Genomic DNA, 57,671 nt, shown 5'->3' with positions numbered 1-57,671 from the left:
CGACGCAGCTTGCCGCCATCGACCCTGACGAGGCGATCCGCCGGCACTGGGCGCGCGCCAATCGGGCGCTGATCGCCAAAATGATCAGCGAACTGGCGTACGAGCAGGTGCTGCTGCCCGAGGACGATGGAAAAACCGAGCGCGATAACAAGGGCTGGCGGCTTGATATCGACGCGGTCGGCTCTGATGAACGCAGCACCTCGACGGGGAGTCACGCCTGCGGGCGCTGGCATTTTCAGGGCCGGACCAATCTGTGGGGGCAGCTGCTGATCGACCCCGAGAGCCTGTGCGGGCCGACAGGCGCGGGCGAGGTGCCGGAGGCGGCCGAGTTTCTGCTGGCGCTCGCCCCGGGTATGGGCATGAACGATGCCCAGCTGGCCGAGCATCTCGAGGATCTTTACAACACCCTGCGCGGTGACTGCTATCTCATCGAGGTGCATCAGCGCCTGGGCGCCGACGCGGCGATTCGGCTTGCCGAGCCCCAGCGTCAGGCCGTGCTCGATGGCCACCCCAAATTCCTGTTCAACAAGGGACGACGCGGCTGGGGCGTTGAGTCGCTGATGCGCTACGCCCCGGAGTATGCCCACCCGTTTCAGGTCGAGTGGCTGATGGTGCGCCGCGAGCGGCTCAAAAGCAGCCGCATGGCCATTGATGAGGCGGTGCTGCTCGACAGCGTGCTGGAAGAGGGTGACAAGCGTGCCCTGCTGGCGGCGCGTGATGGCAAGTGTGCGGTGCTGGGCGAGCGGGCCGAGGCGTTTGCGCTGATGCCGGTTCACCCGTGGCAGTGGGCGCGCATGCTCTCCATGCTGCATGTGGGTGATATCGGCCGCGGCGACATGGCCTGGCTGGGCGCCTTTGGCGATCACTTTGTGGCCCAGCAGTCGCTGCGCACGCTGACCAACGCCAGCCGCCCGGGGCGTTATGATCTGAAACTGCCGATCACCATCATGAACACCTCGAGCTATCGCGGCATCCCGGGGCAGTACATGCTGGCAGGCCCGGCCGCTTCCCACTGGCTGCAGGCGCGCGCGGGAGATGACGAAGAGTTTCGCCGCGCCGGGCTCGAGGTGCTGGCCGAGCCGGCGTCTGCCGTGGTCGAGCACCACCAGTACGGCCGGCTGGATGAGGCGCCGTATCGCTTTCGCGAACTTTGTGGCGTGATCTGGCGCGAAGGGCTGGCCCCAAGGGTGGGAGAGGGCGAGCATGCCCTTTTGATGTCGGAGCTGATGCAGTGCGACGCCCGCGGCCGGGCCTGGCTTGCCGCCTATATCGAGGCCGCCGGCATGGAGGCCGAGCAGTGGCTTTCCCGCATGTTCGAGGCCACGCTGATCCCGATGTATCATCTGATCTGCCGGTTCGGGGTCATCATCATCGCCCACGGGCAGAACCTGACCCTGATTCTGCGCGATGGCGTGCCGCATCGGCTGGCGCTCAAGGACTTTCAGGGCGATCTGCGCCTGGTGGACGAGGACTTTCCCGAGGCCCGTGACCTGCCCCGTGAACTGGTCGATGTGACCGTGCGTCTGGGGCCGGAAAAGCTGATTCACGATCTTCAGACCGGCCATTTCGTGACGCTCTTGCGCTTCGTGGCGCCGCTGGCCGAGCAGGCAGGTGTGAGCGAAACGCGCTTTTATCAGCTCTGTGCGAAAGCGCTGGGAGATTATATGGCGCGCCACGAAACACTGCAGTCCCGCTTTGACATGTTCAGCCTGTTCAAGCCGCGCATCCTGCGCCTGGGGCTTAACCGCTCAAAGTTTCTGCATGCCAATGACCGTTCGGCGGCACGCATGCTGCCGGACATGGATCACTTGATCGACAACCCGCTCTATCACTGCCTGAGTGACGATGACCCGCTGCGCCGCCATGGTGAGGCGGCGCTGTCACGTCAGGGAGCGTAATCACCCGAGATATTGCCCAACATGGCTGATACCCCCGAGCTTCTGGATCTGGCCGGCATCGGCGCCGGTCCGTTCAATTTAAGCATTGCTGCACTTGGCGCCGACCATCTGCCGGCGCTCTCCCTGCGCTTTTTCGACCGTCAGGCGCGCTACGCCTGGCATGAGGGCATGATGCTGCCGGATACGCATCTGCAGACCGGTTTTCTCAAGGATCTGGTCACGGCGGTCGACCCGACCAGCCGCTGGTCGTTTCTCAATTATCTGGTCCAGCATCGGCGCTTTTATCGCTTTTTGAACGCCGAGCTCTCCACGGTCTCGCGCGCAGAGTTTTCCGACTACCTGCGCTGGGCCGCCGAGGGGCTTGATAACGTCTGGCTCAATCACAGCGTGCGCGAGATCGATCATGACGGTGAGCACTTCCGGCTTCAGACCGATACCCGCACCTTCCGGGCGCGGCATCTGTGTCTGGGCGGCGGCAAGGCGCCCTGGCTGCCGGCCTTTGCCCGCGATCATCAGAGCGAGCACTGCCTGCACGCCGAATCGATTGCCTGGCGCGCGCGCGATTTCACTCACCAGCGCGTGGTGATTGTCGGCGGCGGCCAGAGCGGAGCGGATATCTTCATCAACGCCCTGCGCGGCCACTGGGGGCCGCCGAAATCGCTGCACTGGCTGTCGCGTCGGCGCAACTTCCAGCCGCTGGACGAGACCGCCTTCACCAACGAGTACTTCACGCCCGGCTATACCACGCAGTTTGCCGAGCTGGATGATGACGTGCGCCGGCGCGAGGTCAGTGCGCAGAAATACGCCAGCGACGGCATCACGCCCGCGGCGCTGACCGAGATCTATCAGACGCTCTATCACCGCTTTGATGTGATGCACGAGCCGCGCTGGGCGCATCTATTGCCCCACCGTGAGGCGGTGGACATGACGCGGGCGGGGGGGGCCTTCGTGCTGGAGGCCCGACACGGCACCACCGGCGTGCTTGAGCACTTTGACGCCGATGTGGTCATTTTTGCCACCGGCTTTGAATCAAGTCTGCCCGAGTGCATGGCCCCGCTGGCCGATCGGATCGGGCGTGATGCGCGCGGCGAGCCGACCATGGGGAATCATTTTCTGCTCGACTGGCAGGGCGGCGGCGACAGTCGCATCTATGCCGTCAATGCCGGACGCACCCGCTACGGTATCGCCGAGCCGCAGCTGTCGCTGATGGCCTGGCGTTCGGCGGTGATTCTCAACCACCTCAGCGGTGAAGCGCACTTTGATCTGGAAGACGACCCCGGTCCGATCGACTGGTCGCCGCAATCAGCATAACGGCAAGGTGAGCGCGAGCCATTCAGGGCACACTGTGGCCCTGTTCGTTCGTCAGGGGTGCCTTTCGAAGGGCACGCACAGCAATGAACCAACCCATCGGCGCCGATGTCACAACCATCGACGACCTTCGGACAAGGCAGTGCCGGGCACTGCGCCACCGACCAGACAGGACATGAGGACCATGAACAATCAGGCGTTACGCAAGCGGGCAATCGTGATGTGGGCAGTGGTGTCACTGCCGATTCTGTGGCTTTTTGCCGTGATTACCAGTCCTGCCTTCGGCATCTTCCAGATCGTGAGCTTCGCGCTCTTGCTGGTGTCGGCCGCGGTCACCTTTCACGTGCTGACCGATATTCTCTGGCGTCGGGGCGTGGGCTATAGCCAGAACACGTTCTGGCAGCGGCTGGATAAATCACTGCGTCGCGCCGTGGGTGGCTACGTTTTCTGTCTGGCAGCGGCGGCGCTGTATGCCCTCTTCCAGAACCCCTTTGTGGCGGCTGTGGCCTTTTTGCTGGCCATCTTCGGGGTCTGGTGGATTCTCGGCGGCATGCTGCACGTCATGGAGCAGATGTATGAAGACGAGCTGCGCACGCGCCGTGAGGCCAGCATCGCTCGTCGCGAACCCACCAAGGACACTGCCGAGCAGGACAACGCTCAGGCCTGAGCCGGCTGCTCATCCGCTCGGGTGGTTTTCAGTCGCGGACAGTTGCCGCACAGCCCGAGCGAATCATCGAGATACCGCAGGCAGCACATGCGACGACAGCGCCACGGCTCGGCCGCGCCGCTGTCGTCGACCACGTCGATATAGTCCACCGGGCGGTAGAACGGGTTGCGCTGGCGGTCCGGCAGCTGGCGCTGCGCCATCATGGCCCGGGCCCCCTGAATCTCGAAGTCGCTCGCCAGCCCCTGGCGTTCCAGCTCGTTAACGGCAAATTCGAAATAGACCGCGGCATTGCTCCACAGCACGCGAGGGGAGAAGTGCACCTTGCGCGCCAGGGTGTCGATCAGCGGCGTGAGATGGCGTGCGATCAGCGGACAAAAGCGCGCGCAGCCGTTGTCCAGACTGATGGTCCCTTCATGCGGCAGCACGAATCGTTCGGGCGTGCCGTCCTCGGCAAGCACCACGCCCATGTCATCAAGGCTGGTGGGCAGGTGAACATCCCGGCAGAGCTCGACCACCGTAACGGGGATGATCAGCTGGCTAAGGTAGTGCTTTGACCACTGTGTGGCGACCGCGCGGCGCTCACAGGGGCCGTGATGGTCGCTAAAGCGCGTCAGTACCCCTTCAAGCACGTCCTGCTCCAGCAGCCGGCGCACGGGCATGACCCCTTCCACGCCCGCCCCTCGACAGGTCAGGGCAGCGCCAAAGCGCGCCAGTCGCTCATTGAACAGGGCGTCAAACATGACGGTTTCCCTCCGGGGGTGCCGACTTTAGGTGAGTCCGGCATTCATGTGTGAATGAGAATTATTCTAGCAATGAAACCGGGGGTGTGCAGTTGCTCAAGTGCGCGTGTTGCTGGACCATGGTCAGTCATTGCCACCTCACAGGAAGCGCCTGCATGCAGTCATCCGGGAAGTATCGCGTCGTATTGTTTGATTTTGACGGCACGCTGGCCGATTCCGAGAGCGCCCACCACCGGGTATGGAACGAGATTCTCGGTGAGATGGGCGCCCATATCGATGATGAAGAGTACAAGCGGGAAAGCTCGGGCACCCCGGTCACCCAGGAGGTCGAACGGCTGATTCGTACCCGGGGACTTGAGATCTCGCCGCAGGCGCTGGTCGATCTCAAGGTCGAGCGTACCGTGGCAAGCTTCACCGAAACGCCGATCGCGCTGATGGAGCACGCCCTCGAGATCCTCGAGTGGTGTCGGGCCCGTGGCCTGGCCACGGCGCTGGTGACCGGCAGCGGCCGCGAGGAGATCGCCCCGACCATCGAGCATTACGATCTCGCCGGGTTTTTTGACCACGTCGTGACCCGCAACGACGTCACGCACTCCAAGCCCCATCCGGACTGCTATCTGAAGGCGCTGGGCCTGTGCGGCATCGAGGCCGCTGAAGCCGTGGCGATTGAAGACACCCGCCACGGCGTGGACGCTGCGTGCGCCGCCGGTATTGACGTGATTGCCATTCCCAACGCCTATTCGCGCGGTCAGGATGTCAGTCGTGCCACGGCTCGGCTGGAGAGCCTGGTGCAGGCGCGTGACTGGATCGATGCGCGTCGCGCGCCGCGCTGACCCGGCATGGATCATCGACAGCTCGGCTTTCTGGTGGCGCTGGCCCGCGAGCGCCATTTCGGCCGCGCCGCCACCGCCTGCAACGTCACCCAGCCCACGCTTTCGGCGCGGCTCAAGCAGCTGGAAGAGGAGCTGGGCTGTGCGCTGATCATTCGCGGCCACCGCTTTGAGGGGTTTACTCCCGAAGGCGAGCACGTGCTGAGCCACGCCCGGCGCATTCTCGCCTCGCTCGATGAGCTCAACGCCGAACTCGACCCCAAAAGCCCGCCCAGCGGCTCGTTGCGCCTGGGTCTGATTCCCTCGGCGCTCGGCGCCGTCAGCCGCTGGATCGTGCCGCTGCGCGAGCAGTACCCGGCCCTGTCGCTGCGGCTGATGGAGCGGGCAACCCTGCCGCTGATGCAGTCGCTGATGGAGGGCGATATCGACGTGGCGGTGGGCTATCTCGATGTCCCGGCCGCCGAGCCCTTCGTGGCGCGGCGGCTCTATATCGAGCGCTATGCGCTGCTGGCGCGCGAGGACCGCTTTACGCTGCCGGACAGACCCGTCTGGGCCGATATTGGTGCCTTTCCACTGTGTCTTCTGACACCGGACATGCAGCAGCGCCATCGGGTGGACATTCATGCCCGCCGCGAGGGCGTGACGCTTGCGCCGGTGCTGGAGACCGAATCCATGGCATCGCTTGAGCGGCTGGTCGAGCAGGGCGCCGGTGTCGGCATCGTGGAGCAGCACAAACCCGCCGCCGGATACCCGCCGGGGCTGATACACCGCCTGCTGCCGGCCACCGAGGAGGACCCGCCGGTGGGGCTTTTGTGGCGCGCCGGGGCGCCGCCCTCGCGCCGGCTTCGGGCGCTTCTGGAGTGGCTGCGCGAGCCCTGAGCGCCTCCTGCAAATTCATCGTCGATTGATGATGCTCAAGAACTTGATGACGTTGACGGATTTGATAGACGCCATCGATCAATTCATGTCGCGGCTCCATTGGAGCGCGCCGCGAGCGCGGCGTTAAACTACCCCCACTCGCCATCCCGTGCAGCGCCATGCAGGACGATGTCCCGTTGCGGGCATCGCATTCATTGTCATGATCGTCTGCCAGAGGAGTCGTATTGCCATGTCGCTTTCCGAGTACGAGGACGCTACCAAAACCCCCGGCGAGCAGCTCAACGGGCCGCCGGAGCTGCCGATCACGCTGTCCTTCAACGAGACCGCCTATGCCTCCGTGCTGGCCACGCCCGAGGCGCTGGAGCACTGGGCCATCGGCTTTGCCTTCAGCGAAGGCATGATCACCCGCGCCTCTCAGGTCAGCGAGATCACCACCGATCGATTGCGCCATGGCGTGCGGGTGCGTCTGAACGTGGCGGCGCACATTGAACGCCTGGCCGGCGAACGCCGCCGCGTGACCTCGGCCTCGTCAAGCTGCGGGCGCTGTGGCAGTGCCGAGGAAGCGCAGATGATGGAAGGGCTGCAGCGTCTGCCCGCCAGTACCCCGCCGCCGCCGGCACAGCTTGAAAGGGCGCTCGAGCAGCTCTCGAGTGAAGGCCAGCCCGGGCTTCACATGGCGCTGGGCTTTGACGGTGACGGTCAGCGGCTTGGCACCGGGGTCGATATCGGCCGGCACAACGCACTCGACAAGCTGATCGGTGCCTCGCTGGTCGAGGACCGCCCCCTGTCGATGGTGCTGCTGTCGAGCCGCTGCAGCCTGGAGCTGGTGCAAAAGGCGGTACGCGCCGGCATTCCGACGCTGGCCACGCTGTCTCATCCCTCAACGCTGGCGGTCGATATCGCCCGCCTGTGCGCGCTGAATCTGATCTGCTGTCATCGAGGCCGGCGTCTGACCCTGCTCAGCAGCGGCTGATGCCGCGTCTGCCCGCCCTGGGCGGCCTGTATCGATGTCTTGTGTGACCTGTCTGCTCAAACCGTCTGACATAAAGAGTTTTCCGTGACCCAATCCAGGGAACGCATTTTCGAATATACCCACCCGGCCGCCGGCTGGGGCGCGCTGATCTCCGTTGGTCGGCATCTGCGTCACAGTCGTGCGCCTATCTCCAACGTGCGGGCGCTTTTAAAGCTCAATCAGCCCGACGGCTTTGACTGCCCGGGCTGTGCGTGGGGCGACCCCGAACACGCCTCGTCGTTCGAGTTCTGCGAAAACGGCGTCAAGGCGATCACCTGGGAGACCACCGCCAAACGGGTCACGCCGCGCTTTTTCAGACGCTGGTCGGTCAGCGAGATGAAAACCTGGGACGACTATCGCCTGGAGGATCAGGGGCGTCTGACCTCGCCGATGCGCTATAACCCTGAGACCGACCACTACGAGTCGATCGACTGGGAAGCGGCCTATCGCCTGATCGCCGATCGTCTCAAGGCGCTGGATCATCCCGACCAGGCGCTTTTCTATACCTCGGGCAAGGCGTGCAACGAGTCGGCCTGGGTCTTTCAGCTGCTGGCGCGTTTGTACGGCACCAATAACCTGCCGGACTGCTCCAACATGTGCCATGAGGCCAGCGGCACCGGGCTTTCCGAGGCATTGGGTACCGGCAAGGGCAGCGTGCTGCTGGAGGATTTCGAGAAGGCGGAAGCGATCTTCACCTTCGGCCAGAACCCGGGCACCAACCACCCGCGCATGCTGGGCACCCTGCGAGAGGCGGCCGACAACGGCTGTCGGATCGTGGCGTTTAACACCTTGAAAGAGCGCGGGCTGGAGCGCTTTGCCGACCCGCAGCGCAAGCTGGAAATGGCCACGGGCGGCAGCGGTCGTATCAGTTCGCTCTATCTCTGTCCGTCGCTGGGTGGCGACATGGCCGCCATTCGCGGCATGGCCAAAATCGTGTTCGAGCGCGACGACCGGGACGGCAACGTGCTCGATCGCGACTTCATCGCGCAGCATACCGATGGGATCGAGGCGTGGCGCGCCGTGGTCGAGGCCACGCCCTGGGCGGCGATCGAGGCGCAGTCGGGGCTGAGTCGCGAAGAGATCACCGAGGCCGCCGAGATCTATATCCGGTCCAATGCCACCATCTGTGCCTGGGCGATGGGCATCACCCAGCACGAGCATTCGGTCGCCACGGTACGCGAGATCATCAATTTTCTGCTGCTCAGGGGCAACATCGGCAAGCCCGGTGCGGGCACCTGCCCGGTGCGCGGACACTCCAACGTGCAGGGCGATCGCACCATGGGCATCTATGAAAAGCCTGACGAGGCGTTTCTGGACGCGCTGGAAGCCTTCTATGGCGTGCCCATGCCGCGCGAGCATGGCCATGACACGGTCTCGGCCATTCGCGCCATGCGCGACGGCCAGTGTCGCGTCTTTATTGGCCTGGGCGGCAACTTTGCCCGCGCCACGTCCGATTCCCACGTCTGCGAAGCGGCGCTTGAACGCTGTGACCTGACGGTGCACATGAGCACCAAGCTCAACCGCAGCCACCTGGTCACCGGGCGTGATGCGCTGATCCTGCCGGTCATCGGTCGCGTCGAGGTGGACCGTCGCGCCGATAAAAAGCCACAGCTGATCACCGTGGAAGACTCGATGAGCATGGTTCACGGCTCGGCCGGCATCCACAAGCCGGCCTCAAAAGAGCTGCGCTCGGAAATCGCCGTGCTCACCGGCATTGCCCGGGCGCTGCTGGGCAGTGACGTAGTGGACTGGGAGGCATTGAACGCCGATTACGACCGCATCCGTGACCACGTCGCAGGCGTCCTGCCGGGCTTTGAAGATTTCAACACCCGCGTGCGCCAGGAGCGCGGCTTCTGGCTGGGCAACCCCGGCGCGCGGCGCGAGTTTCCCACCGACACTGGTTTTGCCAGGTTCTCAAACGAGCCGCTGCCCGAGGCGGTACTGCATCAAAAACTCGCCCGGCGCGAGGGCTGGCTGACCCTGCAGACCCTGCGCAGCCACGATCAGTACAACACCACGATCTATGGCTACAACGACCGCTACCGGGGCGTGGAAGGCACGCGCCGGGTGATCTTTCTAAGCGCTCATGACATCCACCGTCTGGGACTGGTCAAAAACGACTGGGTCAATCTGATCGGTGAGTCCGATGACGGGATCGAGCGCCGCGCCGACGGCTTTCGCGTGGTGGCGTACGACACGCCCCACGGCTGCGCGGCGGCCTACTATCCCGAGACCAATCCGCTGATTCCACTGGACAGCGTCGGCATCAAGAGCAACACGCCCAACTCCAAGTCGGTGGCCGTTCGTCTTGAAAAGAGTCAGCGGCTGGCCTGATGGATCTCGAGCAACTGACCCCTGAGCAGCTGTCGCGCCTTGAGCGCTGGCTGCAGCGCCACCCGGACCTTGATGGCCTGGAGGCGCTGCTGCTCGAGCGTCTGGAGGCCGGCGAGGCCGTCGGGAAAGGGCACCAGGACAGTGGCCGGCTCTCCCGCGAGCTGGATATGTCGCATGCGCTGGTGCGGCGTGCGGCGTCTTCTCTCGAGGCGCAGGGTCTGGTCGAGACCGCTTCGCGCCGCGGAGCCGGCCCCGGTCTCTGGCTCGCACTGATCCATGAGAACGCCGCTCCCCGTCCCTGAGTCTTTGCTGACATGTGCAATTCAAGGCCTGGCCGATCCCGCTTGATCTCCCCGCCTTGATTCTGCCAGCACCAGAAAGGCACGATGCAGGACATATCCAGCGTGTGGGGAGCATGCGATGTCTCGGCTCGGGTTCGGCCGGCGTCTCTGGGGGGGTGCGGTATCCGGTATGCTGATGGGGCTGATTCTGGCGTCATCGTCCAGTGCCGACGAGCGGCCGGTTCCTCCAAACAGGGATCGGTCACTGCATCTTGAACAAAAAAACCTTCCCCAACTGCGCGACATGCTTGATCGCGGTGAGGTGACTTCCGAGCAGCTGACCCGCTTTTATCTGGCCCGTATCGGCGCGCTGGATGACCGGGGACCCGCCATCAACGCCATGCTGGATCTGGCGCCCGGCGCCATCGCCCGGGCCCGCGAGCTTGACCGTCGCCGCGACGAGAGCGGTCACGGGCCGCTCTACGGCATTCCCTTTGTGGTCAAGGACAACATCGACGTCATGGGGCTGCCCACCTCGGGGGGCTCCATGGTGCTTTCGCACGCCTATCCCGAAGACAGCGCCCACGTGGTCCAGCAGCTGGAGCAGGCCGGGGCCATCCTGCTGGGCAAGACCAACATGACCGAATTTGCCGCCAGCTACGGGGATACCGGCTACAGCTCTCGCGGCGGCATTACCCGCAATCCGTGGCGGCTCGATCGCAGTGTTCTGGGCTCGAGCAGCGGTTCGGCAGCCGCCGTGGCAGCCGGATTTGCCCCCTTTGCCATCGGCACCGATACCGAGGGCTCCGTGCGCGGACCGGCCCATGCCACAGGGCTTGTGGCGATGCGCCCGACGCTGGGCCGGGTCAGCCGTGACGGCATTATTCCCCTGGCGATGTCCTTTGACACGCCGGCCCCCATGACACGCACCGTGCAGGGCAACGCCTGGGTGCTGGCCGCCATGACCGGTCGTGACGACGCGGACGAAGCCACCTGGTTCAACGACCGCGCGCCGCTGGAAGGCCTTGAGTCCCTCCCGGCGCCGGCGTCATCCACCCCGTTTGAAGGGCTGCGCGTGGGCGTGATCGAACATCGCGAGGCAGGCAATCAGCAGATCGAGGCCCACTTTGGCCAGGCGCTGCAGCGTCTTGAAGCGCTGGGCGCCACGCCGGTCAAAACCACGCTGGCGTCGCACTATCTCGATCTCTGGCCCGGCGCCGTAGGACCGGTCCATGAGGCGGAGTTTCAGCCCCAGCTGGAGCGCTATCTGCGCCAGTTTGACGAGGGTCAGCCCCATACCCTCAAGGAGATCCTCGAGCGCTGCGAGTCGCTCAACCAGTATGCGGGCGATGATCCGCCGGTCACACCGCGGCGAATTCGGGGCATGCAGTATCGACTGGACAAGCGTCTGGAAGGCTCTCCGGAGTACCTGGAGGTCATTTCACGGCGTATTCCCGAGCTTCGCGAGCATCTGACGCAATTCATGGCAGACAACGAACTCGATGCGCTGGTCTTTCCCACCGAGGCCTGTCCGGCGCCGCCGTTGGAGAGCAGCGAGCGCGAGGATTACGAGTGCACGGCCGGCGAGCCGTTTGCGCTGGGCTACATTGCCTCCGCCACCGGGTTTCCCGAACTGACGCTGCCGATGGGCATGACCAAGGCCGGTGTGCCGATCAACGTCTCGCTGCTGGGCGGCGAACGCCAGGAGGCGGCGCTCTATCGCCTGGGACTGGCCTTCATGCAGGACATCGCCGATGATGAAACGCTGGCGCTGCCTGCCATGGCGCCGCTGACCCTGCCCGGGCAGAACGCTGCCACTTTTGATCGGAGATCGCCATGAAACACTCGCTGCTCACCGCGCTTGCGACAACGGTTTTGCTGGGACTGGGCGGCTGTGCCTGGTTTGGTGGAGGCGGTGACGAGACCGCTTCAGCGTCAACGGATACTGACGCCGCCACACAACATGCCGCCAATGACGGCGTCGGCTCGGATGAGGCGAAAAAGGCCTGTGGCGCCAACCGTCTTGACGCGCTGACGGATAGCCTGCTGGATCAGGACATGCGCCAGCAGATCGTGGACCAGAGCGGGGCTCAGCAGTTTCGCGTGCTGGCAACTGACACCATCCGCACCATGGATTACCACGAGGATCGCCTCAACATTCACGTCAACGAACAGGGCGTGATTCAGTCGTTTGACTGTGGTTAATCGGTGTCGAGCATGTTGGCCAGACGCTGGCGTGCGATATGGCCGATCTGGGTCAGGCTCTCAACGATTTCGGTATCGCTGTCGCGCGGCAGGCGCGCCTCGAGCGTGGACAGGATGGTCTCGGGGCGCAATCCGGCGACGGCCAGCACAAACGGGAAGCCGTGACGCTGACGATAGGCCTCGTTGAGCGAGCGCAGCCGTTCAAGGCGTGCCTTGTCCTCGGCGAGCCCGGCGCCGCGCTGCTCGGCCTGCGACGCCGGCGTCAGGCGGGCGAGCTGGCGACTGCCCAGTTCCGGGTGGGCGCAGATCAGATCAAACTGTTGTCGAGAAGACGCCTGCCGGATATGGGCCTGGGCGGCATCGATCAGGGTATCATTGCTGACAAAGGGACGCTGCGCGGCAATGGCGCGTACGATCCAGGGGGAGTGTTCATAGAGCCCTTCCAGATGCGCGACGAATCTGTCTTCAGGCAGATGGTTAAGGGTTTCCAGCGTAACGGACATATTGGACTTTCCTTTGGTGATGAATCCTGGCAGTCTCGAGGGACAGACAGTTTGTTTTCCCCAACCCGGTAATGGCAATGACGACTCTGAGTACCCACGTTCTTGATCAGCACGGCGGTCTGCCGGCCGCCGGGCTTCACGTCGACCTGTTCGCCCACGACGCCACGACCCCGTGCGCGCATGGGGTCACCAATCAGGATGGCCGCCTTGATGCGCCCCTGCTGGAGAGCGGTGAGGGCGGGCAGTACACCCTGCATTTTCACGTGCGCGACTATTTTCTGGCCCGCGGCGTGGACTCGCCGTTTCTGGACCGGGTGCCGGTCAGCGTTACCCTGGCCAATGGGCAGTGTTACCACGTGCCGCTGCTGATCACGCCCTGGGGTTATAACGTCTATCGCGGCAGCTAGCACGCTGGGCAGCCTCATCCGGTTTCCCGCCGGGCCGCGGCAGCCGCTTCAAGGCGGCTCAGCGCCTCCCGTGGCAACCCCCGCAGTACAGGGGGCGGCGACGTCTGATCCAGCGTCAGCAGCTCGGCGACAATAGCGATGGCAATGGCCTGCGGCCGCTTGTCGCCACCGCTGTTGCCCAGCGGACAGCGCAGGGCGTCGATACAGTGCTCGGCCAATCCCCGGTCGCGCAGACGGCGGGCAAAGCGTGCCCGCTTGCTCTGCGAGCCGATCAGACCCAGTGAGGCCTGATCCTCCCGCGCCATCATGGCGGCCAGCAGGGTTTCATCAAGCGCGTGATCGTGGGTCATGATCAGACAGTGGCCTCCCGTGGGCAGCCGGGTTATCTGTTCGTCAACGCTCAGTCCGAAATGGCAGTGCGTGGTCGGGGCATGTGTCGTGATCTCCAGCGATGTCGTCGGGCGTGTATCAAACCAGTCGACGCGCCAGCCCAGCCCGCCCAGCAACGGCTCCAGCGCCTGCGCCACATGGCCGGCGCCAAAGAGAGCGATCTGCATGCCGGGCGCCGGGTAGAGTGTCAACAGCACCTCCACATGGCCGCCGCAGCACTGGCCCGAACGGGTGCCCAGCGAGAAACTCTCCAGTCGACAGCCCGATTCACCGCACGCCAGTGCCTGCCGCGCGGTCTCGATCACTTCCTGCTCAAAACGCCCACCGCCCAGGGTGTCAAAGCTCTGCGCGTCGGTCACCACCAGCTGGCTACCCGGTTCGCGAGGGGTTGAGCCGGCACTGGTCACGATCTGGGCACAGGCGTGTGATACGCCGCGGCGCTGGCAGTCGGCCAGCGCCTCGTACCAGCGCAGCCCCGGATAACCGAACTCACTTTTCAGACAGGGCATGGGTCATCTCCTTTCGCGTGGAGGGGGCGTCGTGAGCGTGCGCCTCGCGTATCGCCCGACAGGCCATCAGCACCCGCTCGGGCGTGGCCGGCGTGTCCAGCCGCGGGCTGGTATGGTCATCTGCCAGGCTTGCGATGGCGTCACGCAGTGCCGACCACACCGAAATGGCCAGCATCAGCGGTGGCTCACCGACTGCCTTGGAGCGATAGATCGTTGCCTGCGAATTGGGATGACCCTCCAGCAGGGCGACCCGGAAGTCGCGCGGTGCGTCGCCGCAGGCGGGAATCTTGTAAGTGGCAGGCCCGGTGGTAAGTAGATGGCCCTCGGCGTCCCACCTGAGCTCTTCGGTGGTCAGCCACCCCATGCCCTGGACAAAACCGCCCTCGATCTGGCCGCGGTCGATGGCCGGATTGAGCGAGTCCCCCACGTCGTGAAGGATATCAACCCGTGCTACCCGGTACTCACCGGTGAGGGTATCCATATGGACTTCGCTGACCGCTGCGCCCCAGGCGTAGTAAAAAAAGGGTCGCCCGCGCCCGGTTTTTCGGTCGTAGTAAATCTCGGGTGTGGCGTAGTGGCCGGTGGCTGAAAGCGATACCCGCCCCAGATAGGCCTGCTGGATCAGCTCTGACCATTCGATGCGCGTTTCCCCGGCACTGAGTCCGTCGGCTTCAAGCGTTAACTGCTCGCGCGGCAGGCCGCGCCATCCGGCGGCGAAGTCGACCAGGCGCTCGCGCAGGGTAATGGCAGCGTTGCGGGCGGCCATGGCGTTGAGGTCGGCCCCTGATGAGGCCGCCGTGGGTGAGGTGTTGGGCACCTTGTCGGTGCGTGTGGCGCTGATGCGCACTCGGTGATGAGCAATGCCCAGCTCTTTTGCCACGACCTGGCACACCTTGGTATGCAGTCCCTGGCCCATCTCGGTGCCACCGTGATTGATCAACACGCTGCCGTCGGTGTAGATCATCAACAGGGCGCCGGCCTGATTGAGGTGTCTGGCAGTAAAGGAGATGCCAAACTTGACCGGCGTCAGGGCCAGCCCCTTGCGGATCACGGGGCTTTTGGCATTGAAGGCGGTGATCTCGCGTCGCCTTGTACGATAGTCACTGGAAGCTTCAAGCGTCTCGATCAGCTCGCCGATCAGCGGTTGGTCGATGTGCTGACCGTAGTGGGTTTCACAGTGCGCCTCGTCATAGAGATTGCGCTTTCGCACGTCCAGTGGGTCGAGCCCCAGAGTGCGGGCGATGTCATCCATGGCGCCCTCGATCGGCATCATGCCCTGCGGGCCACCAAAGCCGCGAAAGGCGGTGTTGGAGGCGGTATGGGTCATGGCCCGATGGCCGGTCACGCGCGCATCGCCCAGATAGTAGGCGTTGTCGGCGTGAAACATGGCGCGGTCCACCACCCCCTCGGAGAGATCCGGCGAGTGGCCGCAGTTGCCGATCAGGGTAATATCGGCCCCGGTCAGGCGTCCGGTGTCGTCAAAGCCGACCCGGTAACGGTTGTGAAACGGGTGTCGCTTGCCGGTGGCCTGCATGTCATCGGCGCGCGGCAGGCGAAAGCGTACCGCACAGCCGTTGCGATGGACGGCCAGGGCCGCCATGGCGCCCAGCGCGGCGGCCTGGCTTTCCTTGCCACCAAACCCGCCGCCCATGCGGCGCACCTCGGCGACGATGGCATGCAGCGGCATCGCCAGTACCTCGGCGACCAGCTTCTGGACTTCGCTGGGGTGCTGGCTGGACGTCAGTACCCGCAGCCCGTTGTCGTCCAGGGCTTCGGCCTGGGCAATCTGGCCTTCGAGATAAAAATGCTCCTGCCCGCCGATGAACTGCTCGCCTTCGAGTACGTGGGGGGCCCTTTGCAGGGCCTTGTCCACGTTGCCGCTGGTCTGGGTGTCATCGCTCATGGCGGCGCCGCGATCAAGTGCCGGCGCCGGCAGTGGCCGCTCATGGATGTGTTCGGGCAGCACGGTCAGGCCGGCCCGGATCGAGGCAGCCGGGTCCAGCGCCGGTGTTTGCAGGTGATAGTCGATGCGGGCGTGGGCCACGGCGCAGCGGGCGTTATAGAGCGTGTCGGCCACCACGGCAAAGACCATCTGGCCGGCGTAGCGCACTTCCTTTTCGGCCAGCAGCGGGTCGCCCGGGTAGACGGCGCCGACCTCATTGTGCCCCGGGATGTCGGCGGCGGTGATCACATCAATGACCCCGGGCTGGCGGCGCACCTCGCTCAGATCCATGTGCAACACCCTGGCGCTGGAATGTGGCGAAAGCCCCACGGCCAGATGATGCATGCCCTTCGGCCCTGGCAGGTCATCGATGTAGGCGGCCTGACCGGTAACATGGCCGATGGCGCTATCATGCCCCGGCACTGCTGCGGTCGCCGTCGCACTCGGTAGACTGCCAAATTGAATCAGCTTGCGCATGATCAGACCTCCTCCAGCGTCATGGGGATCGCGTCGTGACGGCTCGTGAGCCGGTGGCAGGCCCGTGCCAGCAGCCCGGCGGCGCCCGCCAGACGGTAGTCGCGACTGGCGCGGACATCGTCGATCGGTGAAAAATCCTCGGCCAGCGCGTTGCAGGCATCGTTTAAAACCTCATCATCCAGAACCTGTCCCTCCAGTGCCGCCTCGACATGACGTGCCCGCTGCGAGGTTTCCGCCATACCACCACACGCCACCCGGACCTCATGGAGTCGTCCGTCCTCGCCGATCACGGTCCGCAGGGCCAGCATCACGGCAGAGATGTCGTCATCACGACGCTTGCTAAGCTTCCAGGCCAGCAGCTGCTCGCCATTACGCAAACGAGGCAGATAGATGGCGTCCAGATACTCGCCCTCGGTCAGCACCGTGCGTCGATAGCCGGTAAAAAAATCATCGATGAAGACTTCACGGGCGCCCCGGATGCCGTTGATTCGCAGTCGAGCGCCCAGCGCAAGCAGGATCGGTGGCGTGTCACCGATGGGGGATGCGTTGGCGAGGTTGCCGGCCAGGGTCGCCCGATGGCGAATCTGCTGCGATCCGAGGCGCTCCAGCAGGGTGTGAAAGGCCGGGTAATGTTCGGCCAGCAGCGACGTTAGCTGGTGATAGGTGACGCCGGCGCCGATCCACCAGCCGCTTTTCTCTTCCTTGATGTGCTTCAGCTCGGCGACGCTGGAAAGATCGATCAGTTCGGGCAGCGGTTTGAGGGCCAGCGTGTGCTCGAGCATCAGATCGGTACCGCCGGCAATCAGTCGCGCCTGCGGATGCTGCGATAAAAGCGTGATCAGTTCACGGCGGCTTTCAGGGCGATAAAAACCATCCGTTGTGGACCGGGCGGCGGGGGCGATATCGACCGTGTCGTCACTGACCGGAGAGGGCAGGGCATGCATGGCCCGGGCCGCGTCTCGAATGGCGCGATAACCGGTGCAGCGACAGAGGTTGCCGCCCAGTGCGGCATCGATGGTGTCATCATCGGGTGGGCTATCAAGCCCGTGATGACGGCGCTCATGATCCAGACAGAACAGCGACATGACGATGCCGGGGGTACAGAAGCCGCACTGGCTGCCATGGTGGTCGACCATGGCCTGCTGGACCGGATGAAGACCGTCACCATGGGCGAGACCTTCCACCGTCACCACATGACATCCCTGCAGCTGGTGGGCCGGCAAAATGCAGGCGTTGGCACCGTGATAGTGCAAATGGCCTGCATCATCGCGCGTACCGATGGCGATGGTGCAGGCGCCGCAGTCACCGGAGGCGCACCCCTCCTTGGTGCCGCAGGTAGCGAAGCGGTCGCGCAGCAGGGCCAGGGCGGTGGTCTGCGCCGGTATATTGTCCAGCTGTCGGGGGTGTCCGTTGAACGTCAGGGTAAGCATCGTGGATTCTCCATGGTATCCGCTGGTCATTACCATGCAATTTCCTGACCAACTGTTCAGGAAATGCGCTCGATTGTCGATTCGACCACCGGCCGGGAGTCAGGCACTATCGCGCTGTCACATGAAAGCGCCACGAGCATCGGTTCGAGCACAAGGGATGGGAATGGTCAGCAGACAACAGGACAACATGACGTCCGGAACATCCGGGGCAGGGGCCATTCGTACACGCAACCAGAGCCGCATCCTGGATGCGGCCGAGGGGGTATTTGCCGCCCACGGCTATCGGGGCGGCAGCCTGAGCACCATTGCGCAGGAGGCCGGGCTGCCCCGGGCCAATCTGCTGTATTACTTCAAGAGCAAGCGCGGGCTCTACGTGGCGCTACTGGAACGCACCATGATGCGCTGGAACCAGCTGCTCGAAGAGATCAACGTTGACGATGACCCGGCGCAGGTGTTGACATCCTTTATCCGGGCCAAGCTGGCGCTGGTGCGACGCCATCCGCAGGCGTCGCGCCTGTTTGCCGCTGAGGTGCTGCAGGGGGCGCCGATGCTGCAGGTTTATCTGCGAGGCCCGGTGCGTGACTGGGTAAATGCACGGGCGGCCATCCTCACGCGCTGGATCGAGCGCGGGCAGGTGGATGCCCGCGTTGATCCGCATGCGCTGATCTTTCTGATCTGGTCGACCACCCAGCACTACGCCGACTATGAGGCACAGGTACTGGCACTGACCGGGCGCGACGCGCTGGATGACGACGATGAGCGGCGTATCGGTGACTTCCTCTGCCACATGGTGCTCGCCGGCTGTGGTCTGACCGAAAGCGAGCACACGACTGACACCCTGTGAGTCAGGCCAGTGGTCCCCCCTCGATGGTCTTTTGCATGCCTGCCATGATATGGCGACCATCTTCCCGAGCGAGTTCCTGATACCACTGATCGGTCGCGGCAGGGTCCTGGCCATGGGTCATGTCGGCACGCTTGCGCGCGCGTAGTATGATATCGCTGACGCGGTCGACGCGGGCCTGATCATAGGCGTTCAAAGCGCCGGAAAGATCGCTGTATTCACTCAGGGCCTTTGCCAGTACCCAGGCGTCCTCCATGGCCTGACAGCCCCCCTGGCCGAGGTCGGGTGCCATGGCGTGAGCGGCATCTCCCAGCAGGGCCACGCGTTCTGCGACCAGTGAATCGAGCGGATCAATATCATGAATCGGCACCCGCGCCATCAGCGCCGGATCAAACCGCTCGATCAACCGCATGACCTCAGGCGCCCAGCCAGAGAAGTGATGTCGCAGCTCGGCCCTGTAATCGCCGCTGTCATCAAGCGCCTCCAGCGGCAGGGGCACATCAAAAAAGCAGTAGAACTCGGGCTGATGCTCGCCGTTGCCGCCGCGGCCCATCGGCATCAGCGAGACGCGTTGGTGGCGGCCGATGTATTGATCCCAGTGGTCCAGCGGGGCGAGATCATCCTGTGCCGGCACCCGAACATTCCAGTTCACATAGCCGCAGTAGCGCCGCTCGATCGTTTTCCCTGCCACGCGATCGCGAAGCCTTGAGTGGGTGCCATCGGCCACGATCAGCAGATCGGCGCGACGCGTCTGCCCATTTTCGAAACTGACCGTCACGCCATTAGCGTCCGTTTGAAAATCAACGCAGTGCTCACCGAGATGAACGTTGTCGTGGCCCACGGCGGCCAGCAGCTGACGCTGTAGCTCGCTGCGGGCAATCGGACAGGCCGGCTGGCCGACGGCGCCATAAAGCGGCGCCAGACTGAACCCGGTCAGCAGTGCACCGTCATGATTGAAATAACGCATCGCTTCCATGTTGCCGCTGGCCTGTTCGATGCTGCGCCCGAGCCCCAGCTCGTGCAGGATCTTTGCTCCGTTGGACCAGATCGACAGTGCCGCGCCTGCCGGTCGCAGTTCGCGGACCCGGTCATGCACGCTGACCTGGTGGCCTTGCTGCTGCAGGGCCAGTGCGGCGGTCAGACCGCCCATGCCGGCCCCGATAATCACGATATTCATGGTATTACCCGCTGTTATTGTTGGAAGGTAATCGGGACGCTTCGCCCCCGGTGACGTTTTCAGACTAACGTGGGTGAGTCACTTTGGAAACGGCCCTTACGGACAAAACGGCAGGCGTGCCTTTCGAGGGCATGAGCGCATTGTCATGGTGCAATAGCGCACCTCAAAGGCGCATCAAAGGCGTGATAAGGCCGTATAGACGTGATGGCTGTCGTGACGCCTGTTTCGATAGCTGACCAATCGGTCAGGTGTCGTGGCCATTTGGCCGGACTCTTGCATGGCAGCTCATGTCTTCGCTTTCAAGGTGATCCGACCATGTCGCAATCCAATCCACCGCCAGATTCCCGGGATGATCTTATTCATGCACTCGATGATCGCCCCGCGCCGGGGCCGGCACTGCTGGCGGCCGTTCAACATGTACTGGCATGCTTTATTGCCATCGTCACCCCGACGCTGGTGATCGCAGGCATTCTCGGGCTTGATCGGCAACTGCCCTATCTGCTCAGCATGGGTCTGATGGTATCGGGGGTGGGCACTTTCCTGCAGGCCCGAAGGCCGTGGGGCATCGGGGCCGGCATGATCTGTGTTCAGGGCACCAGTTTCTCCTTTCTCGGTGCGATTACGGCGGCCGGTCTGATGGTGCAATCGCGTGGCGGCAGCCCGGATGACATGCTCGCCATGATTTTCGGCCTCTGCTTTTTTGGCGCGTTCGTCGAGATTTTCCTGAGCCGGTTTCTACATCAACTGCGCCGGATATTTACACCGCTGGTTACCGGTATCGTCATCACGATCATCGGCATGAGTCTGATCCCGGTCGGTATGACAAGTCTGGGCGGCGGCGACGGCGTCGATAATTTCGGCGACCCCGGCTATCTGGGTATCGGCGCACTGACTCTTTTGATCATCGTGATTCTCGGTCACGCGCGTAATGCCTGGCTGCGGCTTTCGGCCATCGCCGTTGCGCTGGCCATTGGTACGCTGGTGGCATGGCTGACCGGTGTGGCCGGTTTTACCTCGCTTGAAGAGCAGCCACTTATCAGTCTGCCCATTCCATTTCGCTATGGTTTCGATTTCGAGTGGTCGGTGTTTTTGCCGATTGCCATGATCTATCTGATTACCGCGATCGAGTCGGTCGGGGACCTGACGGCCAACTGTCTGATCTCGCGCCAGCCGATTGAAGGGCCGCGCTATCTCGAACGCATCAGCGGTGGCGTGCTGGGAGACGGGGTCAATTCGATGCTGGCAGCGGTGTTCAATACCTTCCCCAACACCACCTTTTCCCAGAATAATGGAGTGATTCAGCTCAGTGGAGTCGCGAGTCGTCACGTGGGGCAGTATGTGGGCGTGATTCTGGTGATTCTGGGGCTTTTCCCGACGCTGGGGGCAGTGCTGTCGCAGATTCCCCAGCCGGTGCTGGGTGGGGCGCTTTTGATGATGTTCGGCAGCGTGGCCGCCGCCGGCATCCGTATTCTGGCTCGCGTTACCCTGAACCGGCGTAGCCTGACCATTATGGCGGTTGCCTTCGGTGTTGGTCTCGGGGTGGCAAGCAGTCCCGAGATATTCGATCAGCTGCCAGAAATGGTGCGTCTGCTGCTTGGGTCGTCGATCAGCGCCGGTGGTCTGGTGGCCATCGTTTTGAATCTGCTGCTGCCAGACCACGCAATACGTGATCAGGTCCCTTCGAGGGCTGAAACGGAACGTTCCGCATCCTGAGTGCCGGGGACGTTGCTTCATGCAGCCTGCGACGCTCGGCGCGGCGGCTTGAGTCGGCGGGAGAGCTGTTTCTCCAGCAGCTCGAAGCTCGCCCACGAAAGCGTCGCAATGATGACCAGGCTGATGGCCAGCGTCAGCCAGACGGGCAGGCCCCAGTGCTCGTGTAAAAATGCATGGGCCAGCCACAGCACGATGACATGGACCAGATAGACCGAATAGGACTGATCGCCCATTTGGCGCAGAGCATGGCAGCGCGTAAAGATGGGTTCCAGCCGAATCATGGCAATGACCAACAGCGCAGCCGGCAGCCCCCACACGGCCAGTCGCCAGGCCGATTGATCGGTAAAGCAGAGCATGAGTGCCATGCAGCCCAGCGCCAGAATGGCCCAGGGCGTGCGTGTGGTCGCCGGTGACAGCTTGCCGTGGTGATACAGCATGCCCACGCCCAGGCCCAGCAGGAATTCGTAAATAATGGGGTCGGTGTAGAAGCTGCTGATCATGTCCAGACGTGGCAGCAGTAGATTGAGCAGCGCGATCATCATGATCACGATCCACATTCTGGCGCGCGGCGGCAGCAGAAAGGAGAGGGCAAAGACCAGATAGAACATCATCTCGAAATTGAGCGTCCAGCCCACCGGCAGTATGGGATAGTCGCCAAAGCCTGCCGGGTTTTCGTTGGGAATGAACAAAAGTCCCATGATCAGCGAGGGCAGATCCAGCCCGTAATCCGGCATCAGGTCACTGGCAAAAAAGAGAATGGCGGCGGTGACGGCCGTATAAAACCAGTAGACCGGCACGATGCGTGCCGCGCGCTGCCAGAGAAAGCGCAGGGTTTTCATCGAGCGGTCGGCAGTGGTGATGTAGATCACAAAGCCGCTGATGACAAAAAAGAGATCCACCCCCATCTGCCCCCGGGTGGAGAGCAGGTGGCCGGCCGGATTGTCGGTGTCGAAGCCGAAAAAGACCTGCATGAAGTGGTGAAAGACCACAAGCCAGGCGGCAAATGCGCGAAGCGCCTGTACGGAGACCAGCATACAACGTTCCCTGTCGTGCCGTGGGCAGTGCGTCCCTGCCTGAATCAGGAGGGCAAGTGTAGGACACCGCGTCGGCGACAGGATTCACCGGGCTGAAATATTTCGAAAAGCGGTTCGGTTCGGGAGGCGTCACTTGTCCCGATTGGCACGCATCAGCGCTTGCTGATAGGCCCCGGCGACCTGATCGGGTGACAGCCCCAGCTCTGCCAGATGAGGCCAGTCGATCCTCTCCCACTGGGCCCTTTGATAGTCGATGGCCGTTTGCAGGATCAGACCCAGCGGGCCGGTGCGTCGCATCAGGGCGGCCTCGATCTCGGGATGCACGGGGATCTGCGCCAGGATCTCTTCCAGCGGCTGATCCATGAAGCTGTCAAGACACGAGAACAGGCCCACGGTAAAGCCCATCTCGCTGGTCTGACCGGGGAGCTGACTGGCCAGCTGATGGCAGAAGTGCCCCAGCATCATGGCCAGCTGCTGCAGGGCGTGCGGCTTGTCATCAAAGCGCGACAGCACCAGAAGACTTGCCAGGCTTCGAATACGCGACAGTCCCAGCGCCATGACAGCGCCGTGCAGGGACGTGACCGGGCGGCTTTGCTGGGCAAAGGCTGCGTTGGCCATGCGCAATAGACGCACGCTCAAGAAGGGGTCGCGCTGGACGATCTCGGCCATGTCACGCATGGAGATATCGGCGGCGTTGAGTTCGGCCAGAAGCCTCAGGATATTGAGGCGATTGATCGGCATGACCCGGCCATAGACGGGCTCCGGACGGGCCAGAAAATAGCCCTGAAACAGCGTGCAGCCTGCGTCCATGGCGATACGGTAGTCTTCCTGCGTCTCGATCTTTTCGGCCAGCAGCTGAAGGTCGGGATATCGCGCCAGCAGGCTCTGAATAGTGTCTGCAAGTGTCTCGGCGGTATAGAAGGGATAGTCGAGCTTGACGACATCGACAAAGGGCAGCAGCGGGTGACTGGCGTCCGTCAGAGTGTAGTCATCAAGCGCCATGACATGGCCCTCTTCACGCAGGCGGACCAACGCCTCGATGACCTCCGGGGTGTCGGTAACGTCTTCCAGAATCTCGATGATCAGGGCGCGGGAATCAAAGGGGATGTCCCGGATCAGACTGTCGGCAGTGAAGTTGACGTAGGCAGGCTGGTTGTCGCATACCTCACGGATATCGGCCGCCGTAAAGGCATTGATCAGCACCTGGCTGGTAGCGCGATTGCCATCGAAATCGGCGGCCACGATCGGGCCGCCGCCATAGGGGCGAAACAAAAGCTCGTAGCCGGCCAGCGCCAGCTTTCGATCATAGATGGGCTGTCGGGCAAACAGGACGCCAGCGCTGTCGTCGGAGGTTTCGCTCATATGATGTCTTGGGCTTCATTGAAATAGCGTCCACACCGTGGCTTTGACAGGCCATGACACCTGTTGCCTCAATCAGTGCCTGCCTGTAGTGCTCTAACCTTATCGCCCGGTATCCACATGACTTGAGCGCGGGCCCCTGAAACGCTGTCCACCCGGTCGCCCTACGTTATCGACGCGCGCGTATTGTCATCAGGAACGTGCTGCATCGAGACAAAGCCGGAGATCTCCTCGATGCGTCCGCACCACTCCACCACATGGGGCCAGTCCAGCAGCAAAAGACCGGCCTGATCGGCGATGTGGGTGTGGGCAAACAGGGCAATATCGGCCAGCGTCAACGTATCGCCGGCCAGAAAGGGCTGCAGGCTCAGCGTCTGTTCCATGATATCCAGCGCCTGACGGGCGCTTTCCTGACGCGTCATCAGCTCTTCAAGGCGTTCACTCGGGTCGCCCTGATACCAGTGAATCAGGCGGGCGACCGACAGGGAGGGCTCATGACGATGCTGCTCGAAAAACATCCACTGCAGCATGCGGGCACGATCGAAATCATCGTCGGGCACCAGCGCACTGTTGCTTGCCAGGTAATAGAGAATGGCGTTGGATTCCACCAGCGTGCGCCCGTCGTGGCGTTCCAGCAGGGGAACACGGCGGGCAGGATTGCGGGTGGCAAAGTCGTCGCTGCGGGTTTCGCCGGTCAGGAAATCGACATCGAACCAGCGATGACTGATCTCCAGCAGTGCCAGGGTAAGCCTGACCTTGTAGCAGTTGCCTGAGCGGTAGTCGCCGTAGACGGTCATCATGGCATCGTCTCCGTGATCTGTTGGCAAATAAGGAGGATGCAGACAGTGTGGCACAAGGCTTCGGGACCATCCTTAAGCCTTTGGCAATGTAACGTAACAGGGCCCTGCCACCATGGTGGCAGGGCCCTGCAGGTCACGGATCGATACTACCCCGGTCAGGCGGTGGCAAGCATGCCGGTCTGACGTTGTACCTGCTCGGTATCCATCAGATGAATGGTCACCGGCACCGATTTGGCCGCAATCGTATGGCTGCGCTCGTCACGATTGGCAATCGGTATCAGCCCGTTGGTTTCGGGATAGTAGGCCGCCGCGCAGCCTTCGGGCACGTCATAGGGCATGACCCGAAAGCCCGAGGCCCGCCGCTCGATGCCATCTTCTGCCACGGCGCGAAACTCGATCATGTTGCCCTCTTCAAGGCCGAGCCGCTTGATATCGGCCGGATTCATCATCACCACCATGCGTGTGCCGTAGACATCGCGGTAGCGATCGTCGAGCGAGTACACCGTGGTATTGAATTGATCGTGGCCGCGGGTCGTGATCAGCTGAAGGTAGTCGGCCTCCGGAGAGGTCATGCTCGAGTCCAGCGTGTCCTCCGGGAAGAGGAAGTTGGCGCGGCCGCTGTCGGTCTTCCAGACCCGCTCGCGGGCGGCGTTGTAGAGATGGAAGCCGCCAGGTTCACCCACGCGAGCGTTGTAATTCTTGAACATGTCCGGAAAGACCGCCTCGATGCGATCACGAATGCGCGTGTAGTCCTCGCTGAGCCACTCCCAGTCCACTTTGGTATGCGGTGGCAGGGTAGCGCGGGCGATGCCGGCAATGATCGCCACCTCGGATTTGAGGTGGGGCGAGGCCGGTTCGAGCTGGCCGGTCGAGCCATTGACGTTGCTCATCCCGTCTTCAAGGGTCACGGTCTGCAAAACGCCGGCCTGAATGTCTTTCTCGGTACGCGCCAGGCACGGCAGGATAAAGGCCTTCTTGCCGTGGATCAGATGGCTGCGGTTGAGCTTGGTCGAAATCTGCACGGTCATCTTCAGCGTATTGAGCGTCTTCTCGGCGACCCGGTCGATATCGGGAATGGCGCGGAAGAAGTTGCCGCCAAGGCCAATGAAGGTGTCTACCCCACCGGCCAGAATCGATTCACAGCAGGCCGCCACGTCGTCACCGTGCTGGCGGGGTGACTCGATATCAAAGACTTCGTCGAGCTGGCTTAGAAACGCTTCGGTCGGCTTTTGATAGATGCCGACGGTGCGGTCGCCCTGCACGTTGGAGTGACCCCGCACCGGGCAGGCACCCGCGCCGCGTCGGCCGATGTTGCCGCGCAAAAGCAGCAGATTGATGATCTGCTGCACGCCGTCGCCGCCATGCGCCTGCTGGGTGATGCCCATGCCCCAGCAGCAGATCACGCGCTCGGCGCTCATGTAGACCTCGGCGGCCTGCTCGATCGCCGCCCGGGTCAGCCCCGAATGGCGTTCGATGAGGTCCCAGTCCAGCGCGCGGCAGTGATCGGCAAAGGCCTCGAGACCGTGGGTATGGGCCTCGATGAACTCATGATCCAGCACGCGCCTGTCGCCGTTCGCCTGTGCCCGATCGTCGGCTTCGATCACGACCTTGCACATGCCCTGGATGGCCGCGATATCGCCGCCAATACGCACCTGGTGATACTGCGAGCTGATGGTGGTGCCGGAAGGCTTGAGCATGTCCATCGGGCTTTGCGGATTGGCAAAGCGCACCAGCGCCTTCTCGCGCAGCGGATTGAAGGTCACCACGGCCCCGCCGCGGCCGACCAGTTCATGCAGGTTGCCCATCATGCGCGGGCTGTTGGTGCCGGTGTTCTGGCCAAAGATGAACACCGCATCGGTATGATCAAAATCGTCCAGCGTGGTGGTGGCCTTGCCCACGCCCAGGCTGTCGGGCAGCGAGACCGTGGTGGTCTCGTGACACATGTTGGAGCAGTCGGGGAAGTTGTTGATGCCATACATGCGCCCGAAGAGCTGATACATGAAGGCCGATTCGTTGGGTGCATGGCCCGAGGTGTACAGCTGTACCCGCCAGCGATCCTCCTGTGCCTTGAGCTCTGCGCCGATCTCTTCAAAGGCGGCTTCCCAGCTGACCGCCTCGTACTTGTCCGTTTCGGCGTTGTAGCGCATCGGGTTTGTCAGGCGGCCCTGGCTTTCCAGCTCGTGATCGCTCCAGTCCGAGAGCTCGGTGACGGTGTAGCGCTCGAAAAATTCCGGGCGGACGCGCTTGCGGGTCGCCTCCCAGGCCACCGCCTTGGCGCCGTTTTCGCAGAATTCGGCCATCGCCGGCTTGACCGGGTCCGGCCAGGCGCAGCTGGGGCACTTGAAGCCATTGTGCTTGTTCATCGACAGCATCAACCGGTTGCCGATAAAGGGCACTTCCTGGCGCAGCATGTGCTGCTCGACCGCCTTGAGGGCCAGCCAGCCGCCGCCGGGAGAGCCTATGTCCTGTGTGCCGTAAACGTCGCTGTTACCCTGATGCGCAGTGTGTTTTTTCACCATGTGGCCTCCGTGCCAATACGGTTGAAAGATGACAGGCAGCGCTGACGCTACCGTGACAGTCCGCAATGATGACAACACTCATCGAATGCGCTGCCCCGGCTGGATGGAAGGGGGCCGGATAGCGTCAGCGCCGGAGATAATCGATTGTTGTGAGCCTGGTACACGAACTTAACTTGTGCTTAATAGGAATCAGGCAAACCCTCGATAAGTTCAGTGCATCGGGCCGCCGGCGGGGAAGGGCGGGCGCGCCAGCCAGATCAGGCCGATGGCGACGATAAAGATGATCCCGAACAGCCAGATAACATCGTTGAACGCCATGGTGGCGGCCTGAGCGTTGACGACCTCGTTGATCATCATCCAGGCGCGCTGATCCTGCAGTCCCAGGGTGCCCAGCTGATCCAGATAGTGCTCGGTGGCCGGGCTGCCGGGCACCACCGATTCGGTCAGGCGCGCGTGATGATAGATGCTGCGATGGTCATAAAGCGTCACCGACACCGCCGTGGAGATACTGGTGGCCAGCGTTCGGCAGAAGTTGGAAAGGCCCGAGGCATCGGCGATCTGATCGTCTCTGAGCCCGGCAAAGATGATCTGATTGATGGGCACAAAGAAAAACGCCACGCCGGCACCCATCACGAAGCGGGGCATGGCCAGCTCACTGTAGGCAATCTGGCTGTTGAAGCCTGCCGCCCAGAACGAGCAGAAGGCAAAGATGCCAAAGCCCACGGTGACCAGCACGCGCAGGTCAAAATGGCCTTGAAAGCGTCCGACCAGCGGGGAGGCAAACAGCGCCAAAATACCGATGGGTGCCACGGCAAGCCCGGCCCAGGTGGCGTTGTAGCCCATCACCTGCTGCACCCAGTTGGGGGTGATCACGGTATTGCCGAAAAAGGCGAACATGCCCAGTGACAGACACAGCGTACCGATGGCGAAGTTGCGCTGGCCGAACAGGCGCAGGTTGACCACCGGGCGGCGGTGCATCAGCACCCAGGCCACCAGAAAGGTAATGCCGACCAGCGCCACGATCCCCAGCGTCACGATCATCGGCGAGGCGAACCAGTCGTGGTCATTGCCGTTGTCGAGCATGAACTGCAGCGCGCCCACGCCAATGATCAAAAGCCCCAGCCCGATGACGTCCACCGGCACCCGGGTGGTTTTTGATTCGCGCCCGCGCAGCAGCCACAGGCTTAACACCAGCGACAGAATGCCGACCGGGATGTTGATGTAAAAAATCCACGGCCAGGAGTAGTTGTCGGTCAGCCAGCCGCCCAGAATCGGCCCGCAGATGGGCGCGACCACCACCGTCATGGCCCACAGACCAATCGCCATGCTGCGTTTCTCGGCAGGATAGTTCTTCAGGAGAATGGTCTGGGTCAGCGGCACCAGCGGGCCGGAGACCGCCCCCTGCAGCAGGCGAAAGATCACCAGCATGAGCATGCTGTTGGCCAGCCCGCACAGCGCCGAGAAGACGATAAACAGTGATATGGAGGTGCAGAACAGGCGCACCTCGCCAAAGCGGCGCGCCAGCCAGCCGGTCAGGGGCTGGGCAATGGCACTGGAAAGGGCATAGGCGCTGATCGCCCAGGTGCCCTCGCTGGTACTCACTCCCATGTCACCGGCAATGGTATGTACCGAGACGTTGACGATGGAGATGTCCAGCACCTCCATGAAGGTGGCAAGCCCCATCGCCAGCGTCAGCAGCACCAGGCGAATGCCGCGCATCGGCGGCAGCGCCTCCTGCTGGGGGGAGGTGGTCGCCGCTTCACTCATGGGGTGGCGCTGTCGGCAGCGTCGGTGAGCAGCTCGCCGGCGTTGTCGCGAATGATGGCCATGGCGGCGGCATCGGCCTGCTGCTGGCGCGCCTCAAACACCTCGGTGTGCTGCGGCGGTCGCACCCGGGGCGCCTCGGCCAGCATGGGGCCATCGGCGTTATCATTCAGCTCGATGCGGGTATAGGTGGAAAGCCCCATCCGCAGTGGATGAGATTCAAGCGTGTCGTCATCGAGGGTGATGCGCACCGGCACGCGCTGTACCACCTTGATCCAGTTGCCGGTGGCATTCTGGGCCGGCAGCAGCGAGAACGCCGCCCCGGTGCCCGCCGAAAGCCCGGCCACGTGACCGTGATAGACCACGTCCGAGCCATAGAAATCGGTGGTGACGGTCGCCGCCTGGCCGATGCGCACCCGCCCCAGCTGGGTCTCCTTGAAGTTGGCCTCCACCCACAGATCATGGAGCGGTACAACCGTCAAAAGCGGCTGACCGGCCTGCACGCTCTGGCCCAGCTGCACCTGTCGGCTGGCCACGAAGCCGTCGACCGGGGCGATCACCTGCGTTCTTTGCTGGGCCAGCCAGGCGTTGCGGTAGGCGGCGCGCGCCTGCAAAACGCCCGGGTCGTGCCACACATCGTTGCCGTCGATCAGGGCGTGGGCCGCACGTGCCTGGGCCTGGGCCTGTTCGAGCTGTGCCTGGGCGGCATTGAACTGCCGCCGGGCGCTGTCGACCTCTTCCTTTGAGGCGGCGCGCTGCGCCAGCAGCGGCTTGCGGCGTTGATACTCGTCGCGGGCGCGTTCGAACTGCGCACGCGCCGTGACCGTGGCGGCATCGAGCTGGACGGCCTGTGCGCGCTGCTGGCGATACCGGCGCACGGCCTGTGCCAGCTGTCCGGCAGCCTGGTCAAGAGCATTGCGGGTATCGCTGTCATCGAGTGTGATCAGCACCTGCCCGCGCTTGACCGGTTCGGTGTCCTCGACATTGATGGCAGTCACCGTGGCGTTGATCTGTGCGGAGACATTGACCTGATCACCCTGCACATAGGCGTCATCGGTAATGACCCGGGTGCTGAGCACCAGCGTGTCCAGCAGATACCAGCCAATGCCGGCCAGCGCGAACACCAGCGCGATGACAAGCAAAATGATGTTGCGCTTTTTGCGCGACACCGGCGCCTCGGGATAGTCGCCTTCAGCGGGCGGTTGACCGGCGTCGGCCGTGTGATCGGTCTCAGTGGCCATCGGTTGTACTTCCACTTGTTAGATAGCGCGCATCACGCTCGGGTACGCGGCCATGATAACCGCCGCCCAGAGCATGAATCAGCTGTATTCGGGTATCGAGCAGCTCGCCATCGAGCGCCAGGCGGTTCATTTGCTCCCGGACCAGCCCCTGCTGCGCCTCGATCAGGGCGCGCGGGTCCTCGACCCCACGCGCGTCGCGCTGGCGTGCAAGCTCGAGGCGATGCTGAAAGCTTTGGAGCGCCTGCGTCTGTGCGGCACGCTGCGCCTCGATTTGATCCATGGTGACGGTCTGGCGCGCCACGTCCTGGGCGGCGTCCACGACGCGCTGGTTGTAGTCGGCAATGGCACTTTCAAGCTGTGCGCGGCTGGCGTTATAGCGCGCATCGAGCCGGCCGCCTTCGAAAATGGGCAGCGTGACCGCCGGGCCGAACGAGGCCACCGCGACATCTTCGTTGCGACCGCTGCCCAGCGGGTGCACGCGCAGAAACCCTGCCAGCGCCGACAGGCTGACATTGGGGTAGTAATCCGCACGCGCCTGATCGATACCGCGCATGCCGGCCTCGACCTGCCAGCGGCTGGCCATGATGTCCGGACGGCGGGCGATCAGTTCGAGCCCGGCATCGCGTGGCAGGGCCGTTTCCAGCTGCGGCAGCGGCCGTGGCGTCAGGTCATCAAGCTGATCCGGGGAGACGCCCATCAGGGCCGCCAGCTGCACCTGATCCAGGCGGGCGGCGCCGTTCAATTGGGCGCGCTGCTGCTCAAGCAGGGAGAGCTGTTCGTGGACCTGATCCAGTCGTGCGGGGTTTTCGATCTCGCGTTCAACGCGCAGGGCGGTAATCCGCAGGCTGTCGCGCGTCGAGGTCAGCAGGGCATCAAGCGATGACAGCTGGGCCTGACGCAGCTGCCAGTCCATGTACGCGCGCGTGATGCCCACCTGCATGGCGCTGGCGGCGGCGGCCTGCTCCAGCCGTGCGGCGTGGCGCTGGTCGACGGCAGCCTCGATGGCAGCGCGTTTTTTGCCCCACCAGTCGACATCCCAGCCAAACGAGAGCGTGGCCAGGCCTGCGTTGCTGCGCTGACTGTCTCCGGCGCTGCCGGTCTCGAATCCGGGCAGGCCGAGCGCCGGGTACTCAAGGTCGGTATGGCTAACGCTCTGATTGACCCGGGCGCTGCCTTCAAGCTGCGCGCGGGTGTCTGCCTGGCGGCCCTCGAGCTGGCGGGAGGCGGTGTCAAAGCGGGCACGGGCGCTGTCCAGCGACGGTGCCCCGGCCATGGCGCGCTCGATTAGGGCGTTGAGCTGGGGATCGTTAAAATCGTGCCACCACCGGGCATCCGGCCAGTGTCCGGGCGTGTCCTGATCGGGCTCAAGCCCTGCCAGCGGGGCGTGTTCGCGCAGGGTCAGTTCGGCCGGCGCCATGGCCGGTGCGCCACAGGCGCTGAGCAGTGTGCAGACCAGCATCAGACACAGCAGGAGAGCGGCAGGACATCGCGGGGAGAGGGCTGAAAGCTGGTGCATCATGTTTCCGATGAAATGGCAGGCAGGCGATATGGTAATACACATTAACGGCACTGAAGGGTGAATGCTTTCAAGGGCATATTTCAGCACCAGACAAGCCCGCTGCACTAATGTAGGCCTGACTGTCGCGCGTGTCGCGTGGCCCACGTTCCAAGGAGCCTTTCGTGCCTTCCATCGCCTGGCGAGATACTCGTGAATATTATGGGCGGATCAGCCGTCTTTTTCACTGGCTGATGGCGGCACTGCTTCTGTGGCAGTTCTCCGGCATGATCGCGGCCAATCTGGTCGGTCGCGCCCCCTGGGTCTCCTTCATGGTGGGCAGCCACAAGAGCATCGGGTTTGTTTTGATGCTGCTGGTGGCGCTGCGCTCGACCTGGGGGCTTTGCAATCTTTCCAACCGCCCACCCCATGATCGGGGTGCCGAGATGCTGGTCGCCTTCGGCCAGCTTGTGTTGTATCTGCTGATGATTCTTGTGCCGCTGCTGGGCCTGACCATGAACTGGGCTTCCGGCAAGCCGTTGCAGGTCTTCGGAGCCCAGCTCATGAGTGGCGGTCGCGAAATGTCGGGGCTGGCAGAGCTCACCGCTCAGTGGCATGTCTGGATGGCCTGGACGCTGGGGGGGCTGATTACCGGCCATGTGCTGCTGGCCGTGGTATGGCACGGCCTGATCCGGCGCGACAACACCCTGCAGAAAATGGCAACCCGCCCGGATCACCTCTCCCGCTAGATAATGTCACACCTCGGATGCCGGCTCTGCGAGGGGTGCCGGGTCTTGCTGAAACCTTATTGAAGCCAGTGGCGGGGTAGCGGTTTTCAACGCACGCTGAATGAGCATTACGAACGTCCCTTCTGATAAAAATGCCAAGGAGTCTGTGAGTCATGTCCTTCAAGCCTTTCAACAAGTATAAAAAGCATGCCGTACATGCCGTGGTTGGCACCGGACTGCTGATGACCACCCTGGGTCTGGCCACGGTAGCCCAGGCGCAGCAGCAGGCGGCCGACAATGTCGAAACGGCGGCCAGCATCGAGCTTGATGTGCCCTATGTCCCCACGCCGCAACCGGTGGTGGCGGGCATGATGGAGATGGGCGAGGTCAGCGAGGGCGACCGCGTGATCGATCTGGGCTCCGGTGACGGGCGCATCGCCATTGCGGCTGCAAAGCTGGGCGCCGAGGTGCTGGGGGTGGATATCGACCCCGAGCGCATTGGAGAGGCCAACGACAATGCCGAGCGTGAAGGCGTGACCGACCGGGTCGAGTTTCGCCAAGAAGATCTCTTCGACACACCCATCGCCGATGCCGACGTTTTGACCCTGTATCTGCTGCCGACCATCAATCAGCAGCTGCGCCCCAAAATCCTGGCCGATATGGCGCCGGGTACACGGGTGGTGTCGCATGCCTTTGACATGGGGGACTGGCACAGCGATGAGCAGCGCACCATTGATGGACGCACCGTCTATCTCTGGCACGTGCCGGCGCGAGTCGAAGGTGAGTGGCAGATGATGCAGGGCGACACCTCCATCACCCTGACGCTGTCGCAGCGCTATCAGGAAGTTCGCGGCACCGCGCAGCGCGATGAGCAGGCAGTGACCGTGGGCAATGCGCGACTGCTGGGTGACCGGATCGCCTTTACTCTGGCCGACGGCGAGCACCATCAGCGCTTTTACGGGCGCGTCACGCAGGATCGCATCGAGGCCGTCGAGCCGATCGAGGCGCTGGAAGGTCCGGGAGAGCCAATGGATACGGACTGGCAGGCCAGCCGTGAATCCTGATTCTCCATGAGCGCAAGCGCCGCGACCGGCGTGCGTCGCTATCTGGGCGTGCCCGACGCTGTTGCCATCATGATGGGCGTGGTGATCGGCGTGGGCATCTTTCGCACGCCGCCGCTGGTCGCCGGTCACGTTGACAGCAGCTGGGCCTTTCTGGGGGTATGGCTGGCCGGCGGGGTCGTGATGCTAATGGGGGCGCTGTGCTACGCAGAGCTGGCCTCGCGCTATCCTGATGCCGGCGGCGAGTATCACTTTCTTTCCCGCGCGCTGGGTCAGCGAGTGGCCATTTTATTTGGCTGGGCGCGCGGCACGGTGATCCAGACCGGCGGCATTGCCGCCGTGGCATTTGTGTTTGGCGATTACGCCAGCACGCTCTTCTCGCTGGGTGAGCACGGCCCGGCAATCTATGCCGGTCTTGCCATTATGGTCTTTACACTGATCAACGTGGCCGGTACCCACCAGGGGCGCCTGACTCAGCGGCTTTTCACCCTGACGACCGTCGCACTGATGCTGGGGGTGATCGTGCTGGGCCTTGGCAGCATGGAAGGCCACACCCTGTCCCAGCGCAGCAGTGCCCCGATGGGCGATGGCTTCTCCGCGCTGGGCATGGCCATGGTGTTTGTCCTGATCACCTACGGCGGCTGGAACGAGGCGGCCTATCTGTCGGCCGACATGCGCTACCCACGGCGTGATATGGCCCGCGTGCTGGTCATGGGGTCCGTACTGCTGATCATTTTGTATGCCCTGATCAATCTGAGCTATCTGGGCGTGCTGGGCCTTGAGGGTCTGCGAGGCAGTGACGCCGTGGCATCACACATGATGCAGGTCATCCTGGGCGATGCCGGGGCGCTGGCCATGACGGTGATCGTCATTGCCGCCACGCTCTCCACGCTCAATGCGACGCTGTTTACCGGGGCGCGCGTCTACTATGCGCTGGGGCGCGATCTGCCGCCGCTGAGACGGCTGGGGATGTGGAGCCAGCGCGGTGACAATCCGGCCAATGCGCTGGTGGTGCAGGGCATTCTGTCGCTGGTGCTGGTGGCGCTGGGCGATCTGCATCGCGACGGCTTCGAGGCCATGGTGGATTACACGGCGCCGGTGTTCTGGGGCTTTCTGCTGCTGGTGGGCATATCGCTTTTGATACTGCGCCAGCGGGAAGGGGGCGACGGGGCGCGGGCGTTTCGCGTACCGTTCTATCCGCTCACGCCCATCCTGTTTTGTCTGGTCTGTGCGGGACTGGTATATGCCAGCCTGATCAACGCCGGGGCGGGCGGTGTGATCGGCGTCACGATCGTGGCGCTCGGGATTCCGCTTTTGTACTGGCGCCGCCGCGAGGCAACGACGGCGACGTAGCGCCGTCGCAGTCGTTTTCTCGCCAGCCGTCGCAGCCGTCTCTCACGCTAGTAGTAGCGCTCCTTCCAGCGCTGCACCTTCACTTCATCCTTGAGCACGTCCAGCACCTCGACCAGCACCTGCTCGAGCGCCTGATAGTCGCTGGTGCTTTTAGGCGCGCTGCGATCGATGGTGCGGTTGGCCAGCTCCTCGACCAGTGACCGGAAGTCCGGCGACCGGATGCCGATGACCGCTTCCCGGATCAGTCGACTGGCCACGTCGGCCATTGCCTCATCCATGGCCTCGACCACCTGCGCGCCCATCGGCAGCCGCTGAAGGCTGCGAATAGTGGGGTTTTCTGTCACGGCGCGGTGAATCAGACCGCTGACCCAAGTGTTGAGATCGTTGCGGTGCTCGGCATAGCTTTCGCCCAGCACACGCTGCACACGAAGCGAGACGTCATCGATGAGTTGCTGCTTGCGGGGCAGCAGGACCTCGTCGGTCACGCGCTGGGATAGATTGCCCTTGGACAGAAAGCCTTCCTGCACATCGGTCAGCATCCGCACGATGACGCGATCGGAGAGCTCCTCAAGCACGATCTCGTAGTATTTGTAGAAAAACCGGTAGATGCCCCAGGTGCGAATATCGATCAGGCGCGTACGCTGCAGGCGAATCAAGAGCCCGATAATACGCAGGACACGCAGCATGCGCAGACCGCCGACCGGGATGCAGCCGAGCACGTCATACCAGTGCACGAACGGGTAGAAAAACCAGCGGTGATAGCGCTTGTCCCAGATAGCAAAGGCCCAGCCGCCCAGCACATCCAGAATGAAAATGCCGACAAACCAGAGATCGATGGTCTCGAAGTTGGCGTTCAGCCAGGCACCGCCCTGCTCGAGAGACGGCGAAATGGCCGAGAGCATGGCGCGAAAGGGGCCGGTCAGATACAGCGTGTCAAAGAGGATCAAAAGCAGACTGGCCGAGACCAGCACCATGATGATCAGATCCCAGACAAGATAGAACTGCTCGCGCCAGCGCGGGACGTTGCGCCGGTGGTGAGGCTTGTCCTCCTCGGGGGCATCGCCGCGGGGCTGATCGGCCCAGCTGTTGGCCGGCGGGTAGCGATCGCGCTGGTTGCGATCGTCTGAAGGGGAGTCCTCTTGATGCATGTGTGCCTCCTTGCGTGAGAGGCTATCTCAGATGCTTGAGCGCTCCGCGTCAAGTCGCGGGCGCTCAAACAGGTGATCAGCATCGGGATTTCAGGATCAGTAAGGCTTACGGCCCTCGTGGCAGTTCGCGCTTATGCGCCGTGCGCTCATAGGTGCTGATGATGCGCTGCGCCGCGTCATCATCGATCTTCTTGCCTTCAAGAAAGTCATCGATCTGATCGTAGCTGACGCCCAGGGCGTCCTCGTCGGTGCGCCCCGGGGAGAGGGACTCCAGATCCGCGGTCGGCACCTTGTTGACCAGCGCTTCAGGCCCGTCAAGCACGCTGAGCAGGGCGCGTACCCGGCGCTTGTGAAGGCCGGCCAGCGGCGTGATATCGCAGGCGCCATCACCGTGCTTGGTGAAAAAGCCCATGACCGCTTCGGCGCCGTGGTCGGTACCCACTACCAGACCGTTGTGTCGGCCGGCCACGGCATACTGCGCGATCATGCGGGCGCGTGCCTTGATGTTGCCGTGAACGAAATCGCGCTGATTCTCATCGTTGAACTCAAGGCTACCCTGCTCAAGGCCTTCGAGCATGCCATCCGCCGAGGGCTTGATGTTCACATCAAGCTGCTTGTCGGCCCTGATGTAGTTGATGGCGGTCTGGGCGTCGTCTTCATCATGCTGCTCACCGTAGGGCAGACGCATGGCATAAAAGGTGGCGTTGCCGCCGCGCTCGCGGACGCGCTCCACGGCAAGCTGGCACAGGCGTCCGGCCGTGGTGGAGTCCACGCCGCCGCTGATCCCCAGGACCAGGGCCTGGGTGCCGGTGTCTTCAAGGTATCTCGCCAGGAAGTCGATGCGACGTTCCACTTCCTGTTGAGCATCGAAGTTCTGTTCGATATCGAGGGCGTCAATAATCTGCTGCTGGGTGGTCATGGGCGATCATCATCCTGCGTGCAGTGAATGTGGTACTACTGACAGCGTAGCCAGAAATCGGGATCGATAAAATTCCGGTCACGCGTCAGCCGCGTTGTTCAAACACTGCTCATGATAATGACTGACGCGCGAAAGCGCATGGCGTGCCGCGGCAAGACGCACTTCATTGCGATCGCCGTCAAACTGCCGGGTTTCACAGAACAGGTGGTCGCCTGCTTCGGTGCGAAAGGCCCAGGCAAAGCAGACGGTGCCGATGGGCGTGCCATCATCGGACGGTGCGGGACCGGCGATGCCCGTATTGGCCACGGCAATGGTAGCCTGCGTATTGTTGAGCGCCCCCTTGGCCATCTCACATGACAGGACTTCGCTGGTCATCGAGTATTTTTCAAAGATCTCTTCATCGATATGCAGATAGCGCTGCTTGGCCTCGGGGGAGTAGACCACCAGTCCGCTATCAATGAGATGCCCCGACCCGGGGACGCTTGCCAGCTCTGATAGGATCAGGCCCGCCGTGCAGGATTCTGCCGTGGTCATGACCTGCTCATGCTGCTCCATATAATCGATCAGCGCCTGGATCATGCTGTCCTTTTGGTTGGCCATGTGTTTCCTCCTGAAGCACGCCATGGGGTATGACCCGGCAGGATACGCCTTCGAAGGCGCTTGATATTTAACCGAGGACATGAAGGCTGTATTTCAGATGTAACGCCACGCAAGGGAGTGTGCACGCACGGTAGCGCAATAGCGTGGCTTGAACGCATTTATAAATATAAATCAACAATATTGTGCCTACCGTAACCCCCATCAATGCCAGGCTAAAGAGGACACTGAAGGCAATCGCCATTCATGTTTCAGATGCAGGAGACGCATCCATGACGATCGAGCAAGGACGTGACGTACACGATACCCGGGGCAATCTGCTGGGCAGGGTCAAGGCCGAAGAGGGCGACCATCTCAAGCTGGCAGATGAGTACGGCAAGCACATCTGGGTACCTGTCGATATGGTGCACGACAGTAACGGACTGACCGTGGATCAGAAGGCGGAAATTCTGAATGCTGATCCGACCATCGATAGCGACATCAGTGATGTGGATGAAGAGATGGAGGAAAGTTTTCCTGCCAGCGACCCGCCGAGCTTTACCCCCGAGCGTTGAAAGCAGGGCCCCGCCATATGGCGGGGCCTTTTGTATGCTGGCAACCTGTATATCGACAAAATGGCGCAGAGGATGAACGCAGAGTGCTACGCCAGTGTGTTGGATGATGCGGCAAGGGACAGTACACGAACGTTGTACTGGCGAAACGGGGCCAGAACCTGCTCATCAATGGCATCAGTGATGAGCGTCCATGCCGCCGGCAAGGGCGTCCAGTGCTGCTGGCTGGTTCGCCCCAGCTTGGTATGATCGGCCATGACATAGCACCTGGCACTGCGACCAATCATCAGCTCCTTGAGCCAGGCCTGTTCGGGGCTGGCCTCGCACAGACCCAGATCGGCGGTGACCCCATCAGCGCTCACGAAAACCCGATCGACCGACAGTCGCGCCAGCATGGCCTGGGCAGCAGGGCCCATGGTGGTCATGCTGGACATGCGCACATCACCTCCCAGCACGGTCACCCGGCCTTCGGGAAGCCGCTCGAGCGCCGATAGCGCGGCCAGATTGTTGGTAATGACATGCAGCCCCTGACGCTGGTGCAGCACTGCAGCCAGTGCGGCGGTGGTGGTACCGCCATCCAGCAGCAGCGTGTCGTGATCCCTGATCTGCTCGAGTGCCAGCGCCGCCAGCTGTGCCTTGACGCCTTCCTGGTGCGACTGGCGCTGTGACAGTGTCAGCTCCGGCTCGCGGGCGCCAATGTGGGCGGCGCCGCCATAGGTCCGCACGATCAGGCCCTGTTCGGCCAGCGCCCCCAGGTCGCGCCGCACGGTCGCTTCCGAGACGCCAAAATGGGCACACAGGGTCTCTACCTCGGTCATGCCGGAGAGCACCGCTTTCAGCATGGCCTCGCGACGGCGGGCAACCTTCATCCTGACTCCTTGAAGCAAACAGACATCACGACATGACTCTATCAGTTCCCGGCCGTGTTCGGCGTCTGGCTCAGGGAGGTCTGATGGCGGGCGGCAAAGATATCGGAAAGCTCCGGCACGAATTTTTCGCCATCCCCCTGGGCTTCTGCACTGGCATAAAGATCCCGAACGGCCCTGGCGACGCCGGCGTTCACGTTCATCGCCTCGGCAAGTGAGGCCAGGTAACGGGTATCCTTGTGGGCGTTGGTCAGGGTAAATCGATGGGCGTCGCGGTCACGCTCCAGCACGTACTGGAAGAAGGTGCGATAGAAGCCGCAATCCATGCGCGAGCCGCGAATGACGCTATCAAACGTCTCCGGCGTGATGCCGGCTTTGGCACCGATGGTCAATGCTTCGGTGAAGATGGCGCCATAACCCATGGACAGGAAGTTGTTGAGCAGCTTCATGGTGTGCCCGGCACCGACCGGGCCGACGTGCAAAATTCTGGCGGTCCAGCTCTCCAGCACCGGACGTATGGCCTCGAGAGTCGACTCGTCGCCGCCGACAATGGCCTGGAGTTCTCCGGCGTCGGCCTGGGTGGGCGTGCCGCCCAGCGGGGCATCCATCAGCGTGATGCCATCCTCGCTCAGCGAGGCGGCAAGCTCGCGGGTCACTGTCGGCTCGGAGGTCGAGCAGTCGACGATGACCAGGCCCTGACGGCCCGCGCTCCGGGCGCCGGCGCGAATCCCTTCATCCCCCTCGATCAGCGCCTGAACCTGCGGCGCCCCGGTCACGCAGAGAAAGATGATGTCGCACTCGGCGCCCAGCGCCGCCGCGTTGTCGGCCTCCTCGGCACCTTTGGCGACGAGATCATCGATGGGCTGGCGGTTACGATGCGCCAGCACCCTGAGTGGGTAGCCTGCCTTGAGAATATTGCCGGCCATACCGGCACCCATGAATCCGAGTCCTGCAAAACCGATGATCGCCATGTCTATCTCCCCAAAGTGGATGAGTCTCTGTTGCCGGGCCCGTGATTCAGGCTGCCCCGGCATCGTGGCGGCTGGCAAGCTCTACCGCCTGGCGCAGCGCTTCAAGCATGCTGCGTTCATCGGCGATGCCGCGGCCTGCAATATCAAACGCCGTGCCGTGGTCCACCGAAGTGCGCACGACCGGCAGGCCAACCGTGACGTTGACGCCGGCCTCCAGCCCCATCACCTTGACCGGGCCGTGCCCCTGATCATGATACATGGCGACCACGCAGTCGAAGTCACCGCGTCCGGCGCGGAAAAAGAGCGTATCCGCCGGCAGCGGGCCTTCCACATTCCAGCCGCGCGCGCGCAGCACCTCGATGGCGGGCATGATCTTCTCTTCCTCCTCACCATAGCCAAATAGCCCGTTCTCGCCGGCATGCGGATTGATGCCGCACACCGCGATGCGCGGGTTGTCGATACCGGCGCGGGCCAGCGTCTCGTGAGCACGTTCGATGGTGCGCTGGACCAGCCCCGGCTCGATACGGGCGATGGCATCGATAATCCCTAAATGAGTGGTGACGTGGATCACCTTCATTTTCGGCGTCACCAGCATCATCGACACCTCTTCGGTGCCGGTCAAATGGGCCAGCAGCTCGGTGTGTCCGGGGAAAATATGCCCCCCGGCATGCAGGGCCGCCTTGTTGAGCGGTGCCGTACAGATGGCATCGAGCTGGCCCTGCTGGGTCAGTGTCACCGTGCGGGCGATATATTGATAGGCCGCGTCACCGGCCACGGGCGAGACCTCGCCGTAGGGCAGATCTTCGGGGATCAGGGCCAGATCAATGCAGTCGATAACGCCGGGCTCGAAGCGGGCCTGATTCGGCTCTTCGATGGCGGCAATCGTCACCGGGCTGCCCAGACGCGTGGCAGCGTCGCGAAGGCGGCCGGCGTCACCGATGACCAGTGCCCGACACTGCTGGTGCACCGAGTCGTGGGCCAGACTTCTGACGATGATTTCAGGGCCAACGCCCGCGGCGTCGCCCATGGTAATGCCGATAACGGGGCGGTCTGTCATGTGTGGGGTTCCTGGTAGAGTGGTGGCCGTCTGCCGGGAGCGTCCGGCGCGCCACAGGCGGGCCAGCGCGTCCGGGTCGCCGAATCCGCCGGCCTTGGTGATGACCTCGAGCGACGTCGGGCCAGGGCCTGTCATGCGTGCCATGCCGATATCCGGGGCATCCAGAAGTGTGAGCTCGACAATGTCGGCGGCGGTCAGGATGGCGCGAGCCGTGGCACCTCCCGTGGCGATCAGACGGGAGGCGTGAGGCAGCAGGGGCGAGAGCAGCTCGCCGAGGCGGTCGCTGAGCTGCGATGCTTCCTGCGTGTTGCGATCCTCGCCCTGCACCAGGCGCACCAGCACGTCTCGACCTGAGCGCAGCGCCTGTTCGATACGCCGCTGAAGGGCGTCATGCTCATTGCCTGAAACAGTGGCCCGCAGCAGGGCAGCTTCCAGCGATACAACTTCCAGCGACGCTCCGGCCAGCGTCTGAAGGGCATCGGCCTGACGGTGAGAGACGCCGCTCATGCTGCCGACCACGATCAGTGTCGGCCCGGTCGGATGAACTGTCGCCGGCGAGCCGGTGGCTGTCGTGGCGGGCAGCAGCCCGAGGGCTTCAGGCAGCGCCTCGCCAAGCCCTGCCGAGCCTGCCCAGAAAACGCTGGAAAGCGGCACCGAGGCGCGCGCGATGCGGGCAAGATCGTCCCCGGTCAGCGCATCGCAGACCACGGCCTGAACGCCCTCGCGCTGCCAGCTCGCCAGACGCTGCGTAACGGCCTCAGGCGGCTGGTGCAGGTCATCAAGCGTCAAAAGCGCGGTCTCAAGGCCGGTCTGTTTCAGCATGGCGACCAGGTCGGCACGGCCGGTCATCCCCTCGTTGGTCCATACCTCGCAGGCCTCGACCGGACAGTCATCGAGATACTGGCGACCCTGACGCGTCGTGCGACCGGTGGCCGGAAAGGCCGGTGCCACGATGGCCATGCCGGCCAGCGGGATCAGTGCGGCAAGCTCGGCGGCCACGTTGCCGCGCAGGGTCGAGTCCATCTTCTTGTAGAGAGACGCATGTCGACCCTGCCAGTGCTCGAGACAGTCGCGACTGCGCCGTGCGGCCTGCGCCGGCGCACAGCCCCGGGAGTCGGTATCGATGGCGATGACGTCGGCCGGGGCCTCGGCGGTGGCGTTTAAAAGAACCTGCGTGGTCAGCCCCGCACTGCTGCAGGTCACCGCCGAGTCGGCGGTGCCGGTCAGGTCATCGGCCAGGATCAACAGCCTGGTGCGGTGACGGGGGCGGTTTGAGGCATCGGCAGAGCGGGGCATGGCAGTAACCTCAGGCCTTTTGATCGTTTCGATAATTTTAAGAGGTAAAATGATCGAAGCGATAAAAAAGGGCAAGCGTTCTATCGTTTTCAAAAGGTCTACATTTTACTCATGCTGATGAAAATAAAAGAATAATTTTTCGGAGGCGGCCGGTTGGCGGGCGTGATCGAAACGACGATAACGATCACCGCCCGGCGGGGCAGGCATCGTCGCCGCCCGCCGGGAGTCGTTGTCACCCTTATGGCTCAGGGTGTGGCACGACAGGGCTCAGTCCGACGTGCGCTGGGCCGTCTGAACGTGTTCAAGCACCCGGCTCAGCGACAGGTCATGAGCGAGCGCCAGACGGCGCACGTCTTCGTACTCCGGCGTTCGGCGCAAGACGGTGTCTCCCAGCAGACCGACCTTGATGCGCACCTCGCCCAGCGGCGTCGTTAGCGTCTCGATATGGCGCTTGAGAATGCGGCGCTCACATATCTGTCGGCGCACGCCAAAGGTGGGCGTATGGATCAGCAAAAGCCTTTCAAGCCGGTCGGCATCTTCCGTCCGGGCCAGCACGGTCACCAACACCCCGGGGCGGGACTTTTTCATGGTGACCGGCGTGTGAAAGACATCCAGCGCCCCGGCATCCATCAACAGCGTCAGCGCATGACCGAGCTGCTCGCCGGTGGCGTCATCGACCTGGCAGGACAGAACCGTGATCGATTCCCGGGTAGGTGTGGGGTCGCTGCCCTGACCGGACGAGGCACCTACCGCGTGATCAAACAGGACGGCCCGCAGCACGTTGGGATGCGTCGGGTTGCGATGGCCGGCGCCATAGCCGATACGCGTGGGTGCCTGTGCCGGCAGGGCGCCAAAGCGGGATACCAGTACCCCCAGAAAGGCCGCGCCGGTGGGTGTGGTCAGCTCGCCCGGCGCATCGAAGTCAGACAGCGGGACGCCCTTTAAAAGCTCCAGCGCGGCCGGGGCCGGAATCGGGAAGCGCCCGTGGGCCATGGAGACCACGCCGTGGCCGACCGGAACCGGGCAGGCGGTGATGTCATCCACCCCCAGGTGTTCGAGCGCCAGACACACGCCGATGATGTCGATGATCGAATCCATTGCGCCGACCTCGTGCAGGTGCACGTCCTTCGGGTCGATGCCATGAATGCGGCCCTCGGCCTCGGCGATGGCGGTAAACAGCGCCGTGGCGCGTATGCGCACCCGGTTGGGCAGGGCCGACTGCGCCAGCATATCGAGAATCTCGCCGGCCGGGCGATGCGGGTGGTGATGCGTCGCGCCACCGTGTTGATGGTCGTGGTCGTGGTCGTGGTCGTGGTCGTGGTCGTGGTTGCCATGACCGTGGTGATGATCGTGATGAGACTGAGTGTGATGAGAGTGATCATGATGGGACTGGTTGCCATCCAGCTGGATCGACAGCAGCCGCGCGCTGATGCCGCAACGGTCCACGCGCTCGCTGGAAAGCCGAAAGCCATCGATGGGCAGGCGACGCAGCTCGCGATCGATAAAGGTTTGATCGGCGCCCAGATCGATCAACGCAGCCAGCAGCATGTCGCCGGCGATGCCGAAGGTGCAGTCGATGTGCAGTGTGGTCATGATCCGGACGTGTCCTGTGGCGAGGCAAAGTGAAGGGGCGTGTCCTGTACGCCGCGCGCGGCCAGGCGCAGAATGCCGGCCGCCTGCCAGGCGGCGCCAAAGCCGTTGTCGATATTGACCACGCTCATGCCGGTGGCGCAGGCCGAGAGCATGCCCAAAAGAGCCGTCACGCCCTGCAGGCTGGCGCCATAGCCCACCGAGGTCGGCACCGCGATGACGGGGCTGTTGACCAGGCCGGTCACGACGCTGGGCAGGGCGCCCTCCATACCGGCCACCACGATCAGGACATCGGCGCGGGTCAGCGCCTGACGATGCGCCAGCAGCCGGTCGATGCCGGCCACGCCCACATCACTCAGCCGCGGGGCGTGAACGCCCAGCCATTCCAGCGTCTGCGCGGCTTCTTCGGCGACCGGCAGATCCGAGGTGCCGGCGCAGACCACCGCCGCACTGCCGGGCAGCGTCTGCGGTGCCCGGCCCCAGTGGAGCAGGCGGCTGACAGGGTCGTAGTGGCCGTCAGGATGATCGCGCAGGACGGCTTCGGCGCGCGCCTCATCGACGCGGGTCACCAACGCGCGCTGATGGCGCGCGAGCAGGCGGGCCACGATCGCACTGATCTGCTCGGCGCGCTTGCCTTCGCCAAAGACCACTTCCGGCACGCCGTTGCGGGCTTCGCGGTCATGATCGACGCGGGCAAACCCCAGATCGGAAATGAGCTCGGGGGGCCGGTCAGACATGCAGTGTGTCCTCCTCATGACGCAGCAGCCGGTTCATGCTGCCGCTGCGGTAGCCGGCCAGATCCAGCGTCACCCAGGCATAGCCCAGCTCGGTCAGCGTCTCGACCACCCAGTCGTGATGTTCCAGCAGCAGCGGCATGTCCTCGGGTGTGACCTCGATTCGTGCCAGTTCGCCGTGGTGGCGCACGCGCAGCTGCGTCACACCAATGCGGCGTATGCGTCGCTCGGCTTCGGCAATGCGCTCAAGCTTTTCAAGCGTAATGCGCTCGCCGTAGGCCACCCGGGAGGAGAGGCACGCCAGCGAGGGCTTGTTCCAGGTCGGAAGCCCCATCGCCTGGGAGAGTTCGCGAATTTCGGCCTTGTAGAGATCGGCTTCATGCAGCGGGCCACGTACGCCGTGCTCACGGGCGGCCACGGTGCCCGGGCGGTGCTCGCCGTCATCATCGGCAATCAGACCGAAGACGATGTTGTGAAAGCCGGCCTCGACCATGACGGGCGCCAGATGGGTAAAAAGGCCCGTCTTGCAGTAGTAGCAGCGCCGGGCATCGTTGTCGGCGTAGCCGGGGATGGCGATCTCGGAGGTCTCGATTACCCGGTGCGGCGCGCCCAGCTGCTCGGCGAGCGTTCGCGCGGCGTCGAGCTCCTCGAAGGGGTAGGACTCGGAGTCTGCCGTCACCGCCAGTACCCGGTCCGTGCCCAGGGTGTCCAGCGCCACGGCCAGCAAAAAGGTGCTGTCCACCCCGCCCGAGAAGGCCACCACCACATCCCCCATGTCGCGCAGCATCGTGCGCAGCGTTTCAAGCTTTTGATCCAGCGCCCGGCCGTCGCTGACCGCGTGCTCAAGCTCGGGACCGGATCGGGGGGCGGCGTTGACCATTTGGCGGGCAATCAGCTGATCGCTCATGTTACTCTCCTGACGTTCAGGCGTTGTCGTCTTCCACGGTGGCATTGTCATCCACGTAGGGCACTGTCAGCGGCCCCAGCGGCATGACGGCCACGCGCATGTTCTCGCCATAACGCGCCTTGAGGGTCGCAAGCGTCTCCTCAAGATCATGGACCGGCGTCATCATGGCCAGCTGCGCCTGGTCATCGCTGAGCGTGGAGTAGAGCATGACATCCGCCCAGCACTGGATGACGGCCTGTTTCTGAACCTGCCACTGATCGAGCATGCTGAATTCCGGATTTTCGATCATCTCCAAAAGCTTTTGCGGCGAGTCGGCCATGCCGAGAATTTCGGCAAAGCGGCCGTGGTCGGGCAGACCATCCGAGCACTCGGCGGCCATGAGAATGGTGCCGCCTTCGCGAACGATCTTGTGCGCCGCGCTCATGCCCTTGACGGCCTGATAGAGATTCTGGTCCAGCGGATAGCCGGAATTGCCCGTAATCACCACGTCAAAGCGCTCGTCGCAGCGCACCATGGCGTGCTTGAGCTCATGGTCGCAGCCCCGGCGGTGCGCCTGCGTCATGTCGCCGGCAAAGACCTTCGTGATCGCCTTGTCGCGATTGAGCGTGACGTTGAGCATGAAGTGCGGCGGGCACAGCGCGTTAATCTCGCGCGTCATGGCCTGCAGCGGATTGTCTGCCATGTTGCCCCAGGTCGAGCGGGGGTCGCCGATCATGCGGGCGTTATGAAAGGTCAGAATGGTCTCAAGCCCGGCAATGCCGGGCATGATGCCCTTGGGACCGCCGGAAAAGCCGGCAAAGAAGTGCGGCTCGATAAAGCCGGTAACGATGCGAAAATCGGCCTCGACATAGCGCTTGTTGAGCCATGACGGGCAGCCGAAGCTGTTGTCGCCAACGTTGACCAGCTCATCGTAGTTGTCGCAGTGGTTGTTGATGATCTCGATGTGATCTACCACCCAGTCGCCCAGCATGGTGCGCAGTTCTTCTTCGGTCTGGTCACGGTGGGTGCCGGTGCCGTTGATGATGACGAACTGCTCGTGCGGCACGTGGCCGAGCGTCTCGATCAGAAGGGGCACCAGCACGTGATTGGGGGTAGGGCGGGTGATGTCGCTGATCACGATCGCCACCCGGTCGGTGGCCTGCACCATATCCCTGAGTGGCGACGTGTCGATGGGGGCGTCGAGGGCGTCTCGAACGGCCTGCTGCGGTGACTCAAGGGCCGGCTGTGCCGGCGGTGTCACGATAAAGGCGTCATCCGGCACTTCGAGTGCCAGCTCGCCCCGGCCATACAACAGTGAGGTCTTCATGTGCGCTCCCGACGTCATGCCGGCACGGGGCCGGCACAGGCTATAACGGATGTCATGGCATAAGGGTTGTCAGCGTAGCTTACGCGCCGGGTTCGGAAGAGGCATCCACCCTGTCGGCTGTCCGTGCCGGCTCGTCTTCCAGCGTGCCATCGATACCGCGTCGGCGCTGCCAGCGGTCGATGATGATCACGGCCGCCGGGCCGAGAATGGCCGTGGTCAGGGTGGCAATCGAGATCTGTGAGGTTGCCACGTTGACCAGGTCCTGGTAGCTCTGGGCCTCTGCAGCACTCATCATCCCGGAGCTGGCTGCTACGGCGGCGGCTGCGGCGATGGCCGCCGGGGTGCCCGCCGCATTGCCGGCCGTGGTGGCTTCGGCCACCGGGGCGATCACGCTGCGTTCACGACAGGCCCTGAAAATCAAAATGCCGGCGGCACCGGTCAGCACCGTGGTCATCACGCCCAGCAAGAGGCCCGCGCCCACGACCTGCGGGTTGAAGAACACCGCCAGATTCATGTTGGCGCCAAGAGCGAAGGCGAAAAACGGCACCGGCAGGATTTCGCCGGGTTTGAGAAAGGTTCGAACGTCTTCATCCAGATTGCCCAGCAGCATGCCCAGCGCAATGGGCAGCAGCACGGCAATAAAGGCGATCATGGGGAACTGCGAGCCTAAAAGCCCCAGCGACATGAGCGTGAAGAAGGGGCCATCGTTGAGCGAGAGAATCGCTACGGCGCCGGTGTCGGAGCGGTTGCCGTACTGGCTGGTGAGTGCGGCATACATACCGCCGTTGCCGTTGGTCATGGCGGCGATGATGGCCACGGTCGACAGGCCCAACAGGCCGTTGATGGGATCAAACATGAAGCCCAGCGCCAGACCCACGGCAAGACCGGTCAGATACTTGGCACTGACCAGCAGCAGCCCCTTCTTGAGCGCCTTGCCACCGACGCGCAGATTCATCTGGCTGCCCGAGCAGAACAGAAACAGTGCGATCAACACCAGGGCGCCGTCCTTGAACAGCTCCTGGGAAAAACCGCCGATACGCAAGAATTCATAATTGCCGCTGTCGGTCTGGCCGGCGCCCAGCCACTGCAGAACCGCCGTAATCCAGGGCAGATGGAGCTGGTCGATGGTATTGAGCGTTGCGCCAAGAATCAGCGGCACCACCATCAGACCGCCTGGAACCTTTTGTACCGTGGCAAGCAAACGCATGGGCATGTCTCCCGCTGATCATGACAAATATCTGCAAAGCGCAGACGTGATGATTGAAACGAGAGAAAAAATGATTGAATCGATCAGGATGGGCAATGCGACCAACGTGGCATCGTTATATCAGCGCAGGCTTTTCTACCTGTCAGTCCGGACGGTTACGGATCCCGGGTCAGCCTGTCGCGGCGCTTTCTACGACCAAAGAGAGGTGCGCCGCAATGAGCTGTCGAGAAACTCTTGCCGTCATCAGGTCAGCGGCAGGGCCTGATCGGCCTGGTGCACGCGCCCGCGGCCGGCATGCTTGGCGCTGTAAAGGGCCTGATCGGCCAGTTCGATCAGGGTGCTCATGTCACAGCCCTGGCGTGGCGCTTCGATCAATCCGGCCGAGAACGTGAGATGCTCGATCCGGTCATCGCCAACCGTCATGGACCACTGACCGAACTGCTCAAGGACTTCGTTGAGACGCATCATGGCAATGCCGGCGTTGGCCCCCGGCAGGACCACGATGAACTCCTCGCCGCCGTAGCGACACGAGATGTCCGTGGCGCGCAGTCGCTGGGTCAGAATCTCGCCCAGCGCCACCAGCACCTGGTCACCAGCGTCGTGCCCCCAGGTGTCGTTGAGTCGCTTGAAATGATCCAGATCCAGCAGGGCCAGCGAGACCGGTGACTTATCGCCGGCATTTTCAAGCAATCGGGGCAGCGTTTCGTTGAGATAGCGCCGGTTATACAGCCCGGTCAGCGCATCACGATAGGCGTGATCGGTCAGCTGGCTGCGCAGGCGCAGGTTGATCAGCGTCAGCGTCAGAATGCGGGCGGTTTCATCGGTCATGCGCTCGAGACGATGGCGGTCCTCGTCATCCAGCGGGGCCGCCTGCAGGGTCATGCGCCCCAGGGCACCGGTGGTCGTGGTCAGACGCTGGCGATATTCAAAGGCCGGCTGCGCGGCCAGCGCGCTGCCCCAGGTGATGCAGTGGGCCTGATCCAGCTCCTCGATGCGCAGGGCCAGCTCGCCACTGGTATCGGGAAAGCAGCGGGGCAGATACGCCTCCAGCAGCGGCACGACCCCGGTGATGTCGTTGAGCTCGAACAAATGCGTACTCAGCTCATTGAGATGCTGACGATACAACCCGTCGCGGGACAGACGCTGATTGAGCAGCACCAGCCCCTGCTCGGCCTCCTTGCGCGCCGTGATGTCATGGACCATCTCGTAGATCAGCGTTCTGCCGCCGATCACCACGGGGGCCACAAACACTTCGACATCGCGTGTGGCGCCATTGCCCATGCGATGGCGCGTCTCGAAATGCCCTTCGTGCTGTACCAGTGTCTGTTGGGCGCGCTCGCGGCGGATGGCCTGAGGGGTCAGCGAGATGTTCTGCATGGTCAGCGTCTTGAGCGTGTCCAGCGAATACCCGTAGTAGTCACTGGCGGCCATGTTGGCATCGACGATGACACCGTTTTCAGGATCCACGAGCAGCTTGATGGCATTGCCGCTTTCAAAGGTGCTGCGATAAAGGCTCGCGTTTTCGATCAGCAGTTCGGTGGCCTGCTTGCGGGCGCTGATATCCTCGATCAGCAGCAGGTAAAGATGCTCCTCCGGCAGCGCCGCGACCACCCATTCTGTCCAGAGTGGCTGATGTTTGCTGCGTCCATGGCCATATAGCGTCATGCGAAGCTCCCGGTGCCAGGTGCTTTCGCGCCGCTGCGTGGCGTCCTGTTGCTGCCATTGTTGCCAGTGGTGCAGGACGTGGTCGTGATCCTCGGCGCTTACCCACTGCCAGATGCTTTCCTCACCGATAACGATCTCGTGTGGCGCCAGCAGCTGATCCAGCATGCGGTTGTGCTGATGCACCACGCCCTGGGTGTCGATGACCAGCATGCCAATGGGGGCAGTATCAAACAGGGTCTGCAAACGCTTTCGGGTTTCTGCCAGATACTGTTCCTGCTCCCGACGCGTCTGAATGTCGATGGTGGTGCCTACCACACGTATGGCGCCCTCTTCATCTTCAGAGGCAATTATCTGACCGTTGGACTGTACCCAGCGCCATCGCCCTCGTGCATCCAGCATTCGGTACTCGCAGTGCCAGCCCTGGCTTTTGCCCGTCATATGGGCTTCAAAGGTATCAAGCACGCGGTCACGGTCATCCGGATGGACAAGACGTTCGCGCCAGGCACTGGCCGCGCGCGGCAATTCGCCATTGCGATAGCCCAGCATCTGATGAAGATGAGACGAGGTAAAGACGCGATCGGCACCGATATCCATGTCCCAGACGCCCGTGCTGGAGCCTGCCAGCGCGAGATTCCAGCGCTGCTCCTGGCTGGCCAGACGGGCTCTGGCATCGTTCAGGGCCTGCCAGGGGTAGCGCAGATGGCTTAAAAAGAGTGCGTGAAAGATCAGCAGGTAGGAGATGGCCTTGTAGATATGGCCCAGCACGTTGAACTCATCGTTGGCCGAGCCGTAGAGCGTAAAGCAGATCTCGGCCAGCGCCGTGACCCAGGCCGCGACCGTGAGCATCTCGCGGTCGCGCTGCTGACGCAGACGCGAAGAGCGCAGCAGGATGATACCGGCAAGCACGCTTATGCCGGCCAGCCCCCATTCGAGTGCGATCTTGAGCGACGTCAGACCCTTTTCGGGGATATAAAGCTCCGGCAGATGCTGCGGATAACCGAAGATGGCCACCAGTGCCAGAGCGCCTGCGGCAAGAAACAGCATCAATATCAGGCGCGAAAACCGGGCGGGCTGATCCGATAGATGGGAAAGCGACAGCAGCAGCAGGGCGCTGATGGCACTCAGACGTCCCAGCAGCCAGAAGTAGATCGCCTTGTTCAGCGTGTTGGGCGAGAAAAAATCCGCCATGCCGGGCATGGAGAACAGATGCAGGCTGTCCATCACGGCCGACAGGCCCAGCAGGGCGCCGACGCACAGATACTGGGTGGAGAGCGTTCGATAGCTGTTGAAAATGGCAAGCGTGGCCAGTACGGCCACGATGACGCAGGTCAGCTCCACCAGGGAATGAAATCCCAGATAACTCTGCATCAGGCCGAAGACCTGCTCGCCCGGCAATATGGTCAGCAGGATCATGAGTCCCAGCAGCGCCCAGAAGAGGCTGCCCAGCGGGCCGACCAGCAGATGTTTAAGGGCTGTCTTGAGCGTTGCCATTCCACCGTCCAGCGTTAAGAGGCGCAAGGCTGCATATTAGGCCAAAGGACATCAGGCGCTAATTCACGAAAATCGCGCTTTCCTGGGGTTTATTCGTTGGAACGGCCGTGGCTTGTCGGGTCCGCCCACTGCCTCCTGCGTCTGATCAGATACATCAGACCCAGCCCCAGCGAGCGCACCAGAGTGAATGTGGTAAAGGCCAGCCACAGCCCGTGATTGCCCAGTGGCTGGGTCAGCCACCAGACGGGCAGGTAGACCAGCAGGGCCAAAATGATGGTGTCGCGCATGGCCCGGGTGTCCGTGGTGCCAATGAATACGCCATCGAGCAGATAGCTCCACACGGCAATCAGCGGCATGACGACCAGCCATGGCAGGTAGTGCCCGGCCAGCTGACGAATGGCCTCGATATCGGTCAGACGCGCGATCAGCCAGGGGCCGCCAGCGCTGAAGGCCAGCGCTGCCACGACCGCCGTGAACAGTGAGAACACCGCACAGGCGCGCACCGACAGCGCAAATTCGTGCCAGTCGCGTCTGCCGGCCGCCTTGCCGGTCAGGGCTTCGGCGGCGTTGGCAAACCCGTCCAGGCCGTAGGACACCATCATGACCAGCTGCATCAGGATGGCATTGGCAGCCAGTGTCTGATCGCCCAGCTGCGCGCCCTGGGAGGTAAAAAAGGCCATCGCAAACAGCAGACACAGAGTGCGTACGAACAGGTGACGATTGACGCGAAAGAGCTCACCGTAGGCCTTGAGACGCTTGAGCGGTGTGCTGTCGAACCGACCACTCAGGGTTTTCAGTTCCCGTCGTACCAGCCACAGTCCGAAGGCCAGCGCCGTGTAATCACCGATCAGCGAGGCGGTGGCCACGCCCTTGACGTTCATGTCGAGACCCACCACCAGCACAATATCCAGCACGATGTTGACGCTGTTGGTGATCAGCATCAAAAGCAGGGTGACGCGGGCATTCTGACGCCCCAGAAACCAGCCGATGATGGCGTAATTCATCAACACCGCGGGGGCGGAGAAGATACGAACATGGGCGTAATCGGCGGCCAGCCGCGCGGTCGCCTCGCTGTCAGGCTGCAAAAGCCAGAGGCCAAAGTTGATCAGCGGCGCCGACAGTGCGATCAGGGCAAGCCCGATGATCACACCAATGAGCAGGGACTGCCCGAGCAGATTGCGCATGGTCTGATCCTCGCCGCGCCCGGCGGCCTGCGAGGTCAGGCCGGTGGTACCCATGCGCAGAAAGCCAAATCCCCAGAACAGAAAGCTGAACAGCGTGCTGCCCAGGGTCACGGCGGCCAGGTAGCGCGCGTGAGGCAAATGGCCGATCACCGCCGTATCCACCAGCCCCAGCAGCGGCACGCTGGCATTGGAGATGATGATGGGCCATGAGAGTTGCCAGACGTCGTGCAGGCGCCGTGGAAAGGTGAGAGATCGAGCAGGGGACATGAGAATACCAGCCGGTTTGTGCCCCTGGAGCTTGCCACAATGACGTCGTGGCGTCAGTAAACTGTCAGGTATCAGGAAAAATGGCATTGACCCTTTAAAGCATGGGGATATTTGCCTAAGGTAACCCCTGTTTCAGAACAGGGTTTCAAAATCCCGTGACTGCCGCAGGGGGGCAAACAGGCGCCATGCGCCTGCAGATGCCTGCATGCGAGCCTCTCATCATAACAAGCTCGATTCGGCAGGGCGGTGCAGGATCACCACCGACCTCTCAAGGGATCGACATTCGGGAAACGCCATGAACTTTCAAGGATACATGCCGCCACGCAGGTGTGCGCTTACGCTGGCCCTGTTGGGTACGGTCATGGGGACTGCCTCGGCCCGGGCCGAGGCGGTCACTGACCTGGACTATATCGACCCCGGTATTCAGCAGCCCACGGCCCGGCACGAACTTTATAACGATCGCGACAACGGTATTCGTCTCAGCGGTGGACTGACCTTTTACGGCTACGGTGCCACGACCCGTAACGTCAATTTTGGCTCATCCAGCGGGATCGATGGCGCGACGCCGACCGGCAAGCATCCGAGCTGGTGGGAGCTGTCGGCCACCCCCACGCTGCGCGGCGAGATCGATGCCGGTCAAAGCGTGGTTTTTGCCGGCGTCGTGGGCGTGGGCAGCATGACGCGCGGCAGTGCCTACGGCGATGCCTCGGGTGCCACGCCTGATCACCCGGAGGACACGCGTGTTGATCAGGCCTACATCGGCTGGCGCAGCGGCTCGCTGCTGGCCGATTCGCTGGGTGAGGATGCGCTGACCTTCTCGTTCGGACGACAGCAGTTCATGTTCGGCGAGGGCTTTCTGGTCGGTGACGGATATACCGATACCGGCAAGTACGGCGGTTACTGGAACGGCCCGAGTCAAGGCTTCAAGAACGCGGCTGTCGCCTCGATCGACAGCCACGGCTGGCACGGCGACCTGTTTCACCTGGAGCAGGATCAGTACGTGCAGGGCGGGCCCGATGAGGAAACCTCGGCCAACGGCGTCAACGCTGAATATACCTTTACCGATCGTGCCAAGGTCGGTGGCGCCTGGTTTCATACCTACGACAGCGATATTGCCGGACGCGACGGCATGGATGTCTGGAACGTGCGTCTCAAGGGCAAGCCGCTGGCCAGCGTGCCCGGACTGGCACTGGGCGGGCAGTATGTCAGCCAGAAAAATCGGGACGCCGATATCGATGATGATGGCTGGTATGTTCAGGCCACCTATACCTTTCAGGACGCCCCCTGGTCACCTGAAATCGCCTATCGCCATGCCCGCTTCAGTGAAAACTACGACACCCTGTTTTACGAATTTGCCGGCGGCTGGGGCAACTGGTTCATGGGCGAGATCACCGGCGAATACATGCTGTTCAACACCAACATGAAAATCGACATGCTGCGTGCGTCGGTATCCCCGCGCGATGATCTCGAGACCGGCATCATTGGCTATCGCTTCCGCCTCGATGACCCGCAGGCCGTCGGCGCCAGCGATTCCGACTTTGCCAAAGAGGTCAATCTCTATGCTGACTGGAATATCAGTGAGCAGGTGACCCTGTCAGGGGTATACGCGGTCGCCTTCCCGGGCGATGGCGCTCGTTCGCGCTTTGGCGGCAATGACAATACCTCCCAGCTTTTTGAGCTGTTTGCCACCTATACCTTCTGATCTCTCGGCCATGCAAAAAGGGCGGCCCGCGGGCCGCCCTTTTTTTGGATCGATCCTTTTGGAGCCATCGATGGTACCGGGGTGTCAGCTTTCGACAGCGGTGATGCGCTCGTATTTTTCCATCAGCTGCTCGCGTGATTCCTCGCGTTCGGGATCAAGCGGAATACAGTCGACCGGGCAGACCTGCTGGCACTGCGGTTCGTCAAAGTGACCGACACACTCGGTGCACAGTCCCGGGTCGATCACATAGATCTCCTCACCCGGGGAAATGGCATTATTGGGACATTCCGGCTCGCAAACGTCGCAGTTGATGCACTCATCGGTGATCATCAGGGACATGGTAACCTCCTGGTTCGCGCGCGCCGTTCATGAGCGCTGCGCGGCTGTCATCCGCCGGCCCGCGGCCGTCTGCCGAATCAGGTGCTGCGAAAGTGTTCTTCCAGCGCCTGGGCAATGCGGGGATGCACCATCGTTGAAACGTCACCGCCAAGGCGGGCAATTTCACGCACGATGGTGGATGAAATATAGGAATTCTCGACTTCGGGCGTCAAAAAAAGACTTTCCACATGGGGTGCCAGTGCCCGATTCATGTTGGCCAGCTGCAGCTCGTACTCGAAATCGGAGACGGCGCGCAGCCCACGCAGGATAATGCGTGCCCCGACGCGATCCACCAGCTGTGTCAGCAGGCAGCTGAACCCCACGACCTCGACATTCTCGAGATGCCCCAGAATCTCTCGGGCCAGGGCGACCCGCTCATCCAGCGTCAGGGTCGGCTGCTTGCGCGGGCTCTGCGCCACGGCCACGATCACCCGGTCAAACATCGAGGCGGCGCGCTCGATCAGATCGGTATGGCCGTTGGTAATCGGATCAAAGGTCCCGGGGTACACCACAATGTTCATGTACAGACTCCATTCATCCCCGACACGCTGGCCACCTTACGCCGGTAATCGCCCTTGATGATACCGTCCTGCGCCCGACAGATGGTCGGGCGGCCCGGACATGCCGGGGCCGGGAGACTACTGTAAAGCGCCATGAACGACAAATTCGGCTGCCGGACCGGCACAATGGTTCTTCCCGGTCTATTGATCGAGCGTTCCGAACGGGTTGTCAACATCAAGCGATATCGGCTTGTGGTAGCCGGGGATGCGAATGTCCCGGGCACCGACCTCAAGTTCGGGGCCTTCCAGCACGCCCTCACCAAACCGGTAGATCGGCGAGAATTCGCCCTTTTGTGACTGCGCCTCGAACTGTGCCTGGCGCTCCTGTACCTGTTCACGACGCCGACGCCACTGGGTCATGGCCGCTTCGCCATGGCGCTGGGTCAACAGCCGTTCGGTGACTTCGGGTGAGAGCAGCGGGGCGGTGGCGTTGTTGCCGCCAAAGCCCTTGGCGTTGATGAAGCTGACATCGGCGCGAAACTCGCGGTGCTCGCTGAAGATGTCCAGTCGCTCACCATGAACGTCGTCCGCCACGGCGTCCAGAGTAAAGATGCCCGGCAGCAGATCGGTCCTGAAGCTGCCCAGCGCACTCATCAGCTGATCGCCGGCCGCACTGCCCTGGGAGTGCCCCAGGTAGGCCTTGACGGCCGCCACCGGCCAGTGCTCGATGCCGTTGGCGCGCGCCACGCTGTCGAGCACATGCGATTCGGTAATGCGATTCTTGGGCGTGCTGGTGCCATGGGAATGGATATAGCTGCGCTCGCGAACGGCCTTTTCGCCCAGAATGCTGCTGGCCAGCGCCACGCTCTTGCCCAGGGTGATGTAGTTGCCGATGCCGGGCGCCGAGATGGAGCGCTTGTAGCCGTCGGCATTGATGAAGACTTCCGGCACGGCGCCCAGGATATCGGCGCCCAGCTCGAGGGCCAGGCTGTCATCCATGAGCATGACAAACTGGGCGGACTCGGCGATGGTAAAACCGCAGTTGCGCGCAAACGGTCGGCAGACGCGCTGATAGTCCTCGTCGGTCAGAAGCTCCAGCGCATCGAGCGCCTTGACGCTGGCATCATCGGCCAGTGCGCTCATGACGCGAAAGCCTTCCACGATTTCCGGCGTGATGGGCGCATCTGCCGTACCGACCATGACCAGACGGCGCCGGCCCATGCGAATGTCATCCACGCCCAGGCGCAGGTTGTACAAAAAGGTCGCACAGGCACCCTGCATGGCCCCGGTGGCGCCCACGCTGCCCAGCACGTAGGCATTGAGGAAGTCGGCCGGCATCTGCCCGTAGCCCAGCGGCATCTGCTTGGAGGTGGTGCGCTGACCGGTCACGAAACTGTTGAGAAGGCCGCCCCAGCCCTGAGCATCGAGCTGTCCGATCGAGTTGCCGGCATAGACGGCGATCTGATCGGGGTCGAGCTTCTGGCTCAGCTCGTCCCATTCGTAACCGCTCTGGCCCAGGCAGTCAGAAGCCGCAAAGATGGTCATCGACAGGGCACGCGGGTGGTGCACGCTGCGATAGAAACGGGCCGGATCAAAGCCGGTCGGCAGCTGGCCGGCACTCTTGACCAGCGCCTCGCGCCGCTCCGGCAGCAGCACGTTAAACTCGCCGGCCGGTACGGTCACGCTGACACGACGCTCGTCGATCGCTTCGATCTGCCAGTGCGTCGGCGGATTTTCGGGTAACTGACGGCGGCTGAGACTGACCCTGAGAGGGGCATCGAGCGTCAGACTGGCCTGACGGTTGGCCGGGATACCGGCGTCGGCAAAGCGCTCGTCCTCGATACGACGAATCAGGGTATGACGAAGCACATGCGCTTCGTGGCGGTCTGCCAGAGTGGCGTCATCAGGGGTGTCGCCGTGATCAGCCGTCCCGTGTTGTCCCATCAGACGGGCAATCCCCGAGAGGGTATACTGTCGGGTCTTTTCCGGCAGCGCATCGATCACGGTCCGGTAAAAGGACTGATGACCGGACGTTCTGCCAGCGGGATTGATACCGCCCATGCCGACGATCACCGGTAACTGTGACAAGCCGAAACCCTCGTGTTGATGCCTATAAAGGAAGCGATAAAGCCATGGCGACCGCGTCGCTGAAAGGATGGCGATTTGTCTCCACCACATGCCGTGATGGCTCCGCCGAAACAGGGCAATCATGATAGCATCGCCCTGGGCAGGACGTCATGTGGGCCGGTCAACGAGTTGTCATATCAAAGTGGCAGGATGTTGAGCATGCTGGCTAAAAAACAGCGGCATCCCAGGCGTGTCGCCATGATTACCTGTCGGCGTGTCGATGATGACGCCAGAGACGCACCACATACAGCAGGGCGACGGCCAGCAGCACTGCCATGACGACCCACAGGCTGCCCGAGAGCGCCGTATGC

Annotated in this window: 49 protein-coding genes (2 of these 49 cut by a window edge); 19 read left to right on the top strand and 30 right to left on the bottom strand. The window is 62.9% G+C overall.

All coding sequences use genetic code 11. The features are described 5' to 3' along the window. From C8D72_RS07175 to C8D72_RS07165, 3 genes are all read left to right on the top strand, one after another. Positions 1–1,898, top strand: partial view of an IucA/IucC family protein gene (locus C8D72_RS07175; RefSeq protein ID WP_115853742.1) — the 3' portion only. Its footprint begins 46 nt before the window's first position; the window shows 1,898 of its 1,944 coding nt (coding positions 47–1,944); its start codon lies beyond the left edge, outside the window; the stop codon is at positions 1,896–1,898. Positions 1,899–1,919: 21 nt separating this feature from the next. Beyond that, entirely contained in the window at positions 1,920–3,209 is a 1,290-nt protein-coding gene (locus C8D72_RS07170) for a lysine N(6)-hydroxylase/L-ornithine N(5)-oxygenase family protein (protein WP_115853741.1), read from the top strand. 181 nt (positions 3,210–3,390) lie between these two features. After that, positions 3,391–3,873, top strand: coding sequence for a hypothetical protein (locus C8D72_RS07165; protein WP_115853740.1), 483 nt, complete (start codon positions 3,391–3,393; stop codon positions 3,871–3,873). Here C8D72_RS07165 and fhuF read toward each other — a convergent pair. Then, complete coding sequence (gene fhuF / locus C8D72_RS07160) at positions 3,864–4,613, bottom strand: siderophore-iron reductase FhuF (protein WP_115853739.1); 750 nt, start codon at positions 4,611–4,613, stop codon at positions 3,864–3,866. The genes C8D72_RS07165 and fhuF overlap by 10 nt on opposite strands. A gap of 155 nt (positions 4,614–4,768) precedes the next feature. On the opposite strand from fhuF, the gene C8D72_RS07155 reads away from it, so the two are divergent. The 7 genes from C8D72_RS07155 to C8D72_RS07125 all read left to right on the top strand — a co-directional run bounded on the left by C8D72_RS07155 (position 4,769) and on the right by C8D72_RS07125 (position 12,154). After that, positions 4,769–5,446 carry an HAD family hydrolase gene (locus tag C8D72_RS07155; RefSeq protein ID WP_170140531.1) on the top strand — a complete coding sequence of 226 codons (678 nt, stop codon included), beginning with the start codon at positions 4,769–4,771 and terminating at the stop codon, positions 5,444–5,446. 6 nt (positions 5,447–5,452) lie between these two features. Further along, positions 5,453–6,322, top strand: coding sequence for a LysR family transcriptional regulator (locus C8D72_RS07150; RefSeq protein ID WP_115853737.1), 870 nt, complete (start codon positions 5,453–5,455; stop codon positions 6,320–6,322). 229 nt (positions 6,323–6,551) lie between these two features. Next, positions 6,552–7,295: a formate dehydrogenase accessory sulfurtransferase FdhD gene (locus tag C8D72_RS07145; RefSeq protein ID WP_115853736.1), complete on the top strand. Its 744-nt coding sequence runs from the start codon at positions 6,552–6,554 to the stop codon at positions 7,293–7,295. An 84-nt stretch (positions 7,296–7,379) separates the two neighbouring features. Continuing rightward, positions 7,380–9,668, top strand: a complete 2,289-nt coding sequence (locus C8D72_RS07140; protein WP_211308798.1) for an FdhF/YdeP family oxidoreductase — start codon at positions 7,380–7,382, stop codon at positions 9,666–9,668. After that, on the top strand, positions 9,668–9,970 hold the full coding sequence (locus C8D72_RS07135) for a helix-turn-helix domain-containing protein (RefSeq protein ID WP_115853735.1): 303 nt from the start codon (positions 9,668–9,670) through the stop codon (positions 9,968–9,970). The genes C8D72_RS07140 and C8D72_RS07135 overlap by 1 nt, the downstream gene beginning before the upstream one ends. A 118-nt stretch (positions 9,971–10,088) precedes the next feature. Next, on the top strand, positions 10,089–11,789 hold the full coding sequence (locus tag C8D72_RS07130; protein WP_115853734.1) for an amidase: 1,701 nt from the start codon (positions 10,089–10,091) through the stop codon (positions 11,787–11,789). Further along, on the top strand, positions 11,786–12,154 hold the full coding sequence (locus tag C8D72_RS07125; RefSeq protein ID WP_115853733.1) for an I78 family peptidase inhibitor: 369 nt from the start codon (positions 11,786–11,788) through the stop codon (positions 12,152–12,154). Before C8D72_RS07130 ends, C8D72_RS07125 begins: the two co-directional genes overlap by 4 nt. Here C8D72_RS07125 and uraD read toward each other — a convergent pair. Continuing rightward, positions 12,151–12,657: a 2-oxo-4-hydroxy-4-carboxy-5-ureidoimidazoline decarboxylase gene (gene uraD, locus C8D72_RS07120; RefSeq protein ID WP_115853732.1), complete on the bottom strand. Its 507-nt coding sequence runs from the start codon at positions 12,655–12,657 to the stop codon at positions 12,151–12,153. The genes C8D72_RS07125 and uraD overlap by 4 nt on opposite strands. Positions 12,658–12,734: 77 nt before the next feature. On the opposite strand from uraD, the gene uraH reads away from it, so the two are divergent. Then, positions 12,735–13,064: a hydroxyisourate hydrolase gene (gene uraH / locus C8D72_RS07115; protein WP_115853731.1), complete on the top strand. Its 330-nt coding sequence runs from the start codon at positions 12,735–12,737 to the stop codon at positions 13,062–13,064. A gap of 14 nt (positions 13,065–13,078) precedes the next feature. Here the strand turns inward: uraH and xdhC are convergent, their stop codons facing one another. From xdhC to xdhA, 3 genes are read right to left on the bottom strand one after another with little or no spacing between them, the layout of a single operon-like run. Further along, positions 13,079–13,963, bottom strand: a complete 885-nt coding sequence (gene xdhC, locus C8D72_RS07110; RefSeq protein ID WP_115853730.1) for a xanthine dehydrogenase accessory protein XdhC — start codon at positions 13,961–13,963, stop codon at positions 13,079–13,081. Next, positions 13,944–16,382 carry a xanthine dehydrogenase molybdopterin binding subunit gene (gene xdhB, locus C8D72_RS07105; RefSeq protein ID WP_115853729.1) on the bottom strand — a complete coding sequence of 813 codons (2,439 nt, stop codon included), beginning with the start codon at positions 16,380–16,382 and terminating at the stop codon, positions 13,944–13,946. Before xdhB ends, xdhC begins: the two co-directional genes overlap by 20 nt. A gap of 2 nt (positions 16,383–16,384) precedes the next feature. Beyond that, positions 16,385–17,812 carry a xanthine dehydrogenase small subunit gene (gene xdhA, locus C8D72_RS07100; RefSeq protein ID WP_115853728.1) on the bottom strand — a complete coding sequence of 476 codons (1,428 nt, stop codon included), beginning with the start codon at positions 17,810–17,812 and terminating at the stop codon, positions 16,385–16,387. Between the two features lie 187 nt (positions 17,813–17,999). Here xdhA and C8D72_RS07095 point away from each other — a divergent pair, with 187 nt between their 5' ends. Beyond that, on the top strand, positions 18,000–18,656 hold the full coding sequence (locus C8D72_RS07095; RefSeq protein ID WP_115854444.1) for a TetR/AcrR family transcriptional regulator: 657 nt from the start codon (positions 18,000–18,002) through the stop codon (positions 18,654–18,656). Position 18,657: 1 nt separating this feature from the next. On the opposite strand, the gene hpxO is transcribed toward C8D72_RS07095, so the two are convergent. Continuing rightward, a complete protein-coding gene (hpxO, locus tag C8D72_RS07090) occupies positions 18,658–19,830 on the bottom strand; it encodes an FAD-dependent urate hydroxylase HpxO (protein ID WP_115853727.1) in 1,173 nt (390 codons plus the stop codon). A gap of 315 nt (positions 19,831–20,145) precedes the next feature. Here hpxO and C8D72_RS07085 point away from each other — a divergent pair, with 315 nt between their 5' ends. Beyond that, complete coding sequence (locus C8D72_RS07085; protein WP_115853726.1) at positions 20,146–21,543, top strand: uracil-xanthine permease family protein; 1,398 nt, start codon at positions 20,146–20,148, stop codon at positions 21,541–21,543. A gap of 17 nt (positions 21,544–21,560) precedes the next feature. Here C8D72_RS07085 and C8D72_RS07080 read toward each other — a convergent pair whose 3' ends face one another. The 7 genes from C8D72_RS07080 to C8D72_RS07050 form a co-directional block, all read right to left on the bottom strand. Then, positions 21,561–22,577, bottom strand: a complete 1,017-nt coding sequence (locus tag C8D72_RS07080; protein ID WP_115853725.1) for an acyltransferase family protein — start codon at positions 22,575–22,577, stop codon at positions 21,561–21,563. Between the two features lie 129 nt (positions 22,578–22,706). Further along, complete coding sequence (locus tag C8D72_RS07075; protein ID WP_115853724.1) at positions 22,707–23,939, bottom strand: EAL and HDOD domain-containing protein; 1,233 nt, start codon at positions 23,937–23,939, stop codon at positions 22,707–22,709. A 161-nt stretch (positions 23,940–24,100) separates the two neighbouring features. After that, complete coding sequence (locus tag C8D72_RS07070; RefSeq protein ID WP_115853723.1) at positions 24,101–24,736, bottom strand: glutathione S-transferase family protein; 636 nt, start codon at positions 24,734–24,736, stop codon at positions 24,101–24,103. Positions 24,737–24,891: 155 nt separating this feature from the next. Further along, positions 24,892–27,255 (bottom strand): FdhF/YdeP family oxidoreductase, encoded by a 2,364-nt coding sequence (locus C8D72_RS07065; RefSeq protein ID WP_115853722.1) that lies wholly within the window; start codon positions 27,253–27,255, stop codon positions 24,892–24,894. A 210-nt stretch (positions 27,256–27,465) separates the two neighbouring features. Next, positions 27,466–29,022, bottom strand: a complete 1,557-nt coding sequence (locus C8D72_RS07060) for a DHA2 family efflux MFS transporter permease subunit (RefSeq protein ID WP_115853721.1) — start codon at positions 29,020–29,022, stop codon at positions 27,466–27,468. Next, positions 29,019–30,260 carry an HlyD/EmrA/EmrK family protein gene (locus tag C8D72_RS07055; RefSeq protein ID WP_115853720.1) on the bottom strand — a complete coding sequence of 414 codons (1,242 nt, stop codon included), beginning with the start codon at positions 30,258–30,260 and terminating at the stop codon, positions 29,019–29,021. The genes C8D72_RS07060 and C8D72_RS07055 overlap by 4 nt, the downstream gene beginning before the upstream one ends. Next, the gene (locus C8D72_RS07050) at positions 30,250–31,776 is read right to left on the bottom strand and encodes an efflux transporter outer membrane subunit (RefSeq protein WP_170140530.1); all 1,527 of its coding nucleotides are present in this window, start codon (positions 31,774–31,776) and stop codon (positions 30,250–30,252) included. Before C8D72_RS07050 ends, C8D72_RS07055 begins: the two co-directional genes overlap by 11 nt. Before the next feature lie 164 nt (positions 31,777–31,940). Between C8D72_RS07050 and C8D72_RS07045 the strand changes: the two genes are divergently transcribed. The 3 genes from C8D72_RS07045 to C8D72_RS07035 all read left to right on the top strand — a co-directional run bounded on the left by C8D72_RS07045 (position 31,941) and on the right by C8D72_RS07035 (position 34,897). Continuing rightward, the gene (locus C8D72_RS07045; protein ID WP_115853718.1) at positions 31,941–32,504 is read left to right on the top strand and encodes a cytochrome b; all 564 of its coding nucleotides are present in this window, start codon (positions 31,941–31,943) and stop codon (positions 32,502–32,504) included. Between the two features lie 152 nt (positions 32,505–32,656). Next, a complete protein-coding gene (locus C8D72_RS07040) occupies positions 32,657–33,547 on the top strand; it encodes a methyltransferase domain-containing protein (protein ID WP_115853717.1) in 891 nt (296 codons plus the stop codon). 6 nt (positions 33,548–33,553) lie between these two features. Beyond that, on the top strand, positions 33,554–34,897 hold the full coding sequence (locus C8D72_RS07035; protein ID WP_115853716.1) for an APC family permease: 1,344 nt from the start codon (positions 33,554–33,556) through the stop codon (positions 34,895–34,897). A gap of 47 nt (positions 34,898–34,944) precedes the next feature. Here the strand turns inward: C8D72_RS07035 and C8D72_RS07030 are convergent, their stop codons facing one another. From C8D72_RS07030 to C8D72_RS07020, 3 genes are all read right to left on the bottom strand, one after another. Beyond that, on the bottom strand, positions 34,945–36,045 hold the full coding sequence (locus C8D72_RS07030) for an ion transporter (RefSeq protein ID WP_211308797.1): 1,101 nt from the start codon (positions 36,043–36,045) through the stop codon (positions 34,945–34,947). Between the two features lie 106 nt (positions 36,046–36,151). Continuing rightward, the gene (gene nadE, locus C8D72_RS07025; protein ID WP_115853715.1) at positions 36,152–36,964 is read right to left on the bottom strand and encodes an ammonia-dependent NAD(+) synthetase; all 813 of its coding nucleotides are present in this window, start codon (positions 36,962–36,964) and stop codon (positions 36,152–36,154) included. 78 nt (positions 36,965–37,042) lie between these two features. After that, positions 37,043–37,564 carry a CinA family protein gene (locus tag C8D72_RS07020; RefSeq protein WP_115853714.1) on the bottom strand — a complete coding sequence of 174 codons (522 nt, stop codon included), beginning with the start codon at positions 37,562–37,564 and terminating at the stop codon, positions 37,043–37,045. 269 nt (positions 37,565–37,833) lie between these two features. Here C8D72_RS07020 and C8D72_RS07015 point away from each other — a divergent pair, with 269 nt between their 5' ends. Further along, positions 37,834–38,115: a hypothetical protein gene (locus tag C8D72_RS07015; RefSeq protein ID WP_115853713.1), complete on the top strand. Its 282-nt coding sequence runs from the start codon at positions 37,834–37,836 to the stop codon at positions 38,113–38,115. 86 nt (positions 38,116–38,201) lie between these two features. Here the strand turns inward: C8D72_RS07015 and C8D72_RS07010 are convergent, their stop codons facing one another. The 8 genes from C8D72_RS07010 to C8D72_RS06975 all read right to left on the bottom strand — a co-directional run bounded on the left by C8D72_RS07010 (position 38,202) and on the right by C8D72_RS06975 (position 48,046). Next, entirely contained in the window at positions 38,202–38,981 is a 780-nt protein-coding gene (locus tag C8D72_RS07010) for a DeoR/GlpR family DNA-binding transcription regulator (protein ID WP_115853712.1), read from the bottom strand. Between the two features lie 41 nt (positions 38,982–39,022). Further along, the gene (locus tag C8D72_RS07005) at positions 39,023–39,949 is read right to left on the bottom strand and encodes an NAD(P)-dependent oxidoreductase (protein WP_170140529.1); all 927 of its coding nucleotides are present in this window, start codon (positions 39,947–39,949) and stop codon (positions 39,023–39,025) included. A 46-nt stretch (positions 39,950–39,995) separates the two neighbouring features. Further along, complete coding sequence (gene pdxA / locus C8D72_RS07000) at positions 39,996–42,302, bottom strand: 4-hydroxythreonine-4-phosphate dehydrogenase PdxA (protein WP_115854442.1); 2,307 nt, start codon at positions 42,300–42,302, stop codon at positions 39,996–39,998. A 267-nt stretch (positions 42,303–42,569) separates the two neighbouring features. Continuing rightward, positions 42,570–43,895, bottom strand: coding sequence for a nickel pincer cofactor biosynthesis protein LarC (larC, locus tag C8D72_RS06995; RefSeq protein WP_115853711.1), 1,326 nt, complete (start codon positions 43,893–43,895; stop codon positions 42,570–42,572). Further along, positions 43,892–44,629, bottom strand: a complete 738-nt coding sequence (larB, locus tag C8D72_RS06990; protein ID WP_211308796.1) for a nickel pincer cofactor biosynthesis protein LarB — start codon at positions 44,627–44,629, stop codon at positions 43,892–43,894. The genes larC and larB overlap by 4 nt, the downstream gene beginning before the upstream one ends. After that, complete coding sequence (gene larE / locus C8D72_RS06985) at positions 44,622–45,533, bottom strand: ATP-dependent sacrificial sulfur transferase LarE (protein ID WP_211308795.1); 912 nt, start codon at positions 45,531–45,533, stop codon at positions 44,622–44,624. The genes larB and larE overlap by 8 nt, the downstream gene beginning before the upstream one ends. Before the next feature lie 16 nt (positions 45,534–45,549). After that, the gene (larA, locus tag C8D72_RS06980; RefSeq protein WP_115853709.1) at positions 45,550–46,839 is read right to left on the bottom strand and encodes a nickel-dependent lactate racemase; all 1,290 of its coding nucleotides are present in this window, start codon (positions 46,837–46,839) and stop codon (positions 45,550–45,552) included. A gap of 79 nt (positions 46,840–46,918) precedes the next feature. Continuing rightward, positions 46,919–48,046 (bottom strand): 2-keto-3-deoxygluconate permease, encoded by a 1,128-nt coding sequence (locus C8D72_RS06975; protein ID WP_115853708.1) that lies wholly within the window; start codon positions 48,044–48,046, stop codon positions 46,919–46,921. On the opposite strand from C8D72_RS06975, the gene C8D72_RS06970 reads away from it, so the two are divergent. Continuing rightward, positions 48,030–48,311: a hypothetical protein gene (locus C8D72_RS06970; protein ID WP_147301506.1), complete on the top strand. Its 282-nt coding sequence runs from the start codon at positions 48,030–48,032 to the stop codon at positions 48,309–48,311. The two genes, C8D72_RS06975 and C8D72_RS06970, sit on opposite strands and share 17 nt — an antisense overlap. On the opposite strand, the gene C8D72_RS06965 is transcribed toward C8D72_RS06970, so the two are convergent. Together C8D72_RS06965 and C8D72_RS06960 are read right to left on the bottom strand one after the other, a co-directional pair. Then, entirely contained in the window at positions 48,290–51,202 is a 2,913-nt protein-coding gene (locus tag C8D72_RS06965) for an MASE3 domain-containing protein (protein WP_115853706.1), read from the bottom strand. The two genes, C8D72_RS06970 and C8D72_RS06965, sit on opposite strands and share 22 nt — an antisense overlap. An 89-nt stretch (positions 51,203–51,291) precedes the next feature. Then, on the bottom strand, positions 51,292–52,653 hold the full coding sequence (locus C8D72_RS06960) for an MATE family efflux transporter (RefSeq protein ID WP_115853705.1): 1,362 nt from the start codon (positions 52,651–52,653) through the stop codon (positions 51,292–51,294). Positions 52,654–52,948: 295 nt separating this feature from the next. Between C8D72_RS06960 and C8D72_RS06955 the strand changes: the two genes are divergently transcribed. Beyond that, positions 52,949–54,355 (top strand): alginate export family protein, encoded by a 1,407-nt coding sequence (locus C8D72_RS06955; RefSeq protein ID WP_147301505.1) that lies wholly within the window; start codon positions 52,949–52,951, stop codon positions 54,353–54,355. 84 nt (positions 54,356–54,439) lie between these two features. On the opposite strand, the gene C8D72_RS06950 is transcribed toward C8D72_RS06955, so the two are convergent. From C8D72_RS06950 to C8D72_RS06935, 4 genes are all read right to left on the bottom strand, one after another. After that, a complete protein-coding gene (locus C8D72_RS06950; RefSeq protein ID WP_086621909.1) occupies positions 54,440–54,694 on the bottom strand; it encodes a YfhL family 4Fe-4S dicluster ferredoxin in 255 nt (84 codons plus the stop codon). Positions 54,695–54,771: 77 nt separating this feature from the next. Further along, complete coding sequence (gene coaD, locus C8D72_RS06945; protein ID WP_115853703.1) at positions 54,772–55,254, bottom strand: pantetheine-phosphate adenylyltransferase; 483 nt, start codon at positions 55,252–55,254, stop codon at positions 54,772–54,774. 180 nt (positions 55,255–55,434) lie between these two features. Beyond that, positions 55,435–57,294: a beta-ketoacyl synthase gene (locus tag C8D72_RS06940; protein ID WP_115854440.1), complete on the bottom strand. Its 1,860-nt coding sequence runs from the start codon at positions 57,292–57,294 to the stop codon at positions 55,435–55,437. Between the two features lie 268 nt (positions 57,295–57,562). After that, positions 57,563–57,671: the end of a DedA family protein gene (locus C8D72_RS06935; protein ID WP_115853702.1), read on the bottom strand. 491 nt of this gene lie beyond the right edge of the window; 109 of the gene's 600 nt are visible here — the last part of the coding sequence; its start codon lies beyond the right edge, outside the window — the gene reads right to left on this strand; its stop codon occupies positions 57,563–57,565.

Origin of the sequence: Kushneria indalinina DSM 14324 (assembly GCF_003385845.1) — a bacterium.
GTDB classification, from domain to species: domain Bacteria; phylum Pseudomonadota; class Gammaproteobacteria; order Pseudomonadales; family Halomonadaceae; genus Kushneria; species Kushneria indalinina.
Note: the sequence above shows the minus strand (reverse complement) of the source record. Positions and strands in the feature narration are given on the sequence as shown.

Coding starts and splice junctions, on each gene's coding strand:
- C8D72_RS07050 (WP_170140530.1), bottom strand. CDS start 31,776: ATGCACCAGCTTTCAGCCCTCTCCCCGCGATGTCCTGCCGCTCTCCTG.
- C8D72_RS07040 (WP_115853717.1), top strand. CDS start 32,657: ATGTCCTTCAAGCCTTTCAACAAGTATAAAAAGCATGCCGTACATGCC.
- fhuF (WP_115853739.1), bottom strand. CDS start 4,613: ATGTTTGACGCCCTGTTCAATGAGCGACTGGCGCGCTTTGGCGCTGCC.
- larA (WP_115853709.1), bottom strand. CDS start 46,839: ATGAAGACCTCACTGTTGTATGGCCGGGGCGAGCTGGCACTCGAAGTG.
- C8D72_RS07020 (WP_115853714.1), bottom strand. CDS start 37,564: ATGGCCAACCAAAAGGACAGCATGATCCAGGCGCTGATCGATTATATG.
- xdhB (WP_115853729.1), bottom strand. CDS start 16,382: ATGCGCAAGCTGATTCAATTTGGCAGTCTACCGAGTGCGACGGCGACC.
- larE (WP_211308795.1), bottom strand. CDS start 45,533: ATGAGCGATCAGCTGATTGCCCGCCAAATGGTCAACGCCGCCCCCCGA.
- C8D72_RS07145 (WP_115853736.1), top strand. CDS start 6,552: ATGTCGCTTTCCGAGTACGAGGACGCTACCAAAACCCCCGGCGAGCAG.
- C8D72_RS07070 (WP_115853723.1), bottom strand. CDS start 24,736: ATGATGACCGTCTACGGCGACTACCGCTCAGGCAACTGCTACAAGGTC.
- larB (WP_211308796.1), bottom strand. CDS start 44,629: ATGTCTGACCGGCCCCCCGAGCTCATTTCCGATCTGGGGTTTGCCCGC.
- C8D72_RS07035 (WP_115853716.1), top strand. CDS start 33,554: ATGAGCGCAAGCGCCGCGACCGGCGTGCGTCGCTATCTGGGCGTGCCC.
- C8D72_RS07125 (WP_115853733.1), top strand. CDS start 11,786: ATGAAACACTCGCTGCTCACCGCGCTTGCGACAACGGTTTTGCTGGGA.
- xdhC (WP_115853730.1), bottom strand. CDS start 13,963: ATGCCCTGTCTGAAAAGTGAGTTCGGTTATCCGGGGCTGCGCTGGTAC.
- nadE (WP_115853715.1), bottom strand. CDS start 36,964: ATGACCACCCAGCAGCAGATTATTGACGCCCTCGATATCGAACAGAAC.
- C8D72_RS07030 (WP_211308797.1), bottom strand. CDS start 36,045: ATGCATCAAGAGGACTCCCCTTCAGACGATCGCAACCAGCGCGATCGC.
- hpxO (WP_115853727.1), bottom strand. CDS start 19,830: ATGAATATCGTGATTATCGGGGCCGGCATGGGCGGTCTGACCGCCGCA.
- larC (WP_115853711.1), bottom strand. CDS start 43,895: ATGACCACACTGCACATCGACTGCACCTTCGGCATCGCCGGCGACATG.
- C8D72_RS07165 (WP_115853740.1), top strand. CDS start 3,391: ATGAACAATCAGGCGTTACGCAAGCGGGCAATCGTGATGTGGGCAGTG.
- C8D72_RS07080 (WP_115853725.1), bottom strand. CDS start 22,577: ATGCTGGTCTCCGTACAGGCGCTTCGCGCATTTGCCGCCTGGCTTGTG.
- C8D72_RS07055 (WP_115853720.1), bottom strand. CDS start 30,260: ATGGCCACTGAGACCGATCACACGGCCGACGCCGGTCAACCGCCCGCT.
- C8D72_RS07065 (WP_115853722.1), bottom strand. CDS start 27,255: ATGGTGAAAAAACACACTGCGCATCAGGGTAACAGCGACGTTTACGGC.
- C8D72_RS06955 (WP_147301505.1), top strand. CDS start 52,949: ATGAACTTTCAAGGATACATGCCGCCACGCAGGTGTGCGCTTACGCTG.
- pdxA (WP_115854442.1), bottom strand. CDS start 42,302: ATGCCCCGCTCTGCCGATGCCTCAAACCGCCCCCGTCACCGCACCAGG.
- coaD (WP_115853703.1), bottom strand. CDS start 55,254: ATGAACATTGTGGTGTACCCCGGGACCTTTGATCCGATTACCAACGGC.
- C8D72_RS06940 (WP_115854440.1), bottom strand. CDS start 57,294: ATGGGCGGTATCAATCCCGCTGGCAGAACGTCCGGTCATCAGTCCTTT.
- xdhA (WP_115853728.1), bottom strand. CDS start 17,812: ATGCTTACCCTGACGTTCAACGGACACCCCCGACAGCTGGACAATATA.
- C8D72_RS07095 (WP_115854444.1), top strand. CDS start 18,000: ATGACGTCCGGAACATCCGGGGCAGGGGCCATTCGTACACGCAACCAG.
- C8D72_RS07150 (WP_115853737.1), top strand. CDS start 5,453: ATGGATCATCGACAGCTCGGCTTTCTGGTGGCGCTGGCCCGCGAGCGC.
- C8D72_RS06975 (WP_115853708.1), bottom strand. CDS start 48,046: ATGCGTTTGCTTGCCACGGTACAAAAGGTTCCAGGCGGTCTGATGGTG.
- C8D72_RS06965 (WP_115853706.1), bottom strand. CDS start 51,202: ATGGCAACGCTCAAGACAGCCCTTAAACATCTGCTGGTCGGCCCGCTG.
- C8D72_RS07155 (WP_170140531.1), top strand. CDS start 4,769: ATGCAGTCATCCGGGAAGTATCGCGTCGTATTGTTTGATTTTGACGGC.
- C8D72_RS07005 (WP_170140529.1), bottom strand. CDS start 39,949: ATGGCGATCATCGGTTTTGCAGGACTCGGATTCATGGGTGCCGGTATG.
- C8D72_RS07130 (WP_115853734.1), top strand. CDS start 10,089: ATGTCTCGGCTCGGGTTCGGCCGGCGTCTCTGGGGGGGTGCGGTATCC.
- C8D72_RS06950 (WP_086621909.1), bottom strand. CDS start 54,694: ATGTCCCTGATGATCACCGATGAGTGCATCAACTGCGACGTTTGCGAG.
- uraD (WP_115853732.1), bottom strand. CDS start 12,657: ATGTCCGTTACGCTGGAAACCCTTAACCATCTGCCTGAAGACAGATTC.
- C8D72_RS07060 (WP_115853721.1), bottom strand. CDS start 29,022: ATGAGTGAAGCGGCGACCACCTCCCCCCAGCAGGAGGCGCTGCCGCCG.
- C8D72_RS07085 (WP_115853726.1), top strand. CDS start 20,146: ATGTCGCAATCCAATCCACCGCCAGATTCCCGGGATGATCTTATTCAT.
- C8D72_RS07010 (WP_115853712.1), bottom strand. CDS start 38,981: ATGAAGGTTGCCCGCCGTCGCGAGGCCATGCTGAAAGCGGTGCTCTCC.
- C8D72_RS07135 (WP_115853735.1), top strand. CDS start 9,668: ATGGATCTCGAGCAACTGACCCCTGAGCAGCTGTCGCGCCTTGAGCGC.
- C8D72_RS07075 (WP_115853724.1), bottom strand. CDS start 23,939: ATGAGCGAAACCTCCGACGACAGCGCTGGCGTCCTGTTTGCCCGACAG.
- C8D72_RS07170 (WP_115853741.1), top strand. CDS start 1,920: ATGGCTGATACCCCCGAGCTTCTGGATCTGGCCGGCATCGGCGCCGGT.
- uraH (WP_115853731.1), top strand. CDS start 12,735: ATGACGACTCTGAGTACCCACGTTCTTGATCAGCACGGCGGTCTGCCG.
- C8D72_RS06960 (WP_115853705.1), bottom strand. CDS start 52,653: ATGTCCCCTGCTCGATCTCTCACCTTTCCACGGCGCCTGCACGACGTC.
- C8D72_RS07015 (WP_115853713.1), top strand. CDS start 37,834: ATGACGATCGAGCAAGGACGTGACGTACACGATACCCGGGGCAATCTG.